Source organism: Sphingomonas sp., assembly GCF_050725575.1.
Lineage (GTDB): Bacteria > Pseudomonadota > Alphaproteobacteria > Sphingomonadales > Sphingomonadaceae > Sphingomonas.
Window position 1 is genome coordinate 1 of sequence record NZ_JBOHHW010000037.1, and the last position, 53,418, is coordinate 53,418.

At 64.1% G+C, this 53,418-nt stretch carries 61 protein-coding genes (1 of these 61 only partly in view); 32 read left to right on the top strand and 29 right to left on the bottom strand.

Going from position 1 to position 53,418, the window contains the following annotated elements:
- The 3 genes from ACRECS_RS20030 to ACRECS_RS20040 all read left to right on the top strand — a co-directional run.
- On the top strand, positions 1 to 301 hold a 301-nt coding region (locus ACRECS_RS20030; RefSeq protein WP_431584716.1), incomplete at its 5' end, for a phytase.
- Positions 302 to 364: 63 nt separating this feature from the next.
- Positions 365 to 874 carry a c-type cytochrome gene (locus ACRECS_RS20035; protein WP_431584717.1) on the top strand — a complete coding sequence of 170 codons (510 nt, stop codon included), beginning with the start codon at positions 365 to 367 and terminating at the stop codon, positions 872 to 874.
- Between the two features lie 28 nt (positions 875 to 902).
- Positions 903 to 1,400 (top strand): ExbD/TolR family protein, encoded by a 498-nt coding sequence (locus tag ACRECS_RS20040; RefSeq protein WP_431584718.1) that lies wholly within the window; start codon positions 903 to 905, stop codon positions 1,398 to 1,400.
- Between the two features lie 21 nt (positions 1,401 to 1,421).
- Here the strand turns inward: ACRECS_RS20040 and ACRECS_RS20045 are convergent, their stop codons facing one another.
- Both ACRECS_RS20045 and ACRECS_RS20050 read right to left on the bottom strand, forming a co-directional pair.
- Positions 1,422 to 1,796 (bottom strand): hypothetical protein, encoded by a 375-nt coding sequence (locus tag ACRECS_RS20045; protein WP_431584719.1) that lies wholly within the window; start codon positions 1,794 to 1,796, stop codon positions 1,422 to 1,424.
- A gap of 293 nt (positions 1,797 to 2,089) precedes the next feature.
- Positions 2,090 to 2,443, bottom strand: coding sequence for a hypothetical protein (locus ACRECS_RS20050; RefSeq protein WP_431584720.1), 354 nt, complete (start codon positions 2,441 to 2,443; stop codon positions 2,090 to 2,092).
- 617 nt (positions 2,444 to 3,060) lie between these two features.
- On the opposite strand from ACRECS_RS20050, the gene ACRECS_RS20055 reads away from it, so the two are divergent.
- The 3 genes from ACRECS_RS20055 (at position 3,061) to ACRECS_RS20065 (ending at position 4,788) form a co-directional block, all read left to right on the top strand.
- Positions 3,061 to 3,708 carry a glutathione S-transferase family protein gene (locus ACRECS_RS20055; RefSeq protein WP_431584721.1) on the top strand — a complete coding sequence of 216 codons (648 nt, stop codon included), beginning with the start codon at positions 3,061 to 3,063 and terminating at the stop codon, positions 3,706 to 3,708.
- A 110-nt stretch (positions 3,709 to 3,818) separates the two neighbouring features.
- Positions 3,819 to 4,211: a GFA family protein gene (locus tag ACRECS_RS20060; protein WP_431584722.1), complete on the top strand. Its 393-nt coding sequence runs from the start codon at positions 3,819 to 3,821 to the stop codon at positions 4,209 to 4,211.
- 94 nt (positions 4,212 to 4,305) lie between these two features.
- Entirely contained in the window at positions 4,306 to 4,788 is a 483-nt protein-coding gene (locus ACRECS_RS20065; protein WP_431584723.1) for a hypothetical protein, read from the top strand.
- Here ACRECS_RS20065 and ACRECS_RS20070 read toward each other — a convergent pair.
- Both ACRECS_RS20070 and ACRECS_RS20075 read right to left on the bottom strand, forming a co-directional pair.
- Positions 4,751 to 6,154: a transglutaminase-like domain-containing protein gene (locus ACRECS_RS20070; protein WP_431584724.1), complete on the bottom strand. Its 1,404-nt coding sequence runs from the start codon at positions 6,152 to 6,154 to the stop codon at positions 4,751 to 4,753. The genes ACRECS_RS20065 and ACRECS_RS20070 overlap by 38 nt on opposite strands.
- A 41-nt stretch (positions 6,155 to 6,195) precedes the next feature.
- Positions 6,196 to 7,719, bottom strand: a complete 1,524-nt coding sequence (locus tag ACRECS_RS20075) for a hypothetical protein (protein WP_431584725.1) — start codon at positions 7,717 to 7,719, stop codon at positions 6,196 to 6,198.
- A 324-nt stretch (positions 7,720 to 8,043) separates the two neighbouring features.
- Between ACRECS_RS20075 and ACRECS_RS20080 the strand changes: the two genes are divergently transcribed.
- Positions 8,044 to 8,283, top strand: coding sequence for a hypothetical protein (locus ACRECS_RS20080; RefSeq protein ID WP_431584726.1), 240 nt, complete (start codon positions 8,044 to 8,046; stop codon positions 8,281 to 8,283).
- A gap of 70 nt (positions 8,284 to 8,353) precedes the next feature.
- Here ACRECS_RS20080 and ACRECS_RS20085 read toward each other — a convergent pair whose 3' ends face one another.
- The 4 genes from ACRECS_RS20085 to ACRECS_RS20100 are packed head-to-tail and all read right to left on the bottom strand — an operon-like array spanning position 8,354 to position 10,431.
- Positions 8,354 to 9,418 (bottom strand): ribonucleotide-diphosphate reductase subunit beta, encoded by a 1,065-nt coding sequence (locus tag ACRECS_RS20085; RefSeq protein ID WP_431584727.1) that lies wholly within the window; start codon positions 9,416 to 9,418, stop codon positions 8,354 to 8,356.
- A gap of 13 nt (positions 9,419 to 9,431) precedes the next feature.
- On the bottom strand, positions 9,432 to 9,926 hold the full coding sequence (locus ACRECS_RS20090) for a hypothetical protein (protein WP_431584728.1): 495 nt from the start codon (positions 9,924 to 9,926) through the stop codon (positions 9,432 to 9,434).
- Positions 9,923 to 10,123: a hypothetical protein gene (locus ACRECS_RS20095; RefSeq protein ID WP_431584729.1), complete on the bottom strand. Its 201-nt coding sequence runs from the start codon at positions 10,121 to 10,123 to the stop codon at positions 9,923 to 9,925. The genes ACRECS_RS20090 and ACRECS_RS20095 overlap by 4 nt, the downstream gene beginning before the upstream one ends.
- A complete protein-coding gene (locus ACRECS_RS20100; RefSeq protein WP_431584730.1) occupies positions 10,120 to 10,431 on the bottom strand; it encodes a hypothetical protein in 312 nt (103 codons plus the stop codon). The genes ACRECS_RS20095 and ACRECS_RS20100 overlap by 4 nt, the downstream gene beginning before the upstream one ends.
- An 80-nt stretch (positions 10,432 to 10,511) precedes the next feature.
- Here ACRECS_RS20100 and ACRECS_RS20105 point away from each other — a divergent pair, with 80 nt between their 5' ends.
- Entirely contained in the window at positions 10,512 to 10,754 is a 243-nt protein-coding gene (locus ACRECS_RS20105) for a DUF2171 domain-containing protein (RefSeq protein WP_431584731.1), read from the top strand.
- A gap of 89 nt (positions 10,755 to 10,843) precedes the next feature.
- Here the strand turns inward: ACRECS_RS20105 and ACRECS_RS20110 are convergent, their stop codons facing one another.
- The 4 genes from ACRECS_RS20110 to ACRECS_RS20125 all read right to left on the bottom strand — a co-directional run bounded on the left by ACRECS_RS20110 (position 10,844) and on the right by ACRECS_RS20125 (position 15,333).
- On the bottom strand, positions 10,844 to 11,254 hold the full coding sequence (locus ACRECS_RS20110; RefSeq protein ID WP_431584732.1) for a membrane protease subunit: 411 nt from the start codon (positions 11,252 to 11,254) through the stop codon (positions 10,844 to 10,846).
- A gap of 33 nt (positions 11,255 to 11,287) precedes the next feature.
- Positions 11,288 to 13,252 (bottom strand): ribonucleoside-diphosphate reductase subunit alpha, encoded by a 1,965-nt coding sequence (locus ACRECS_RS20115; protein WP_431584733.1) that lies wholly within the window; start codon positions 13,250 to 13,252, stop codon positions 11,288 to 11,290.
- 460 nt (positions 13,253 to 13,712) lie between these two features.
- Positions 13,713 to 14,426: a haloacid dehalogenase type II gene (locus tag ACRECS_RS20120; RefSeq protein ID WP_431584734.1), complete on the bottom strand. Its 714-nt coding sequence runs from the start codon at positions 14,424 to 14,426 to the stop codon at positions 13,713 to 13,715.
- 13 nt (positions 14,427 to 14,439) lie between these two features.
- Entirely contained in the window at positions 14,440 to 15,333 is an 894-nt protein-coding gene (locus ACRECS_RS20125; protein WP_431584735.1) for a LysR family transcriptional regulator, read from the bottom strand.
- Positions 15,334 to 15,428: 95 nt separating this feature from the next.
- Between ACRECS_RS20125 and ACRECS_RS20130 the strand changes: the two genes are divergently transcribed.
- Positions 15,429 to 16,424, top strand: a complete 996-nt coding sequence (locus ACRECS_RS20130) for an aldo/keto reductase (protein ID WP_431584736.1) — start codon at positions 15,429 to 15,431, stop codon at positions 16,422 to 16,424.
- A 31-nt stretch (positions 16,425 to 16,455) separates the two neighbouring features.
- Here the strand turns inward: ACRECS_RS20130 and ACRECS_RS20135 are convergent, their stop codons facing one another.
- Both ACRECS_RS20135 and ACRECS_RS20140 read right to left on the bottom strand, forming a co-directional pair.
- Positions 16,456 to 17,814, bottom strand: a complete 1,359-nt coding sequence (locus ACRECS_RS20135; RefSeq protein ID WP_431584737.1) for an ATP-binding protein — start codon at positions 17,812 to 17,814, stop codon at positions 16,456 to 16,458.
- Positions 17,805 to 18,476 (bottom strand): response regulator, encoded by a 672-nt coding sequence (locus ACRECS_RS20140; protein WP_431584738.1) that lies wholly within the window; start codon positions 18,474 to 18,476, stop codon positions 17,805 to 17,807. Before ACRECS_RS20140 ends, ACRECS_RS20135 begins: the two co-directional genes overlap by 10 nt.
- A gap of 120 nt (positions 18,477 to 18,596) precedes the next feature.
- Between ACRECS_RS20140 and ACRECS_RS20145 the strand changes: the two genes are divergently transcribed.
- Positions 18,597 to 19,175, top strand: a complete 579-nt coding sequence (locus tag ACRECS_RS20145) for a hypothetical protein (protein WP_431584739.1) — start codon at positions 18,597 to 18,599, stop codon at positions 19,173 to 19,175.
- A 44-nt stretch (positions 19,176 to 19,219) separates the two neighbouring features.
- Here ACRECS_RS20145 and ACRECS_RS20150 read toward each other — a convergent pair whose 3' ends face one another.
- The 4 genes from ACRECS_RS20150 to ACRECS_RS20165 all read right to left on the bottom strand — a co-directional run bounded on the left by ACRECS_RS20150 (position 19,220) and on the right by ACRECS_RS20165 (position 21,547).
- A complete protein-coding gene (locus ACRECS_RS20150) occupies positions 19,220 to 19,582 on the bottom strand; it encodes a hypothetical protein (protein ID WP_431584740.1) in 363 nt (120 codons plus the stop codon).
- Between the two features lie 99 nt (positions 19,583 to 19,681).
- Positions 19,682 to 20,479 carry an SDR family NAD(P)-dependent oxidoreductase gene (locus ACRECS_RS20155; RefSeq protein WP_431584741.1) on the bottom strand — a complete coding sequence of 266 codons (798 nt, stop codon included), beginning with the start codon at positions 20,477 to 20,479 and terminating at the stop codon, positions 19,682 to 19,684.
- Complete coding sequence (locus tag ACRECS_RS20160; RefSeq protein ID WP_431584742.1) at positions 20,476 to 21,048, bottom strand: carboxymuconolactone decarboxylase family protein; 573 nt, start codon at positions 21,046 to 21,048, stop codon at positions 20,476 to 20,478. Before ACRECS_RS20160 ends, ACRECS_RS20155 begins: the two co-directional genes overlap by 4 nt.
- A 31-nt stretch (positions 21,049 to 21,079) precedes the next feature.
- Positions 21,080 to 21,547 carry a winged helix-turn-helix transcriptional regulator gene (locus ACRECS_RS20165; RefSeq protein WP_431584743.1) on the bottom strand — a complete coding sequence of 156 codons (468 nt, stop codon included), beginning with the start codon at positions 21,545 to 21,547 and terminating at the stop codon, positions 21,080 to 21,082.
- Between the two features lie 136 nt (positions 21,548 to 21,683).
- Between ACRECS_RS20165 and ACRECS_RS20170 the strand changes: the two genes are divergently transcribed.
- The 3 genes from ACRECS_RS20170 to ACRECS_RS20180 are packed head-to-tail and all read left to right on the top strand — an operon-like array spanning position 21,684 to position 22,996.
- Positions 21,684 to 21,833: a hypothetical protein gene (locus ACRECS_RS20170; protein ID WP_431584744.1), complete on the top strand. Its 150-nt coding sequence runs from the start codon at positions 21,684 to 21,686 to the stop codon at positions 21,831 to 21,833.
- Entirely contained in the window at positions 21,820 to 22,335 is a 516-nt protein-coding gene (locus ACRECS_RS20175; RefSeq protein WP_431584745.1) for a dihydrofolate reductase family protein, read from the top strand. Before ACRECS_RS20170 ends, ACRECS_RS20175 begins: the two co-directional genes overlap by 14 nt.
- Positions 22,336 to 22,348: 13 nt before the next feature.
- Positions 22,349 to 22,996, top strand: a complete 648-nt coding sequence (locus tag ACRECS_RS20180) for a glutathione S-transferase family protein (RefSeq protein WP_431584746.1) — start codon at positions 22,349 to 22,351, stop codon at positions 22,994 to 22,996.
- 92 nt (positions 22,997 to 23,088) lie between these two features.
- Here the strand turns inward: ACRECS_RS20180 and ACRECS_RS20185 are convergent, their stop codons facing one another.
- On the bottom strand, positions 23,089 to 25,779 hold the full coding sequence (locus tag ACRECS_RS20185; protein WP_431584747.1) for a putative bifunctional diguanylate cyclase/phosphodiesterase: 2,691 nt from the start codon (positions 25,777 to 25,779) through the stop codon (positions 23,089 to 23,091).
- Positions 25,780 to 25,952: 173 nt separating this feature from the next.
- Here ACRECS_RS20185 and ACRECS_RS20190 point away from each other — a divergent pair, with 173 nt between their 5' ends.
- From ACRECS_RS20190 to ACRECS_RS20215, 6 genes are all read left to right on the top strand, one after another.
- Positions 25,953 to 27,473 carry a fumarate hydratase gene (locus tag ACRECS_RS20190; protein ID WP_431584748.1) on the top strand — a complete coding sequence of 507 codons (1,521 nt, stop codon included), beginning with the start codon at positions 25,953 to 25,955 and terminating at the stop codon, positions 27,471 to 27,473.
- Positions 27,470 to 28,123, top strand: a complete 654-nt coding sequence (locus ACRECS_RS20195; protein WP_431584749.1) for a GNAT family N-acetyltransferase — start codon at positions 27,470 to 27,472, stop codon at positions 28,121 to 28,123. The genes ACRECS_RS20190 and ACRECS_RS20195 overlap by 4 nt, the downstream gene beginning before the upstream one ends.
- Positions 28,124 to 28,136: 13 nt before the next feature.
- Positions 28,137 to 29,057 carry an EamA family transporter gene (locus ACRECS_RS20200; protein ID WP_431584772.1) on the top strand — a complete coding sequence of 307 codons (921 nt, stop codon included), beginning with the start codon at positions 28,137 to 28,139 and terminating at the stop codon, positions 29,055 to 29,057.
- Between the two features lie 13 nt (positions 29,058 to 29,070).
- The gene (locus ACRECS_RS20205; RefSeq protein WP_431584750.1) at positions 29,071 to 29,556 is read left to right on the top strand and encodes a hypothetical protein; all 486 of its coding nucleotides are present in this window, start codon (positions 29,071 to 29,073) and stop codon (positions 29,554 to 29,556) included.
- A 47-nt stretch (positions 29,557 to 29,603) separates the two neighbouring features.
- On the top strand, positions 29,604 to 30,791 hold the full coding sequence (locus tag ACRECS_RS20210) for an MBL fold metallo-hydrolase (protein ID WP_431584751.1): 1,188 nt from the start codon (positions 29,604 to 29,606) through the stop codon (positions 30,789 to 30,791).
- Between the two features lie 92 nt (positions 30,792 to 30,883).
- Positions 30,884 to 31,339: a hypothetical protein gene (locus tag ACRECS_RS20215; protein ID WP_431584752.1), complete on the top strand. Its 456-nt coding sequence runs from the start codon at positions 30,884 to 30,886 to the stop codon at positions 31,337 to 31,339.
- Here ACRECS_RS20215 and rdgB read toward each other — a convergent pair.
- Positions 31,336 to 31,980, bottom strand: coding sequence for an RdgB/HAM1 family non-canonical purine NTP pyrophosphatase (gene rdgB / locus ACRECS_RS20220; protein WP_431584753.1), 645 nt, complete (start codon positions 31,978 to 31,980; stop codon positions 31,336 to 31,338). The genes ACRECS_RS20215 and rdgB overlap by 4 nt on opposite strands.
- Positions 31,977 to 32,693, bottom strand: a complete 717-nt coding sequence (gene rph, locus ACRECS_RS20225) for a ribonuclease PH (protein WP_431584754.1) — start codon at positions 32,691 to 32,693, stop codon at positions 31,977 to 31,979. The genes rdgB and rph overlap by 4 nt, the downstream gene beginning before the upstream one ends.
- Positions 32,694 to 32,789: 96 nt before the next feature.
- Here rph and ACRECS_RS20230 point away from each other — a divergent pair, with 96 nt between their 5' ends.
- The 6 genes from ACRECS_RS20230 to ACRECS_RS20255 are packed head-to-tail and all read left to right on the top strand — an operon-like array spanning position 32,790 to position 36,808.
- Entirely contained in the window at positions 32,790 to 33,260 is a 471-nt protein-coding gene (locus tag ACRECS_RS20230) for a DUF6438 domain-containing protein (RefSeq protein ID WP_431584755.1), read from the top strand.
- A 31-nt stretch (positions 33,261 to 33,291) separates the two neighbouring features.
- Entirely contained in the window at positions 33,292 to 34,341 is a 1,050-nt protein-coding gene (hrcA, locus tag ACRECS_RS20235; RefSeq protein ID WP_431584773.1) for a heat-inducible transcriptional repressor HrcA, read from the top strand.
- A gap of 52 nt (positions 34,342 to 34,393) precedes the next feature.
- A complete protein-coding gene (locus tag ACRECS_RS20240; protein ID WP_431584756.1) occupies positions 34,394 to 34,939 on the top strand; it encodes a nucleotide exchange factor GrpE in 546 nt (181 codons plus the stop codon).
- A 50-nt stretch (positions 34,940 to 34,989) separates the two neighbouring features.
- The gene (locus ACRECS_RS20245) at positions 34,990 to 35,163 is read left to right on the top strand and encodes a hypothetical protein (RefSeq protein WP_431584757.1); all 174 of its coding nucleotides are present in this window, start codon (positions 34,990 to 34,992) and stop codon (positions 35,161 to 35,163) included.
- Positions 35,164 to 35,195: 32 nt separating this feature from the next.
- Positions 35,196 to 36,419, top strand: a complete 1,224-nt coding sequence (locus ACRECS_RS20250; RefSeq protein ID WP_431584774.1) for a threonine synthase — start codon at positions 35,196 to 35,198, stop codon at positions 36,417 to 36,419.
- A gap of 47 nt (positions 36,420 to 36,466) precedes the next feature.
- Positions 36,467 to 36,808, top strand: a complete 342-nt coding sequence (locus ACRECS_RS20255) for a gamma-glutamylcyclotransferase family protein (RefSeq protein ID WP_431584758.1) — start codon at positions 36,467 to 36,469, stop codon at positions 36,806 to 36,808.
- A gap of 88 nt (positions 36,809 to 36,896) precedes the next feature.
- Here ACRECS_RS20255 and ACRECS_RS20260 read toward each other — a convergent pair whose 3' ends face one another.
- The 3 genes from ACRECS_RS20260 to ACRECS_RS20270 all read right to left on the bottom strand — a co-directional run bounded on the left by ACRECS_RS20260 (position 36,897) and on the right by ACRECS_RS20270 (position 38,790).
- A complete protein-coding gene (locus tag ACRECS_RS20260; protein WP_431584759.1) occupies positions 36,897 to 37,403 on the bottom strand; it encodes a vgr related protein in 507 nt (168 codons plus the stop codon).
- 63 nt (positions 37,404 to 37,466) lie between these two features.
- A complete protein-coding gene (locus ACRECS_RS20265) occupies positions 37,467 to 37,730 on the bottom strand; it encodes a hypothetical protein (RefSeq protein ID WP_431584760.1) in 264 nt (87 codons plus the stop codon).
- On the bottom strand, positions 37,723 to 38,790 hold the full coding sequence (locus tag ACRECS_RS20270; RefSeq protein WP_431584761.1) for a Leu/Phe/Val dehydrogenase: 1,068 nt from the start codon (positions 38,788 to 38,790) through the stop codon (positions 37,723 to 37,725). Before ACRECS_RS20270 ends, ACRECS_RS20265 begins: the two co-directional genes overlap by 8 nt.
- 120 nt (positions 38,791 to 38,910) lie before the next feature.
- On the opposite strand from ACRECS_RS20270, the gene ACRECS_RS20275 reads away from it, so the two are divergent.
- The gene (locus tag ACRECS_RS20275; protein ID WP_431584775.1) at positions 38,911 to 39,378 is read left to right on the top strand and encodes an Lrp/AsnC family transcriptional regulator; all 468 of its coding nucleotides are present in this window, start codon (positions 38,911 to 38,913) and stop codon (positions 39,376 to 39,378) included.
- A 9-nt stretch (positions 39,379 to 39,387) separates the two neighbouring features.
- Here ACRECS_RS20275 and ACRECS_RS20280 read toward each other — a convergent pair whose 3' ends face one another.
- Positions 39,388 to 39,828 carry a copper chaperone PCu(A)C gene (locus tag ACRECS_RS20280; RefSeq protein ID WP_431584762.1) on the bottom strand — a complete coding sequence of 147 codons (441 nt, stop codon included), beginning with the start codon at positions 39,826 to 39,828 and terminating at the stop codon, positions 39,388 to 39,390.
- 161 nt (positions 39,829 to 39,989) lie between these two features.
- On the opposite strand from ACRECS_RS20280, the gene dnaK reads away from it, so the two are divergent.
- Together dnaK and dnaJ are read left to right on the top strand one after the other, a co-directional pair.
- Positions 39,990 to 41,900 carry a molecular chaperone DnaK gene (dnaK, locus tag ACRECS_RS20285; protein ID WP_431584763.1) on the top strand — a complete coding sequence of 637 codons (1,911 nt, stop codon included), beginning with the start codon at positions 39,990 to 39,992 and terminating at the stop codon, positions 41,898 to 41,900.
- Positions 41,901 to 41,967: 67 nt separating this feature from the next.
- Positions 41,968 to 43,089, top strand: a complete 1,122-nt coding sequence (dnaJ, locus tag ACRECS_RS20290) for a molecular chaperone DnaJ (RefSeq protein WP_431584764.1) — start codon at positions 41,968 to 41,970, stop codon at positions 43,087 to 43,089.
- A 283-nt stretch (positions 43,090 to 43,372) separates the two neighbouring features.
- Here the strand turns inward: dnaJ and ACRECS_RS20295 are convergent, their stop codons facing one another.
- Positions 43,373 to 44,260 (bottom strand): peptidoglycan-binding domain-containing protein, encoded by an 888-nt coding sequence (locus ACRECS_RS20295; protein WP_431584765.1) that lies wholly within the window; start codon positions 44,258 to 44,260, stop codon positions 43,373 to 43,375.
- A 29-nt stretch (positions 44,261 to 44,289) separates the two neighbouring features.
- Positions 44,290 to 45,591 (bottom strand): adenylosuccinate lyase, encoded by a 1,302-nt coding sequence (gene purB, locus ACRECS_RS20300; protein WP_431584766.1) that lies wholly within the window; start codon positions 45,589 to 45,591, stop codon positions 44,290 to 44,292.
- A gap of 144 nt (positions 45,592 to 45,735) precedes the next feature.
- On the opposite strand from purB, the gene ACRECS_RS20305 reads away from it, so the two are divergent.
- The gene (locus ACRECS_RS20305; RefSeq protein ID WP_431584767.1) at positions 45,736 to 46,353 is read left to right on the top strand and encodes a hypothetical protein; all 618 of its coding nucleotides are present in this window, start codon (positions 45,736 to 45,738) and stop codon (positions 46,351 to 46,353) included.
- A gap of 78 nt (positions 46,354 to 46,431) precedes the next feature.
- Here ACRECS_RS20305 and radC read toward each other — a convergent pair whose 3' ends face one another.
- Positions 46,432 to 47,127, bottom strand: coding sequence for a RadC family protein (gene radC / locus ACRECS_RS20310; RefSeq protein WP_431584776.1), 696 nt, complete (start codon positions 47,125 to 47,127; stop codon positions 46,432 to 46,434).
- 103 nt (positions 47,128 to 47,230) lie between these two features.
- On the opposite strand from radC, the gene ACRECS_RS20315 reads away from it, so the two are divergent.
- From ACRECS_RS20315 to ACRECS_RS20325, 3 genes are read left to right on the top strand one after another with little or no spacing between them, the layout of a single operon-like run.
- Complete coding sequence (locus ACRECS_RS20315) at positions 47,231 to 50,437, top strand: YdbH domain-containing protein (protein WP_431584768.1); 3,207 nt, start codon at positions 47,231 to 47,233, stop codon at positions 50,435 to 50,437.
- Positions 50,434 to 50,637, top strand: coding sequence for a YnbE family lipoprotein (locus tag ACRECS_RS20320; protein WP_431584769.1), 204 nt, complete (start codon positions 50,434 to 50,436; stop codon positions 50,635 to 50,637). The genes ACRECS_RS20315 and ACRECS_RS20320 overlap by 4 nt, the downstream gene beginning before the upstream one ends.
- Positions 50,637 to 51,020 (top strand): YdbL family protein, encoded by a 384-nt coding sequence (locus ACRECS_RS20325; protein WP_431584770.1) that lies wholly within the window; start codon positions 50,637 to 50,639, stop codon positions 51,018 to 51,020. The genes ACRECS_RS20320 and ACRECS_RS20325 overlap by 1 nt, the downstream gene beginning before the upstream one ends.
- A 217-nt stretch (positions 51,021 to 51,237) precedes the next feature.
- Here the strand turns inward: ACRECS_RS20325 and ACRECS_RS20330 are convergent, their stop codons facing one another.
- On the bottom strand, positions 51,238 to 53,418 hold the 3' portion of the coding sequence (locus ACRECS_RS20330; protein ID WP_431584771.1) for a TonB-dependent receptor. 291 nt of this gene lie beyond the right edge of the window; the window shows 2,181 of its 2,472 coding nt (coding positions 292-2,472); the start codon falls outside the window, past its right edge; it ends in the stop codon at positions 51,238 to 51,240.

Here is a 53,418-nt window from a genome sequence, read left to right on the forward strand (position 1 = left end):
GATCGTCGCCGATGCCGAAGGCGTGGCGGTGGCCGATGGCTATGTCGTGGTGTCGAGCCAGGGTGACAACGCCTATGCGGTCTATCGCCTGTCGGACGAGGCCTATGTCGGGCGTTTCCGCATCGCGGCGGGCACCTTTGGATCGACCGAGGAAACCGACGGGATCGAGATCGCCGCGGGCGATTTCGGCCCGGCCTATCCCGACGGCATCATGGTCGCGCAGGACGGCATGAACGCGACGCGCGCGCAGAATTTCAAGCTGGTGCGCTGGGGCGAGATCAAGGCGGCGCTGGGGCTCTGATCCGCCATTGCGTGAGTGTGGAAGAGGGCATAGCCTTGCCGCATTCTTGCAGGAGATCGGGCGATGCGCGGTGGAACGATAGCGATCTTTGGCGCGACCCTGGTCCTGGCGGCGACGACCGGCGCCAATGCGGGCGGGCAGACCGCCCCCGCCGCATCGACCCCACCGGCAGCGGCGAGCGTACCGGTCGATCCGGGGGCGATCGTGGCCGGGCGCAAGGCGGCGTTCCTGCTCTCCGCGGCCAGTTTCGGCGGCATGAAGGCCGTGATCGACAGCGGCGGCGATGTCGCCGGCCAGGCCTTTGCGGCGCGGTCGCTGGCCAATTGGGCAAAGGCGCTGCCCGCGATGTTCCCGCCAGGCAGCAATGTCGCGCCGACCGAGGCACTGCCCAATGTGTGGACCGACCGCGCCGGGTTCGACGCGAAGGCGGCGGCCTATGCCGAGGCTGCCGGCAAGCTCGCGGCACTGGCCAAGGCGGGCGACAAGCCCGGCTTCGCGGCGCAATGGGGCGAGGTGCGCAAGACCTGTGGCGGATGCCATGAGGTGTACCGCAAGGAAGACAAGAAGGGTTGAGGCGGCCGGTTTTGGACATGCGACCGTCTTGCGCATGATCTCCCGGGTCGCGGCATCGCTGGGCGTGATGGCGATGGTCGCGTCGTGCAGCCCTGAGCCGGCAGCACAGCCGGTTGCGTCACCCGATGCCGCGTTCAGCGCGTCCGACCCGAAATGCCGGTTGTGGATGCCAAGATGGGAGATTGCGCCAGCGGCCATCGCCGCAGCGTCGGCAGAGGCGGCGGAGATCAAGCGCGTCGTAAACCGGGTTAGGCTGGATGCCGGCAATCGCCTCCTATGGAACAAGGCGCCGGTGGACAAGCTTGGCCTGTGGCAGTTTCTGGACAAGGCGAAAGGGGTTGCGCCACAGCCATTCGTGATCGTGCAAGCGGACCGTCGCGCAACATGCGGTGCGCTGCGCACCCTGATCGCCGATACGGAACAAGCCTCGAACTGTTCCTGGACTTTCTGCGGGTTCGAATGGGCGGATATACCGGTCGATCCGAAGCGGGGCGCGGATGTTTCTCTCCCGATGTACCCGCTGTAAGGCCAGGACAGCCGGGTGGGCCTAAGTCCGGGGCGGACGCCAATCCCCTTGTCCGGCATCGAGAAAAGATTGCGGTCTGTGCCGGAGCAGCGCCGCGGCCATGCAAATGCGCCACAAGCCGAACGGCACCAGCGAGGCGCCCAATATCCGGTACAGCAGCGGGTCGACATGCGGCACCGCCCATATTCCGAGCGCCACCAGCGCGAGCCCGGCCATGATATTCAGCGCGCTGCCGCCGATCCACTGAAGCTGCACCGACCGGGCCGCGATGGTCAGAATCCGGTCGGTGATCGTGAGATCGAAATGGCTGGCCAGTGCGCCGAGCCAGACCAGCAGCGACGGGACGGCCGCCAGCCCGATCAGGATGAACGCAATGACGGTGATCACACCATTCATGAGAGATCGGCCTTTCGCTGTCGCGGCGGAAATTGTCGCTGGTTTCATCACGTCAAAGAGCGGGCCGACGGCCGATGAGCCGCCGGTTGGAGGACAGTGGGCGCAATCGCGGCGGGTTTGAATCGGGCGGGGCATCGCCGATGCGCCGCGCGGTCAGGGCGTCGGCGCGATCAATCGGCCTGGTTATGCCGATCGAAATTCCCAGCGACGGGAATTCCTGCGGGAATTTTATTGGAGCCGAACGGGAATTTTACCGGGTGCTCGCGGGCCTGTCGGGAATTGGCGGCGACCCTTCAGGGCGTATCGGGTTTCGTCCAGTGCCTGAGCACGGCAACGCCCCTGAAAATCCGCCATAAGCCGAACGGCACCAGAGCGGCGCCCAGGATGCGATGCAGCGGCGGGTCGAAGTGCAGCACCGCCCAGATCCCGAGCGCGGCGAGCGCCAGCCCGGCCACGACATTCACCACGCCGCCGCTGATCCATTGCAGCGTCACGAGGCGGACCGCGACGGCCAGGATCGGACCGGCGATCCTGAGGTCGAAATAGCTGGCCAGCGCGCCGAGCCCGACCAGCAGCAACGGGACGACCGCCAGTCCGATCAGGATGAACGCCATGACGGTGATCACCGTGTCGAGCAGCGGGTTCATGAGCGGTGGCCTTTCGGTGTTGCGGCGGAAAGCCGGCCATAAACTGTGCTATGGCGCGAAAACGGGCGATGGTCATTGGGTCTCGTCATGTCAAAGCGCGGGCCGGTGGTCAGGGAAACGTCGGATGGAGTGACCCTGCGCGCAATTGCCACGGGGTTGAATCCTATGGGCGGCCCATGGCCGACGCCGCGCATCGTACGACCGGGGCGGGGGAGATATGGGACACCGGTTGTGTCGTATCTCCGGGGTCGGGGCGGGCAGGTCTTGTTGGTGAGGGGCCGGATATCGGCGACCGGCCGGCTTGAATAAGCCACAAGAAAAGCGCATCAATATCAATCTGTTAGTTGGATGTTGGACGTGTCCCATATCTCGGCCGGGGAGATATTGCGCGCCTTTCAGCGCCGTCCGGGCATAGGCCGGCATGAACGATCCGTGCGCCGGGATGGACGCCGGTCCCGGGCGGGGAAGGGCGGTTTCGCGACCCGGTGAATCGACAACGCCGTCGACTGGCGACCCGCACTCCGATTCCTGCTTGCGCAGGAATGGCGGTAATGGGTTAATCAATGCCAGCCGATGGGAGCGGTTTCCCGCAACCGATACAGGAAGGGCGCACCGGTATGAGCGAACTGACCATCTGGACCCTGGACTGGGTTCCCGAAGGCCCGCGTGGTTTCGTGCGCGATCTCAGGCTGAGATGGGCGTGCGAGGAGGCCGGTCTCAACTATGCGATCGGCACGATCCCGTTCGATGGCCGCGAGACCAATCATCTGGAGCATCAGCCATTCGGCCAGGTCCCGTATTTGCAGGACGAGGGCGTGGAGATGTTCGAAAGCGGCGCCGGCCTGTTGCATCTGGCCGGGAAGAGCGAGCGGCTGATGCCGCGCGACCCGGTCGGCAAAGCGCAGACATTGCAATGGACGATCGCCGCGCTCAACTCGGTCGAGATGGTCAGCGTGCCATGGTGGTTCCTGAAGATGTGCGGCGACAAGGATAATGGCCTGACCGGATGGCTGCGCCAGCGGCTCGACCATCTGGAGCGTGTGCTGGGCGAGCAGGAATGGCTCGCCGCCGGCCGCTTCACCATCGCGGACCTGCTGATGGCGGATGTGCTGCGCGTTTCGGATATCCGCGCGTTCGGCGACCGGCCGGCGACCGAAGCCTATGTGAAGCGCGTCACCGATCGTCCCGCGTTCAAAAAGGCGCAGGCCGACCAGATCGATCATTTCGAGGCGGCCGACCGGGAGCGGCAAGCAAGGGCGAGCTGACGCGCCGGTCACCGCCATTGCCGCACGCTGGATCGTTGCGGTGACCCGGATCGTTACGATGACAATGTCCGTTGTACCGAGTCTGGCCGCCCGATTGATGGAGATGCAGCATGGACCAGTTCACCGGCGGTTGCCTGTGCGGCGATGTGCGGATCGTGGCGACGGGCCTCCCGTACCGGGTTGGCCTGTGTCACTGTCTCGACTGCCGCAAGCATCATGGCGCGCTGTTCCAGGCGACCGCGATCTTCCCCGAGGATGCGGTGACGATCGACGGCGAGACGCGTGATTATGCCGGGCGGTTTTTCTGTCCCCGCTGCGGTTCGTCGGTGTTCGCGCGCAGTGGGGATGAGGTCGAGGTGGCGCTGGGCGCGCTGGATGCGCCGGACCAGTTGATGCCAAGCTATGAAAGCTGGACGGTCCGTCGCGAATCCTGGTTGCCGCCGTTTCCGTTTGCGCGGCGCTATGAGCGCGATCGCGAGGGTGCGGGGCGGTTCGAGGGATAGGCCGCACGACCGCTCAAGGCAGGGGACGACCTTGGCCGAAGGGCGAGTTGCAATGAAGCCGCGATGCGATATGCTCGCATCGGGAGGTCGACCCATGAGCCTGTTTCCACGCATTCAGAGCCCTTGCCCGTACAAGGGCAATCTGTCCGATATCATGGACGGCAGCCTGTGCCGGCTGTGCAAGCGCGAGGTGTTTGACCTGACCGCGCTGAGCGTCGGTGAGCGGCAGGCGCTGCTGAACGGCTGCGAGACGGAAATCTGCGTCAGCTATGCGGTGAGTGCGCGTTCGGTGCTTGCCGCCGCGGCGATGGGCGTTGGCCTGGCCGCCATGACCACGCCTGCGGTCGCGCAGCAGACGGAGCAGGCGGGACCGGTTGCCGCAGCGGCCGAAGACACGACCGAATATATGGACATCATTGTCGGTGGCTTGCGCGCGCCGAAGGATGCGCAATGGGTGAAGGACGAGCCGGTGAGCGACGCGCCGGCGCTTCCGGTCATTTATGACGACCCGGCGCCTGCGCCGGCGACGGATCGGGCGGTCATGACGCCGGCACCGGTGACGCCGGCCGCGTCCTGACTTCGGTCATTCCCTGCCAGTCGAGCAGGCCGGCGATCTGCGTCGCCGCGGCGATCGCCCAGGGATCGCCATCGCCGATCGCGAGCGCGATATGCGACGCATCGAAGCTCCCGAACGAGATATCGAAACTTTTCCACGACCCATCGACATAGGCGACCACCCAGCTGTGCGGCATGAACGCGTTTCTGGCCCCGTGATAGCGGGCGCGGGAATAGATCAGGCCGCTGGCGACACGCGCCGGGATGCCGGCGGCGCGGGCGAGGCCGGCGAGCAGGGTGGCGTCCTCGGTACAGTCGCCCGCCCGGCGGCGCCAGGATTGCAGCGCCGAATAATGGCCGTCGAAATCCACATCCTTCAGGCGGCGGCGCGCGAGCCGCTCAAGCTTCTTCATCTTGCCGATATCGTCCAGCGCGGATGTGGCGATGCCGCGAACGGCGCCGCGGAGTTCAGGCGCATCGCTTTCGATCCAGGCCGATGGCCGCCGCCAGCGTGCGAGGTCGGCCGGGTCGGTCGACAGGCCGGGGCCGCAGAAGGCGCAGATATCGAGCAGCAGCGCGGGCCCCTCGGCCGTTAGCCGTTGCTCACTAGTGTTGGGCAACACCGGGCGGAAGGTGGCGGGCAAGCCGAAGCGGTAGCGGATATGACCCTCCAGCGCGGCGGGCGAGATCGCATAGGGCGACGCGATCATTTGATGGCGCGTGGTCGGCACCGCCAGTTCCTGCGGTGAAATCGGTTGATCGGACCGTTGCAATATCACGCTGTTGCCGGGAAGTGGCTGTTCGGCGCGCACGATGCGGCCCTTGTCATCAAGCCGGATCGACCAGACCAGGCCGGGCAGTCCACCTCGCCAGGCCGACAGCATCAGATCGTTCTTGCTTGCCCCCTCGGTGCGTTGCCAGCGTGTGCCGGAGTCCGAACGAGGCGGTTTGTCGCCGGCCGCCAGCAACTGTTCCAGATAGAGGATCGACTGGCCGTCTTCGTCTGCGACCTCGGCGGCATTGTCGGGATCAGGCGTGCCTTTGTCGACGGCCGCGACGTCATGTTGAACCGTGACCTGATGGAGATGCCGCGTTTTGCCGTCCCCTGACTCGATCGACACCCGGACAATCCTGCCCTGGGCATCGAGCTCGCGCACGCTACGTATATGCGAGCGGGAGTCGTTATGCCCCTCGACGCGAAAGGCCATGTCCCGTTCCCGGATGATCCGGGTGGTTTTTGCATCACTCTCTTTTGTTTCATGCTGCCAGCCGATCAGCTGGCCGCGCTGATCGACGATACGGAACCACAGATCTTCCTGCGCGCCCGCAGCGACGGGCCAGAGCAGCATGATCGCCGCGCCCAGTGCGAAATTCAGTCGTGAGCGCATGGGGTGGATGGTTTTAAAGTGACGCCACCGTCCCTTCGCCGTCATTGCTGTGACGCCGACTGTTTCGGTCGCGGCTGACCGATGAAGATATAGATCAGCTCAAATGGATCCGTATCGCCCATCATGGTCTTTTCCGACGGGCGCCTGTCGCCGCAGGCGGTCAACAGCAGGGCCTCGGCGTTGCTGCCGGGCGCGACGCCGGCCCAGTCGGTCTTGACCTTGTCCATCGGCCTGCCGCTGATGTCGTAGAATTGCATGGCCAGGTTGCGTGAGCGGCGCGCCTCGCAATCGAATTCGGCCTGGGACGAAAAGATGATATTCTCCTTGCCTGCGATCGTGACGGCATAGGTCATGCCACGGACCAGTCGCTTGCCGACCCCGGAGAGCGACGCGCGGTCGAGCATCATGACAGAGCGGCGGCCCTCCTGGTCCGACAGGCTGGCAATGACCAGATCACGCACCTTGCCCGATGAAGCGGGGAGCCCTCCGGGCAAACATTGACCGAAGAAGGAGCGCATCGTCTCGACACCGGGGCGCAGGTCAATCGTCTGGCCATGCGGCGATGACGCCTTGTCCTGCACCCGGATCGCCATTGTTTTGGTATAGACCAGCCGGCTTGCCATCTCCGGCGCGAGCGGGCGGGTGAAGCTGACGCTATCACCGATCACTTCGGCATCGGTGCCGGGCAATGCCAATTTGCCGTCGAGTTCGACATAGGCCAGCGTCGGTCCGGCGGTCCAGGCGCGTGCGGTGTCGGGCGTGGTGATCAGGCTCGCGCTGATCGTCAGGCGACCGCTGAGGCAAAAGAAGATCGCTCTGCCCAACATGTCGTGATGCTGTTGCTGCACCATGAGATAGGGCTGCATCTTGTACGTCTCGATCGACGCCACGGTCGGCAGGGTACCATTATTGGCCAGGCCGAGGCGCAGGGCGATCTCGGGCGGAAGCCAGCCAATCTCGTTGGAGTCGATCGAGCTGGCGAGCGAGAAAAGCCGGGCGTCGACACCCATTTCGGCGAGATAGTCGATATTCTCCGCGCTTATCACTTGCACGGCCCATTCGGTGTCGCGGGTCGGCTTGCGGCCGCTGGAAAACTGATGAATGCCGAGCAGTCCGCTGCGTTCGTTGAGGAAACGGGCGACGCCGCCGGCATAGGCGTCGGTGCAGGCGCTGGCGCAGATCGCCTCCTGGCCCGGATGGCCGATATTGGTGTTGAACCGAAGCTCGCGGATGGCGCGGCCCAGCTCCATCCCCTGGCTCAGCAGCCCGCCGGGTGAATTGAAATAGATCGTCGCGGATGTGATGCCCTGTTTCTTCACAAAGGCGCGAAGGCGGGCGGCGGCGTTGTCATCAATCTCGCCGCTGGCGAGGATCGGGGTGGTGACGCCGAGCGTGTCGGCTTCGGCGCTGTTGAAATAGGCGTCGGTGATGACGCTGAAGGTCATCCGGTCGTCGCGCGCCGGCGCTGCGGTGGCGGGTGTGAGCGAGAGGGAAGCGGCGAGGATCAGGGCAATGTATCTGAGGAGTCGTTCGGCGAGTGTTGCCGACGATCGACTGTTGCTCATGACGCCGCCCCCAAGTTGCCGCCGCCCCGCTCCGGCGTTCCGGGAGTGGAACATAACGGGGTCGTAACTTTGCGTCCAGCGTTGCTGGTTGGGGCTTTGACAATCGGGTTGAGAAGTAGCGGGGCTGGCGTCGCGTGCTGGTGCGAAGGTGATCGATACAGGGTGTTTGCCGAATGACGCGGTCAAGCGAGCCATCGAATTCAGGGATACAGTAAGGCGTCACCGGACAATTGTGGACTGGCACCGTTATTCTGGTCGAGAAGCCCGGCCTAACCAGCCGGGCTTTTTGGTGATAGCGATGCGCCGCATTTCTACGGGGGTTCGATGTTTAAGCTCTATCATGTGATCGTCGCGGTGTGGATGCGGTTTTCCGTCATGTCGGACGGAGCAAAATATATGGCGGTGTTCCACCTCACCATAGATTTGCTGCTTCTGGCGGCTCTCGTTGCATTCGTCGTTGTGGGACTCACGCGCGATCCAAACGCTTTCGTGGTCTGGGTGCCGTTATTGAGCGTCGCGCTCTATTTCCGGTTTAAGCAGACAAAAGAGCGGTGGAAGCTGTAGCGCTGCTCGGGGTCACACACGTATGCACGTATATAGCCCCTCCCTCGAAAGGGAGGGGCCTTTGCCGATATTACTCCGCCGCGACACCAGCCTGCGAGAACATATCCCCGCCGGCGTCCCCGCCATTGGCATCCTCGTTCGCCGCCGGCCCGGCCTTGGCCTTTTGCCGCTTGTCGAAGCCGTCCCACACTTCGTTCCAGTTGCCGCGCGTCGCGGCCTTGGAATATTCCGTCGCGCGCTGTTCGAAGAAATTGGCGTGCTCCACGCCATTCAGCATCGGGGCGAGCCAGGGCAGGGGATGCTCATCGACCATGTAGATCGGCTTGAGGCCGAGCTGGCCGAGCCGCCAGTCGGCGATGTAGCGGATATACTTCTTGATCTCCTTCGGGGTCATGCCGTTGACCGGGCCCATTTCGAAGGCGAGATCGATGAAATTATCCTCGAGATGCACCGTGGTCTGGCACATGTCGCGAATGTCCTGCTTCACCGCCTTGGTGTAGCAATCGCGTTCCTTCACGAAGGTGTGGAACAGCTTGATGATGCCTTCGCAGTGCAGGCTTTCGTCGCGGATCGACCAGGTGACGATCTGGCCCATGCCCTTCATCTTGTTGAAGCGCGGGAAGTTCATCAGCATGGCGAAGCTGGCGAAGAGCTGAAGCCCCTCGGTGAAGCCGCCGAACATGGCGAGCGTCTTGGCGATATCCTCATCGGTATCGACGCCGAAGCCCTGCAGATAGTCGTGCTTGTCCTTCATCTCGGAATATTCGAGGAAGGCGCCGTACTCGCTTTCGGGCATGCCGATCGTGTCGAGCAGATGGCTGTACGCGGCGATGTGCACCGTCTCCATGTTGGAGAAGGCGGCGAGCATCATCTTGATTTCGGTCGGCTTGAAGATGCGGCCATATTTCTCATGGTAGCAATCCTGCACCTCGACATCGGCCTGAGTGAAGAAGCGGAAGATCTGCGTCAGCAGATTGCGCTCATGCTCGCTGAGCTTCTGTGCCCAGTCGCGGCAATCCTCGCCGAGCGGCACTTCCTCCGGCATCCAGTGGATCTGCTGCTGACGCTTCCAGAAGTCGAACGCCCAGGGATATTCGAATGGCTTGTACTGCTTGCGGGCTTCGGTGAGGGACATGGGGTTACGCCTTTCAGTGTAGTCTGGAAATGTCGAGGCAAAGGAAGAATCCGAAAATCACGATCATCGCGACGCCGATGAGCCGATTCCTGCGACTGGGTCGTCCGTCGAAACTGGACAGGCCCGATGCCCATTGCAGCCCGATCAGCATGAACACGCTTTGGGGCAGAATATCGGTCCAGTTTGGCCGGGCGCCCGTGGGGACGACCCATGCGAGGATGATCGCTCCGAAGATTACAACGCTGATCCCCTGTACCAGACGAACGGCATTCGTCATAGGTCGCGGGGCAGCCTCAGGCTTTTGAAGCGCCGTCTCGATCGACCGCAATTCCTCGAAATACCGGTCATCACCGCGTTCCAGGCGCCGCCGCAAACGACGTTCCAGCCATCGACGGTGCAAGGTACTGACCGGCGGCAGGATCAACAGGTCGATTGCTTTGACCAAAGCGATGATGCCGAGCGCGCAGGCAAGCGACGCGACGAGAAAGGCGGGCGTGCTGAGGATCACGACGCCGCACTCCAGCGCCACATCGCGGTCGCCGACATCGCCAGCACCACGCCCAATGCCACCGCCATGATCCCGGTCATGCGGAACACATAGACTTTCGCCGGGCCGGCAGGCCGCAGCAGTGCGAGCAGCAGGCCCGCGCCGGTGGCAGTGAACACGACCGCGACCGCGTACATGATGGCGATCTGCAATGTCATCGCGACCGGCGCCGTTCGACATAGATCCGCCGCGAGCCGCGATGCGAGCCGACGCCGAACACGACGATGCCGAGGAAATAGCCGAAATCATACCAGCCGCCATTATTGGGCACGGCATAGACCGCGACGTCGGGCATGAAGAGTGACAGGACCCAGGCGACCGGGAAGATGAAGCCGTGCCACAGGCCAAGCAGGAAGCCGGGTGCTGTGGGCGCAACCGTAGCGGGCGCCTGATGCGCACAGGCGGCGAGCGTCGCCATCAGCGCGAGCGCGACGGCCAGACGCAGGCGCGGGGTGGTGATCAGCATGGCCGGCTCTCCCGTGCATCCATTCCCGCCGGTGCGCGTTCAATCGCGGCAACCCCAATCCCAACCAAGGAGCGACGAGCATGGCCGATCTGAGCGCAGTCAAGGAACATATGGACGTCATCGGCGCCGACGGCGTCCATGTCGGCACGGTCGACCGGGTCGAAGGCGACCGGATCAAGCTGACCAAGGCCGATAGCGGCCAGGGGAGCCATGAAGGGCATCATCACTTCATCGCCTCCGGCCTGGTCGCCGAGGTCGAGGACGACACGGTGCGGCTGAGCGCCAATGCCGATGTCGCGGTGAGCTTCGAAGAAGAAGCCTGAGCCGAAGCCTGGGGCGGTGGTGTTGACCATCGCCGCCCCGTCTTCCGGCCTGTAAACCAATCCAGTGGTGCGCAGGAGTATTGCGACGCTCATCGGTCCGCGTCGGGCGCGTTCGTCGCGAGGCGGCGGGATTCAGTGATGGGCAGGCCGCCCTCGGTCGGCACATAGATCAGCGACGCCCGGCTCGATTCCAGCGCCTGGATCTGCAGGTAGCGCAGATAGCCTTCGGGTCCGCCCAGGCTGTTCTGCAGGATCGCATTGGCCTGCGCCGCGCCGCGCGCGCGGATCACCTCCGCCTCGGCGAGGGCGATCGCGCTTTCCTTCTTGGCACGGGCTTCCAGGATCGCGACCTGACGCGACGATTGCGCCTCGGCCAGCGCGGCTTCGCCGGCGAGACGCTGCGAATAGACGCGGTACTGCGGATAGGCGAACAGGGTGATCGCCAGCAGCAATGCGCCGGCGATGATCGCCACCAATGTACAGCCCGTTTTCTGATCCATGTCGCTATTCCCGGTTAGCGCATCAGCCGACCATCACTGGCACGCCAGGCACTCGTCATAATCGCGCGATTCGACCTCGAACTTGGGCGCGTCGATCGTGTTGTCGGCCTCCACCCCGCCGGCGAAACCGGCGCGCTGGATCGACTTTGAGCGGAGATAATAGAGCGACTTGATGCCGAGCTCCCAGGCGCGGAAATGGAGCATGAGCAAGTCCCATTTCTCGACATCGGCCGGGATGAACAGGTTCAGCGACTGCGACTGGTCGATATAGGGCGTGCGATCGGCGGCGAGCTCGATCAGCCAGCGCTGGTCGATCTCGAAGCTGGTCTTGTAGCAATCCTTTTCCTCGCTGGTGAGGAAGTCGAGATGCTGGACGCTGCCGCCCTGTTCCAGGATCGAGTTCCACACCGCGTCGCTGTTCTTCGATTTCTCGATCAGCAGCTTTTCGAGATAGGGGTTCTTGATCGAGAAGCTGCCCGACAGCGTCTTGTGGGTGTAGATATTGGCCGGGATCGGCTCGATGCAGGCGCTGGTGCCGCCGCAGATGATGCTGATCGACGCGGTCGGCGCGATCGCCATCTTGCAGCTGAAGCGCTCCATCGCGCCCTGGTCGGCGGCGTCGGGGCAGGGTCCGCGCTCGACCGCGAGCTGCATCGAGGCTTCGTCGACCTGTGCCTTGATGTGCTTGAACATCTTCAGGTTCCACGACTTGGCCATCGCGCCTTCGAACGCGAGGCCGCGCGCCTGGAGGAAGCTGTGATAGCCCATCACGCCAAGGCCGACCGAGCGCTCGCGCATCGCCGAGTAAGCGGCGCGCTCCATGCCGGGTTCGGCGCGGTCGATATAATCCTGCAGCACATTGTCGAGGAAGCGCATCACATCCTCGATGAACCCCTTCTGGTCCTTCCACTGGTCCCAGGTTTCGAGGTTGAGTGAGGACAGGCAGCACACCGCGGTGCGGTCATTGCCGAGATGGTCCTTGCCGGTCGGCAGGGTGATTTCGGAGCACAGGTTCGAGGTCGAGACCTTGAGCCCGAGGTCGCGGTGATGCTTCGGCATCGCCTTGTTCACATGGTCGGAGAAGACGATGTACGGCTCACCGGTGGCGAGGCGGGTCTCGACCAGCTTCTGGAACAGCGACCGGGCATCGACCTTGCCGCGCTCCGACTGATCCTTCGGGCTGCGCAGCGTCCATTCCTTGCCGTCGCGCACGCATTCCATGAATTCGTCGGTGATCAGCACGCCGTGGTGCAGGTTCAATGCCTTGCGGTTGAAATCGCCCGACGGCTTGCGGATCTCGAGGAACTCCTCGATCTCCGGGTGGCTGACATCGAGATAGCAGGCGGCCGAGCCGCGGCGCAGCGAGCCCTGGCTGATCGCCAGCGTCAGCGAATCCATCACGCGCACGAACGGGATGATGCCGCTGGTCTTGCCGTTCAGGCCGACCGGCTCACCGATGCCGCGCACATTGCCCCAATAAGTGCCGATGCCGCCGCCGCGCGAGGCGAGCCAGACATTCTCGTTCCAGGTGTCGACAATGCCGTTGAGGCTGTCGGGGACCGAGTTGAGATAGCAGCTGATCGGCAGGCCGCGGCCGGTGCCGCCGTTCGACAGCACGGGCGTCGCGGGCATGAACCACAGCTTGGAGATCGCGTCGTACAGGCGCTGCGCGTGCGCTGCATCGTCGGCATAGGCCGAGGCGACGCGCACGAACAGGTCCTGGTAACGCTCGCCCGGCAGCAGGTAGCGGTCGGTCAGCGTGTCCTTGCCGAAATCGGTGAGCAGCGCGTCGCGCGAATGATCGACCTCGACCGGATAAAGCTGCGGCTTCACTTCCTTCGAATCGCCGCGTGCGTCGAGCTTGCGCTTCGCCGTACCCTTGCCCTTGTTGTCATGGGCCTTCTCCGCGGCAGGTGCCTCGGTGGTGGTGCCGGTGATCGCGTCCATCGCGTCGGTTGCCATGTTTACGCTCGCTTCCTGACCGTCTCTGAAGTCCATCGAAATGCCGCCCTTGTATCAACAATGTTTCTCGACCGGCGTTCCCGGTCCGTTCGAATCGGGGCGAACCCCCAAGCTACCATTTTCGGGCGCCCCAGTGAGAACAAAATCTCACTCCTCGCGCCACCGTGATGGCGCGTGCGGGTAAGCTCGCAATATGGTGTTGCGACTGATGTTCTACCAGCTCTTGGGTTCGCCCCCGAACTCAACCCCTACAGATTGTGCTCATTCGGGCGCGTAAGCAAGACAGTAAATGACAGATTAGAGACTCGGTTCGTCGCTATTTTGAGTCGGTTCACGGCGCGCATCCGGTACCGCAGCGCAGCGACGCGTGGTCAAAGCTGGCTTTGCCGAAAGGCAAGAGGACGAACACGGAACGGAGAAAAATTTTGTAAAAAAAGCCGCGCGGATTCCGACGCTGATTCAGACCGGTTCAAAGCCGGTCAGATGGTATCGAACGCTATCGTTCCACCTGGTCGGCGAGCTCAATAAAGCTGTCGGCGCGATAATCCCAGTCCTGCGCCAGATGCGCATCGGGGGCGATTCGGCCGCCATATTCCAATGGCCGGTGGACATAGGCGGTCATCAGCCCGCACGCCCGCGCCGCGGCGAGATCGCTGTGATGCGCGGCGACCAGGCACAGCGCGCCGGGCGCGATGCCGAGGATATCGGCAGTGCCGAGATAGGCTTGCGGCAGCGGCTTGTAGTGACCGGTCGATTCGGCGCCGAGGATCGTGTCCCAGGGCAGATCCGCGCGGCGCGCCATCTCCAGCGTCAGCGCGGTATTGCCGTTGGACAGAGTGACGATCGGGAAGCCGGCCTTCAATCGGGTCAGCCCCTCGACCGCATCGGGCCAGGGATCGAGCCGGCGCCAGGCGTGGGCGAAATTGTCGAGCGCAGCCTCGTCGATGCCGGACGGATCGATATCGTGGCGAACGAGCAGCGCCTCGAGCGTTTCGCGGTTGAGGATGTCGAGCCGCGTATAGGGGCGGCGCCCGCTGCGGCATTCCTCCATCGCCGGCTGGTAAAGGCCGCGCCACTGGTCGGCGAACTGCGCGCCGTCGATGTCGTGCCCGAGCGCGGCGAAGAACGCGTCGGCCTCGCGCGCGATGCTGGTGCGCCAGTCGACCACCGTGCCGAATACGTCGAAGGCGAGAGCGAGGGGTTTTGGCATGGGTGTCTCCGAACTATCCATCCGCTTTCACGAAATCGATGAACGCCCGTAACGGCGCGGGCATGTGGCGGCGGCTGTGATAGTAAAGCGAGGGACCGGGGAAATCCTCCTGCCAGTCGCTCAGCACCTGGACCAGCGCGCCGCGATCGATTTCGGGCTGGAGAAACTCCGCAAAGCTGGCGATCAGGCCAAGCCCGGCAAGCGCGGCGGCCATGGTGATCGCGTGCGATGAGGAGATCAAAGGTCCCTCCGGCGTAATGCGGAAGCGCTTGCTACCGCGCTCGAAATCCCACAGCGCGAGATGGCCGCTGGCGAAGCGATGGCCGATCCGGGCATGGTCGGCGAGATCGCGCGGGTGTTTCGGCACGCCGTGCGCAGCGAGATAGGCGGGCGACCCGGCGACCGCGAAGCGTTGATGTTTCGGGCCGATCGGGATCGCGATCATGTCCTTCGCGATGCTCTCCTCATAGCGGATGCCGGCATCGAAACCATGCGCGAGCACGTCGAGGAATGTGTCTTCGGCGGTAATTTCCATGCGGATACCGGGATGCGCGGCGAGGAAGCGCGCGACGATCGGCGGCAGGATATAATGCGCCACGACGGTCGGGACGTTGAGCCGCAGCGTACCGCTCGGCTGGCCGGCGCGCACCGCCAGGCCGTCAAGCGCATCGGTAATTTCGGCCAGCGCGGGGCGCAGCCGTTCGAGTAGCCGCTGGCCCGCCTCGGTCGGCGTCACGCTGCGCGTCGTGCGGTTAAGCAGGCGCACGCCGAGATCGCCCTCCAGCCGGCGCACCGCATCGCTGAGCGAGGAGGCGGAAACGTTGCGGCGCTGCGCCGCGGTGCGGAAGCCGCCGGCCTCAGCGACGCTCGCGAAGAGCCGGATATCGTCGAGATTGGGTGTGGTCATTGTCCGAATTCCCGCACGGGCCGTTCCGATAGTGCCGGCTTATCGCACGATCCATGGTGCGGCATAAGAGGGCAAGCTATTTGAGGAGACAGATCATGGAACAACGCAACCTCGGCAGCACCGGCCCCGCGACATCGGCGATCGGGCTTGGTTGCATGGGCATGTCGGGCATGTACGGCCCGGCCGACCGGGCGGAGAGCATCGCGACGATCCACGCCGCGCTCGATGCGGGCGTGACCCTGCTCGATACCGGCGATTTCTACGGCATGGGGCATAACGAGATGCTGATCGGCGAGGCCGTGAAGGGGCTGCCGCGCGACAGCTATCAGCTCAGCGTCAAGTTCGGCGCGATGCGCGACCCTGCGGGTGGTTGGTCGAAATATGATGCGCGGCCCGAAGCGGTGAGGAATTTCCTGGCCTACTCGCTGCAGCGGCTCGGTGCGGAGTATATCGATATATACCGCCCCTCGCGGCTCGATCCCGATGTCCCGATCGAGGAGACGATCGGCGCGATCGCCGAAATGGTGAAGGCGGGCTATGTCCGGCATATCGGCCTGTCGGAAATGGGCGCCGAGACGATCCGGCGCGCAGCGGCGGTGCATCCGATCTGCGACCTGCAGATCGAATATTCGCTGATCTCGCGCGGGCCGGAAGAAGCGATCTTTCCGACCACGCGCGAGCTTGGGATCGGGGTGACCGCGTACGGCGTGCTATCGCGCGGGCTGATCAGCGGGCATTGGCAGAAGGATGCCAGCCGGGCGGGCGATTTCCGCGTGATGAGCCCGCGGTTCCAGGCCGGGAATGTCGATGCCAATCTTGCCTTGGTCGATGCGCTGCAGGCAGTCGCGGCGGCGAAGGGTGCGACCGTGGCGCAGATCGCCATCGCCTGGGTCGCGGCGCAAGGGCGCGACATTGTACCGCTGGTCGGGGCGCGGCGGCGGGACCGGTTGGACGAAGCGCTCGGGGCGCTGGATGTGGTGCTGAGCGGTGAGGATCTGGCCGCGATCGAGCGCGCGGTGCCGAAGGGTGCCGCAGCGGGCGACCGCTATCCGACACTGCTGATGGCGCATCTCGATAGCGAACGGGGGTGAGACTCATCCTCCCCCGGTTCGGGGGAAGGAATTAGAGGGTTGCGGGCAGCATCACGGTGATGCGCAATCCGCCGCCCTCAGCCGCATCCAGCGTTAGCGTCCCGCCATAAAGCTCGGCCAGTTCGCGCGCTATGGACAGGCCGAAGCCGTGGCCATCGCCGGATTCGTCGAGGCGGCGGCCCGGCTGCATCGCGGCGGCACGTTCGGTGTCGGGAATGCCGGGGCCGTCATCGGTGATGGTCAGCCGGGCCCATTGAGCGTCGCGCCCGGCGCGCACCGAAATGCGTCCCGCGGCCCAGCGCCAGGCATTGTCGAGTAGATTGCCGGCCAGTTCATCCAGGTCCTGCGGATCAAGCGCGACCGACAGGGCGGAATCGATGGTGATATCGGCGGCGATCGGGCGGGCGGCATGGATGCGGCCCAGCGCCTCGGCCAGCCCCTCGATTGCCGGGCGCAGCGGCGTTGCGACCCGTGCCGCGCCGCCGGGCGTGCCGGTGCGGGCGCGACCGAGATGATGGCGCACCGCCTGGTCGATGCGATCGAGCTGCGCGCCGAGCGATCCGTCGGGGTCGCCCTCGCGCAGCGCGAGGGCGAGCGTGGCGAGTGGCGTCTTCAGCCCATGGGCGAGGTTGGCGACATGGCCGCGCGCATTGGCCAGCGCCGCTTCGTTCGCATCGAGCAGGGCATTGATCTCACCGGCCAGCGGCGTGAGCTCGGTCGGCTGGTCGGTGGGAACGCGCGCCTCACTGCCACGCCGCACTGCCGCCAGTGCCTCGCGCAGCCGTCCGAGCGGGCGCAGGCCGATGCGCAACTGGATCAGGGTGGATAGCGCCAGCGCGATACCCAGCAGGGCGAGCGCGCCAAGCAGGGGAACCATCGCCGCCCGGATCGGACGTTCGACGATGGTGCGGGGCGCGGATGCGGTGATCTGGACAATGCCGGCCGATGTCGGAATGGTCAGCGCGCGGGCATGGCGTGGGCGGCCATCGGCGGCGCGCCAGTCGAGCGGGCGAGGGCGCGGCGTATCCAGCCGATCATCCTGGTCGTAACGCATGTGATGCGGGGGCTCTTCCCACCGCGAAGGGGCGAGATCCGGCGCGGCAGGGGAGCTGATCGTGCCGCCCGGCGTATCGATCCGCCACCCCCAGCCGGAATTGCCCCGATCATAAGGCGCGGCCAGTGCAATGCGCCGGCGATCGACCGCGCCGTCCGGACCGACCGCGGTGGCGAGAATTGCGATCTGGGCATCGAGTTGCTGATCCAGTCCACGCATCACGACGCGTTCGAGCACGGCGCCGATCGCGACGGCGGCGAAGGCGAGCGCAGCAAGCGTCGCGAGCAACGCGGTGACGAGCAAGCGGCCATAGAGCGATTTCGGCATCAGCTGCATTGTGGTGCCTCGGTCAGGCGATAGCCGCGTCCGCGCACTGTTTCGATCAGGTCGCGGCCGATCTTCTTGCGCAGCCGGCCGACAATGACTTCGAGCGAGTTGGAGTCGGGATCGGCATCGCCCTCATAAACCCGCTCCATCAGGTCGAGCCGGTCGATCACCACTTCTTTGCGCAGCGTCAGCGCAGAAAGCACGCGCCATTCGAGCGCGGTCAGGCGCAGCGGCAGGCCGTCGAGTTCGAACTGGCCGGTCTGCGCATCGAACGACAGCGGGCCGCAGGTGACGATGCTTGCGGCATGACCCGAGGCGCGGCGGACCAGCGCACGCAGCCGCATAACCAGCTCCTCAACCCGGAACGGCTTGGTCAGATAATCGTCGGCCCCGGCGCGGAACCCCTCGACCTTGTCCGACCAGCCGTCGCGCGCGGTGAGGATCAGTACGGGATGCGCTCGTCCCGCTGCGCGCCATTCCTTCAGCACGGTGATGCCGGGCTTAACCGGCAGGCCGAGGTCGAGCACGGCGGCATCGTAAAGGCCGGTGTCGCCGAGATGCGCACCGTCCTCGCCATTCGCGGCGATGTCGACGGCGAAATGTTCGGCGCGCAGCGCACGGGCGATGCCGTCGGCAAGTGCGATATCGTCCTCGACCAGCAGGATGCGCATTCTCGTCCTTTCGACCTGCGGGCTAGGGTCCTGCGTTAAACCGAAACTGAACGGGAAGGTTCAGCGGGCTGTGGTCGCGACTCGCTAGGAAAAGCCATCGACACAGATGGAGTGACCGTAATGACCGAAGAAACCAAGACCAGCCGCAAGCTGCCGCTCAAGGCGTCGCTCGCCGCCGTGGCGCTACTTGGTGTCGGAGTCGCCGCCGGGGCGACTGCGATCAAGGCAAGTGGGCCATCGATCGAAATGGCGCCGATCCAGCCAGTGGCGATCGGTGGCCTGACCGACAATGGCAGCGTGGTGACGCTGCGCGGGAAAGTGAGCGAGGTCTATGGGCCGATGTTCGTGCTGCAGGACGGCAGCGGTCGTGCGCTGATCGATTCGAGACGCCGGCCGGGGCCGTTCGGCATCGGAATGACCAGCCTGGTCACGACCGGCGCGACCGTGACGATCCAAGGCCATTTTCATGACGGTATCGTTCGCGCTTCCTTTCTGATCGGCGCGGACGGCAAGGTGACCGCGCTGGGCGGCCCGCCGCATGGCCCCAGGGGGCCGCGATTTAGTGGCCCGGATGGCGAGCGGGAGGGGCGCGACGGTCCGCCACCGCCGCCGCCGGCTGATGGGGCCGCACCGCCGCCGCCTGCCGTTCAACCGCCGGTCGTGCCGGCTCAGCCAGTGACCGGCAACAGCGCCGGCTGATAAAGAAAGGGCGGCGACCTGTCCGGTCGCCGCCCCATTTTCGCTCAGCGGCAGATGCGCACGCGACGGCCGTAGCGCCAATCGGTCCAGCAACGGCGGTAGCCATTGTTCCAGCCATAGTAACGGCCACGATCCCAGCGATCACCGCGCCAGTAACGATCGCCACGCCAGCGCCGGTCGCCGCGCCAACCGCGATCACCACGCCAACCGCGATCACCGCGCCAGCCACGATCACCGCGCCAGCGGCGGTCGCCGCGATCGCCACGCCAATGACGGTCACCGCGATCATAGCGGTCGTGATAGCCACCACCGCGACCATGATCGTAGCGCTGGGCGTTTGCGGTGCCGCTCACGCTCATCGCCGCGACCATCAGGCCGATGGCAACGAGAAATTTGGGCATTTTCATGGGTACATCCTTTCCAGCCCGCCACGTCGGGCATATCGGGAAGAATACGCGCATGATTGAATCCTGTTCCTGAACCGGGCGGTTATCGCAGGTTCAGGCTTAGCCCAGCCGCACCGACTGTCCGCCATCGACTGGCAGCAGCGCGCCGGTCACGAAGCGCGCATCGTCCGATGCCAGCCACAATGCAGCGTGCGCCACGTCCCAGGCTGTGCCCATCCGTCCCATCGGCACGCGCGCGTCGCGCTTGGCGCGCAATTCGGCCTGCGCCTCGCCGGTCAGGCCAGCCCAGCCCTGGATCGCCATCGGCGTGTCGATCAGGCCGGGGAGGATCGCATTGCAGCGGATCTGGTGCCGGGCATTGAACGCCGCGACGCTGGTAGTGAGCTTGTTCACGCCGGCCTTCGACACTTCATAGGCGATGATCCCGGACGGGGCGATCGCGGCGAGCGAGGAGACGTTGACGATCGCGCCGCCGCCTTGCGCGCGCATTACCGGCAAGGCGTGCTTGATCGTCTGCATCATAGCGGTGAGGTTGAGGTGGAGGATCGCGTCGAATCGCACGGGGTCGCTCGCCTCGACCGACGCGTCGCCAGCACCACCGCCGACATTGTTATGGAGAATGTCCAGCCGGCCAAGCGCGGCGACGCCCGCCGCGATCAGCGCCGCACACTCGGCCTCGTCGCGAATATCGGCAGCATGGGCATGCGCGGTGCCGCCTTCGCCGGCGATAAGCGCGGCGGTTTCCTTGGCCCGGTCGAGATTGCGGTCGACACAGAAGACCGCGGCACCTTCGCGGGCGAACAGGATCGCTGTCGCGCGGCCATTGCCGATCGTCTCGCCCGGTGTCTGCCCGGCACCGATGACGATCGCGGTCTTGCCCGCCAGCCGGCCGGTCATGCGCGGCGGTCCAGGTCGGGATCGAGCACCAGGCCCTTGTCGAGCTGCACGCCGAAGCTGTTCAGCAGCATCGACACCTGAGTGTATTGGCCGACGGTATAGACCAGATCCATGCGTTGCTCGGTGCGGAAATGCCGGGCAAGCGCCGCCCAATGCGCGTCGGTGATGAAATGGTCGCGGGTCAGGTCGTCGCACGCATCGAGGATCGCGGCATCGGCTTCGCTCCAGCCAGGCGCGGCGCTGCCGGTCTTGATCCGGGCGATCTCATCGTCGGTCAGCCCGGCGCGCTTGCCGATCACGACATGCTGTGCCCATTCATAGCCCGAGCCGCAGTTGAAACCCGTCCGCAGCACGGCAAGTTCGCGCTCGCGTCCGGGCAGCGTGTTATACTTGCCGAGGATGTAATTGCCCCATTTGAGGAATCGGTCGAGTGCACCGGGGTGCCGCGCCATGGTACGGAAGATATTGAGCACGAAGTTGCGCTCGACGAAGGGCGCGAGGACTTCTCTCTGCGCATCGGTCGCTTCGGCATCCGATAGCGGTTCGATCCGTGCTTTGCCCAGGCGCATGCAACTCTCCCGTTTTTGAACTACGGGTACGCTAGTTCGTCCGGCTGGCCGAGTCTCGGTCCAATTGGGCGACCATCGCCTCATACGCCGTCTGAAGACGAACGGCGACGCTCGGGCGTCCTATGGACGGGGTGCCGAGATGTGCGGCGCGGAGCTCGTCCATGAAGTCTGCCCACATCTCCGGTCCGCCCTCTTCGAGCAGTTGTGCGCGGATCGCGAGATCGGGCGTGACGGGCAGATGGCGCCGGCCCCACGAGCCGAGCTGGACGATCAGCGGCACGAGCTGAATCGCCGGCTCGGTCAGGCTGTAGATATGTTTCTGCTTATGGCTCGGGTCGTCGGTAATCGCGAGAAAGCCAGCCGCGACCAGTTTCTTGAGTCGGTCGGCAAGGATGTTCGACGCGATGCGCTCCTCCGACGCGACCAGTAATTCGCGGAAATGGCGGCGATTACCGAACATCACATCGCGGATGATGATCAGACTCCAGCGGTCGCCCAATGCCTGGATCGTGAGGTTGATCGGGCAGCCCGATCGGGGGTTGTCGATATGGATTGGCATGACTGATTGCAAAATAGGATCAGTTGTGTAGAAAGCAACTGCTTTTGATTCGCAATCAGTTTTGAGAGGACGAATGATGACGAAGATTCGCGTTGGCGGTTTCTCGACATCGGTGGACGGTTTCGGTGCCGGCCCTGATCAGGATCTGGACAATCCACTCGGAGTGCGGGGCGATGAGCTGCACGAATGGCTTGTCGGCACCAGGACCTTCCATGCCATGCGGTGAGGAAGACGGCTCGACCGGCATTGACGAGCGTTATTCTGCCCGGGCGATGCATGGATTGGGTGCCTGGATCCTCGGCCGCAACATGTTCGGACCCGTTCGCGGCGCGTGGCCGAACGAGGGGGCGAACGCCGACTGGAAGGGCTGGTGGGGCGACACTCCGCCTTTTCATTGCCCGGTGTTCGTCCTGACGCATCATACCCGGGCGCCGATCGAGATGAAGGGCGGCACGATATTCCATTTCGTGACGGGCGGGCCGGATGAAGCGCTGAGGCTGGCGAAGGAAGCGGCGGATGGCCGCGATATCCGCATCGGCGGCGGCCCGGCGACCATCCGCCAGTATCTGCAGGCCGGCGCGATCGACGAACTGCATTTCGCGGTGGCGCCGGTGATGCTGGGCAGCGGCGAAGCGATGTTCGCCGGGATCGACCTGCTGGCGCTCGGCTATAAGGTGACCGAGCATGCCCAGGGCGAGAATGCGATGCACATCGTGCTGACGAAGTAAGTGATAGAGAGAGATGACCATCAAGATCTACGCGCACCCCCTGTCGTCCTACTGCCAGAAGGTGCTGATCGCATTGTATGAGAACGGCACCTCGTTTGACTATCGCGAGCTTGGGCCGGACACGCCCGACTATGCCCGGGAGTTTGCGACGCTCTGGCCGCTTCAGCACATGCCGTTGCTGGTCGATGGAGAGCGTTCGGTCGCCGAGACCAGCGTGATCATCGAATATCTCGACCATTATCATCCTGGTACGGCGCCGATGATTCCGGCGGACACCGACGCCGCGCTCGAAGCGCGCTTCATGGACCGGTTCTTCGACAATTATGTCATGACCCCATTGCAGACCGTGGTGTTCGAGCGCCGCCGGCCCGAGGGCAATGCCGACCCCTATGGCGTCGGGAAGGCGCGGGAGATGCTGGCCCGGGCCTATGGCTGGCTCGATACGGTGATGGCGACGCGGGAATGGGCGGCGGGCGATACATTCGGCCTGGCCGATTGCGCGGCGGCGCCGGCGTTGCTCTACGCTAAACACGCCTTGCCGTTCGACGAGTTCGACCATGTCGCGGCCTATCATGAGCGGCTGGAAGCGCGCCCCTCAGTGGCGCGGACGCGGGATGAGGGTAAGCCGTATTGGGAGTGGTTTCCGCTGGCGAACGGGTAGGTGGAGAGTCCTCGCCGTTCGACCTAAGCTGCTTCCCCGGCCAAGGCCGATGCCCAGTCGGATGGCCGAGGTACGACGCGCAACGGCTATTATCATTTGTTTCCCGACTGGGCACCGGCCTTGGCCGGGGAAGCGGGCCTGGATGGTGGGCTCGCTGCCTCTAACCCCGAACGACGGATCGCGGGCTGGCTGACGGGGTTGAGCCGTTCCATGTTGAAATTCTGCGCGAATTCGATGCCGGCCTTGCCGTCGGCAGCCCAGCGCAGCTTGGCCGGGAACATCTGGCCCTCGAGCAGCTCGATCAGCAGGTCAATGCCATCGACCTCGCCGTCGATTTCGATCCCGTCGATCATCGCACCGGTCGAGGACATGTTGCGGATGCGGACCTCGCCTTCGACGCCATCGGCAGCAATGCGCGCAGTGCGCAGCATCTTGGTGCGCGGCGAGCGGCTGACACGGTAGCCGGTGGCGGTGGCCATGCCGCCCTTTGCGGCAAGCTGTTCGAGCACCGCCGGGGCGCCGGCTGCCTTGCCATAGACATAGCCTTGGATGTGGCTGCAGCCCAGTTCGCGGATCAGCGCGATCTCATCCTGAACCTCGACGCCCTCGGCGGTGGTTTCCATGCCGAGCGTGTCGGCGAGCGTGACGATTGCCTTGATGATCGCGGCGTTGCGGTTGCCGGCGACTGCGGCACCACGCACGAAGCTCTGGTCGATCTTGATCTTGTCGAACGGCGCTTGCTTCAGATAGCCGAGCGAGGAATAGCCGGTGCCGAAATCGTCAAGTGCGAGACGCACGCCGATCGTCTTCAGATTCTTGAACATCTGTTCCGATGAGGCGTCCTCATTGTTGAGGAACACACCTTCGGTGATTTCGAGCTCGAGGCGGTCCGGGCGAATGCCCGACCGCGCCAGCGCATTGGTGATTACGGCAGGCAGGGCTGGATTGGCGAACTGGATCGGCGAGACATTGACCGCGACGCGGATGTCGCGCGGCCAGGTTGCGGCATCGGCGCAGGCGGTGCGCAAAACCCATTCGCCGATCGTCTCGATCAGGCCGCAATCCTCGGCGACGGGGATGAACTCGGCTGGGCTGACTGCGCCACGCGTCGGGTGGTTCCAGCGCAGCAGCGCTTCGTAACCGACGATCCGCTCACTCTTCGTGCTGACCACCGGCTGATAGGCGACATGGAATTCATGCTGCGCGAGCGCGTTGCGCAGGTCGTCCTCGAGCTGTTTGCGGTTCTGCGCACCGTGCAGCAGCTCCTCGCGGTAGAAGCGGTGGATGCCCCGCCCGTCGGCCTTGGCGGCATAGAGCGCGAGATCGGCGTTGCGCACCAGCGTCTCCGAATCCTCGCCATCGACCGGGGCAATCGAAATGCCGATCGAGCAGCCGATCGTGATCGACGATCCATCGATGAAATAGGGCTGTGACAGTGAGGCGATGATCGCGCGGGCCAATTCGGCGAGCCGGTCGCGATTGGCCTCGCGCGCCAGCACGACCTGGAATTCGTCGCCGCCGAGGCGCCCGACCAGCCCGGCATCGCCGACGCTGCGCAGCAGCCGCTGGCTGACCTGTTTGAGCAGTGCGTCGCCGGTCTGGTGGCCGAGCGTGTCATTGACCGCCTTGAAGCGGTCGAGATCGAGCAGCAGCAGCGCGGGCGACCCATAGCCGCCGCCTTGCGGTGCCAGCGTCTGATCGAGCGCGAGGCGCATGCGCTGACGATTGGCGAGCCCGGTCAGGCCGTCGAACAGCGCAAGGCGTGTGATCTCGGCTTCCGACTTGCGCTTTTCGGTCAGGTCGCTGCCATTGCCGATAAAACCCTGAAAGCGGTTCAGCCCGTCGAGGATCGGCCGGCCCGAGATCGACCACCAGCGCTCCGTCCCGCCGGCTGCGGCGCGCACCGGATAGCCGGAAAAGGATGTGCGGGAAGAGAGATGGAAGCCCAAAGTGCGCTCGGTATCGGGTGAGGCGCTGTCGACCTTGAATACCGCGGTGAGCTGTGATCCGATCGCCTCATTATCAGGGGTGCTGACCTCACTGGCAACCTGGGGCGAGAGATAGACCAAGCGGCCCTGGCGATCGGTCTGCCAGAACCAGCCGCTGCCATGATCTTCGAATTCGCGGATCAGGCGCAGCGCGAGATTGCCGTCATTGGTATCGGCCTCGCGTTCCTCGGCCTGGGCCCGATCGAGCCGCGCGAGGCCGCTGGTGGCGATGATCAGGCAGGCGAGAAACACCGCGGCGATGCCGGTGACCACGCCCAGGCCATTGTGCAGCGCAATGGTCGCGACCAGCGCTCCCGCATAGCCGAGCGTCGCGGCGCGCAACGCCTGAAGCGCCATGGCGGTAACGATGACCGCGCCGAACACGGCGACGAAGCCGGCGAGTTGCAGCGTGCCGTTCGAGACGTGCGTTGTCATCCACAGCATCGAGAATAGCCCGGCACCCAATCCCGTGGCGTAGACCAGCGAGAGCCGGACCTTGATATGCGGCGACCAGTTGCGTGGCGCGGGCAGCTTGAGCAGCGCCAGCGCGACAAGGCCGAGCAGGACAACCAATCCGCCCCGCACCGCGATTGGTGCGAGCAGATCATGGAGCCCGACGGTCGTGGCGGTGGCGAGCAGCATGGCCGCCGCCAGGGTCTGGGTAAGCAGGGCGGCCGGCCAGGCTGTCGCTGCCTGTTCGAATTGCAATTGATGCGCGTCGGGCGCCCTGTCCTCGTCGACGCCGAGCGACAGATCGCTCCACAACGAGGTCATCGATCCGAGAATCTCGGACATGGGATTGAACGGCCGGCGCATCGATTTTTTGGATAACGACAAGGCATTCGGATTTACTTGCTGTTGATGGTTAACAAGATGTGTCGCGAGGTGATGGCCAGGGTGCAAAGGCCCTTGGCCACCCGGCACGCTCGGCATATGGACTGCGCCAAAGCGAGTGCCGGGAACCGACCATGACAGTGATTATCCGCGAAGACGATTTGATCGAGAGCGTCGCCGACGCGTTGCAGTTCATCAGCTATTACCATCCGATGGATTATATCCGCGCACTGGGCGTCGCCTATGAGGCGGAGGAAAGTCCGGCGGCCAAGGACGCGATCGCGCAGATACTGACCAACAGCCGTATGTGCGCCGAGGGGCATCGCCCGATCTGCCAGGACACCGGCATCGTCACGGTGTTCATCAAATGGGGTCAGGACTGCCGGCTGGAAAAGGGCGACCGCAGCTTGCAGGAGGTCGTCGATGAAGGCGTGCGCCGCGCCTATCTCCACCCGGAGAACAAGCTGCGTGCCTCGATCCTCGCCGATCCAGCCTTCACGCGCCGTAATACCAGGGACAACACGCCTAGTGTGCTGAATGTCGAGATGGTGCCGGGCAACACGGTGTCGATCGATGTCGCGGCGAAGGGTGGTGGCAGCGAGAACAAGTCCAAGTTCAAGATGATGAACCCGAGCGATTCGATTGTCGACTGGGTGCTCGAAATGCTGCCGCAAATGGGTGCCGGCTGGTGCCCGCCGGGCATGCTCGGCATCGGCATTGGCGGCACTGCCGAAAAATCGATGCTGCTTGCCAAGCAAAGCCTGATGGGCGCGATCGACATGGCGCAGTTGAAGCAGCGCGGGCCGCAGAACGATATCGAGAAGCTGCGCATCGAGATTTACGACAAGGTCAATGCGCTGGGCATCGGCGCGCAGGGACTTGGCGGGCTGTCGACCATTCTAGACGTCAAGATTGTCGATTGGCCGACTCATGCCGCGTCCAAGCCGGTGGCGATGATCCCCAATTGCGCCGCGACGCGCCATGCGCATTTCACGCTCGACGGCTCCGGCCCGGCCTATCTCGAAGCGCCCAAGCTGGAGGAATGGCCCGACGTCAACTGGACGCCGGACAAGGCGGCGATCCGGGTCGATCTCGACACGCTGACGCCGGAGGTGGTGCAGGGCTGGAAGCAGGGCGACCGGCTGCTGCTCAACGGCAAGATGCTCACCGGGCGCGATGCCGCGCACAAGCGCATCAAGGACATGCTCGATGCGGGCGAGGAACTGCCGGTCGAGTTCCGGGGGCGCGTGATCTATTATGTCGGCCCGGTCGATCCGGTCGGCGAGGAAGTGGTCGGTCCGGCCGGCCCGACCACCGCGACGCGGATGGACAAGTTCACGCGGATGATGCTCGCCCAGGGGCTGCTCGCGATGGTCGGCAAGGCCGAGCGCGGCCCGGCCGCGACCGAAGCGATCGCCGAAGCGAAGAGCGCCTATCTGATGGCGGTCGGCGGCGCGGCCTATCTTGTCGCCCGCGCGATCAAGGGGTCGAAAGTGGTCGGCTTCGCGGATCTCGGTATGGAGGCGATCTACGAATTCGACGTAAGCGATTTCCCGGTCACGGTGGCGGTCGATTCAAGCGGCGCCAATGTCCACACGCTGGCGCCTCTAGTGTGGAAGGAAAAGATCGCACAGCGAGCGCTGGAGACCGCGTGACGCAGGGATCTGCCCGGACCGATCTGCGGATCGGGCAGCTTAACGTGGCGGAAGGGCCAGCGTTCGAAGAATTCTACGAGATTTTCTGCGAGGCTCTCCCTGCGAGCGAACGCAAGCCACGGGAGCTGATCGTGGCGCTGGCGACGCGATCAGATTATTACCTCCTGATCGGCGAAATTGGCGGTCGGGTGATGTCGTTCGCGATCCTCTATCTGTCCGATCGCTATCCGATCGCGTTGCTGGAATATCTCGGAACATCAGCCGCCGCACGCGGGAAGGGCCTGGGCGCGGAGATGTTTCGTGCGGCGATCGACCGGATCGGCAGCGATAGCCTGGTGATAGAGGTCGATAGCGATCGTCAGGACAGCGGCGATCTGGAGATGCGCCGTCGGCGCAAGCAATTCTACGCCCGGTTGGGCGCGCGGCAGATCCCCGGTGTCGAGTACCGGATGCCCAAGATCGGCGCTGACTCGCCGCCCGAGCTCGACCTGATGGTCCGGCCGGGGGGCGGTCGAACGCATGTTACGAAGGATGAGATGGCTGCCTGGATCGAGGACATCTTTCGCGGCGCCTATCATCGGGCCGTCCCGCGTGAGGAATTGGCGAGAATGATCCAGGCGATGCCCTCGCACGTCGATTTGATCCCTTGAAGCACCGTCGGTGATGATTGCCCTGCCGATCTGGTTGCCCGCGACGGTGTTCGCCGGCGCGCTACAGGCATGGCGCACGGCGGTGCAGCGCAAGGTCGGGCGGGACCTGTCGGTCAATGCGGCGGGGCTGGTGCGCTATCTTTATGGCCTGCCGTTCGCGATCCTGTTCGTCCTGGCCTATCAATGGGTGATCGCGCCGGCGCCGTTCCCGGTGCTTGGTGCCAGGTTCCTGTTGCTCTGCGTAGCGGGCGGGATCGCGCAGATTGTTGCGACCAATTTGTTGCTGATGGCGTTCGACGAGCGCAATTTCGTGGTTGGTACGGCCTATTCGAAGACCGAGGCGGTGCAGAGCGCGCTGCTCTCCGTCGTGCTGCTGGGCGAGGGATTGGGCCGGCTTACCTGGCTTGGTATCGGTTTCGGTGTGGCCGGGATCATGATGCTGTCGACCGGTGGCAAGCTGATGAGTGCTGGGGACCTGATCCGCGCGCTCGGCCAGCGGGCGGCGCGTTATGGCGTTGCCTCGGGCTTCTTCTTTGCACTGACCACGATTGCGATCCGCCGCGCAACCTTCGAGGTTGCGACCGACGACAAACTGCGCGCGGCGCTGATCGTGCTCGCGACGACCGTGGCGCTGCAGACGGTGCTACAGGGCGGCTATATCTTTTGGCGCGAGCGCGAGCAGATCGCGAAGGTGTTCGCCAACTGGCGCGTCGCGGGGCAAGTCGGGCTGATGTCGTCGCTCGGATCGGCATGCTGGTTCACCGGTTTTGCCACGGCGCCGGTCGCGCTGGTGCGAATCGTCGGCCAAGTCGAGGTAGTGTTCACCATGGGGTTCGCGCATTTCTATCTCGGCGAACGGATCGCGCGGAGCGAAGCGATCGGGCTGTTGCTGGTCGCGGTCGGCGTGGTGCTGGCGCTCGCCGGATCGCTTTGAGGGAAGGACATTGATGGCCCGCAAGATCGTCCTCGGATCGCCGCTCACGCCGGTCGCGCTGGCGAAGAAGCTGAAAACGGCGCTGGGTGGACGCGACAGGGAGGTGAAGGCCGGCGTGACCGGGCAGGGGACCGATCGCGACATGATGCTGTTCTATCTCCGACCCAATGTCCGGAACGCGTTTCCAAGAGCTCTGACCGCGACGATCGAGCCCGACGGCGATGGCTCCCGGATTGCGGGAAAGATTGGCGCGCCGCCCAGTGCGGCGGTTTTTCTCGGCTGCTGGTTCGGTGTCCTGACGTTGTTCCTGGCCCTTGCCGTGCGCTGGATGATCGAGTCGGGCACGGCGTTCGGCGATGGCTGGCGGCTGATCGCGGTCCCGCTTGCGATGATGGCGTTCGGCGGCTGGCTGTACCGGCGCAGCGTGGCGACCGCGAAGGAAGACGAGGCGGCGATCCTCGCCTTTCTTGACGACACCATTTCAGCCTGTCCGGTTTGATGCGCCACCGGCCTTGCCCGCAACATCGCATCGTGTGAGTGGGCGAAATGAGTAGCCTGCCGAGTCTCAAGCGCCTCATGAAGGGCGCCCTTACCGCCCTGCTCTTCGCGACCGTGATGGCGTGCCTGGCGATTACCATCGTGCCGCGCTTTCTCGACCGGGTCTACTATCGTGGGCCGGTCAGTATGCATTTCGACGGCCAGCGCTTCCTCAATCCGGATGGCGATCAGGATGTGCTGCGCGCGCCGGGCGGCGGCAGCCGCGCCCAGTTCTTCTGGCGCTATCTGACCGGCAATGACGGGCGCGCGCCCTGGCCGGCCCATGTCGCGGTGACGAAGAAGCCAGTCGCTGCGCGAGTCGCGGGCAGCGCGATGGTCGCGACCTGGGTCGGTCATGCGACCGTGCTGGTGCAGACCGAGGGGCTCAATATCCTGACTGACCCGATCTGGAGCCGGACCGCAGGCCCGTTCGGCACCGGGCCCAAGCGGGTGACCGAGCCGGGCATCGCGTTCGACAATTTGCCGAAGATCGATCTCGTGCTGATCAGCCATGATCACTACGACCATCTCGATCAGGCGACGCTCAGGAAATTATGGAAGCGCGACAAGCCGTTGATCGTCACCAGTCTCGGCAACGACAGCGTTATCGGCCAGGTCGGCGTATCGTCCCGGGCGCTCGACTGGGGCGGCCGGGCCATGATCCGGCCCGGTGTGGACGTGATCATCACGCGCAGCCATCATTGGGACAGCCGCTGGTTCACCGACCGCAACCGTGCCTTGTGGTCGAGCTTCGTCGTGACGCTGCCCGGTGGCAATCTCTTCTTTGCCGGCGATACCGGCCCGGGCGACTTGAAATGGGCGGAGGAGGCAGCGGCCTATGGCCCGATCCGGCTGGCGCTGTTGCCGATCGGCGCGTTTCGTTTTCAGCCCGGACAGATGCGATCGGATACCCATATCGGCCCGATCGATGCGGCCGAGATCTATCGCCGACTCGGAGCGAGCCGGGGGATCGCGATCCATTGGGGTACGTTCCGGCTCTCTTACGAAGCCTATGACACGCCACCCAGATTGCTTGAGAAAATGGTGCGCTGTTCAGGGATGAGCGGTTTCACGGCGGCCAGGATCGGCCAGCCGATGACGATCGCACCCTATGCGGCGCCGAAGCGGGAAACAGCGGCGTCACAGGAAGATGTCATACGATGCCTGAAGAGCGCCGGAGGTTTTGCGCTGCGTTAGGGAAATGTCCGATATTGATACCTAATTTGGGCGCGGCCGGGCTTGGGCGCCGCGCCGCACGGTGATAAGGTCGTTTCGCGGGGAGAACGGACTTGATCGAGCAGGTTGCGCTGCGTCGTTACGATACCACACTTGATCGCGCGGGACTGGCGCTTGGGACCGGAGGGCTGATGGGAGGCCTGTTCGCGGTCCCGCTCGTTCTGCTCGGCGGGTCATGGTCGTCATTATCGCTGGTCGTGGGATTCGTTGTCGGGGCGACGATCTCGGCAATGGCGATCGTCGCGATCGGCGGGCCGCTCTGGATGGTTTGCCATGCGCTCGGCAGGCGCGGCCCGATGGCCGCCGCCATCGTCGGCGCGGTTGCCGGATTCGCGCTGTTCCTCGGCGGACAGACCTATGGCTTTGGGTTGTTCGACATGCCCGTGTCCGATGCGCGCACACTGATGTTCCGCATCCTCAGCGCGATCGCCACCAGCTTCATCCTTGCCGGCTTCTCGGCGGCGATCGGCCTGGCGATGTGGCGCGTCGCGTATCGGCGCGTAGCTTAGAGGACCGCGGTCACCAGTTGTCGGAACGCATCGGCGCGGTGGCTGATCGCGTGCTTGGCGTTCTCGTCCATTTCACCAAAAGTCTCGCTGCCGCCATCGGGCAGGAACATCGCGTCATAGCCGAAGCCATTTGCGCCGCGCGGTGGCCAGACGAGCGTCCCTTCGACGCGGCCTTCGAACCATTCGACATGACCGTCGGGCCAGGCGAGCGCGAGGGCACAGACGAAATGCGCGTCCCGGCTGATTTCCGCAGGACCGGTTTCCGGTTCGAGCGCGTCGAGCCGGTCGTTGACCAATGCCATCGCCACGCCGAAATCGCGCGATTCCCCCGCCCAACGGGCAGAGAAAATGCCGGGCTCGCCATTCAGCGCATCGACACACAATCCGCTGTCATCGGCAAGCGCGGGAAAGCCGGACAGGTCGGCCGCCTGCAGTGCCTTCAACTCGGCATTGGCGACGAAGGTCGTGCCGGTCTCCTCGGGTTCGGGCAGGTCGAGTTCAGCAGCGGAGATCGGTTCGATGCCGTACGGTCCGAGCAGGTCGCGAATCTCGCGCACCTTGCCTTCATTATGGCTGGCGATGATCAGCTTGCCGGGGGCGAGCTTGCGGATCGCCTGGGACCCGCTGCCTTCTCCACTCATTTCGCGACCGCCTTTGCCTGTGCCGCGAAGATGTCCGCGCAGCCGATGCGTGCCAAACGCAGCAGACGCAACAAGGCTTCCTCGTCATAGGTCGCGCCCTCGGCGGTGGCCTGCGCCTCGGCGATATTGCCGTTTTCGAGTAGCACGAAATTGGCATCGGCGTCGGCCGTCGAATCCTCGTCATAATCGAGATCGAGTACCGGCGTGCCCTGATAGATGCCGCATGAGACCGCCGCAACCTTCTGGGTCAACGGATCGGCGGTCAGCTTGCCTTCGGCCATCAAGCCGTCGATTGCGAGGCGCAGCGCAACCCACGCGCCGGAGATCGACGCGGTGCGCGTGCCGCCATCGGCCTGGATCACGTCACAGTCGAGCGTGATCTGGCGCTCGCCGAGCAGCTTCAGGTCGGTTACCGCGCGCAAGCTACGCCCGATCAGGCGCTGGATTTCCTGGGTGCGGCCCGATTGCTTGCCCTTGGCCGCCTCGCGGCTCCCGCGGGTATGTGTGGCACGCGGCAGCATGCCATATTCCGCCGTTACCCAGCCTTCGCCCTTGCCGCGCATCCATGGCGGCAGCCGCTCCTCGACTGAGGCTGTCACCAGCACCTTGGTGTCGCCGAAACCGATCAGCACCGATCCCTCGGCATGGCGGGTGAAGCGCGGTTCGATCGTGATCGTGCGCATCTGATCGGGGGTGCGGCCGGATGGGCGCATAATCATTCTCCAGAAAAACGGGTCGGCACGCACCTAGACGGGTCGCTTCGAACGCGCCAGTGTCGTGCGCAGTTTAGAACGAGGCGAGTGGTGCCGATGCGTATGACCATTGTAGTAGGGGCGCTCCTGATTGCCGGATGCGCCACACCGCAGCGGCAGTCGGCGACGTTGCAGACGATCACTTATGAAACGGCGCCCTGTTATGGTGTTTGTCCGGTCTATCGCGTCACTGTCGGATCGGACGGCGCCGGCATTTTCACCGGCATCCGGCACACCGCGATCGGGGGGGATCGGAAATTTTCGGTCACGCCGCGCCAGTTCACGGCCTTTGCGGGGACGCTTTCGCCTTATCGCCCCCAGGGTAAACGGGACATCACGCCTGGTCGGCCCGAGTGCAACGACACGGTGACCGACATGCCAAGCGTAAATGTGCGCTGGGAAGACGTCCGGACGGATGAACTGTCCTATTATTATGGTTGCCGCCCGGCATCGGGTCCGGCGATGGCCGATGCGCTGACGACGGCGCCGTCGCTGCTGCCGATCGCCGACTTCATCGGCAAACGTTGAGCCACGTGTGGCGCCGCCCCATATGACAGGCATGTCCGCCCCACCGATCAGCGATCTCAACGACCGCGCCCGCGATGTGTTTCGCGTGGTAGTGGAGAGCTATCTCGACACCGGCAGCCCGATCGGGTCGCGCACCATTGCGCAACTGTCGGGCCTGAACCTGTCGCCCGCGTCGATCCGCAACGTGATGCAGGATCTGGAAGAGCTTGGCCTGCTTGCCGCGCCGCATACCAGTGCCGGGCGGATGCCGACCGAGATCGGGCTGCGCCTGTTCGTCGATGGCATGATGCACGCGCTTGAGCCCTCGGCCGAGGAGCGCGCGGCGATCGAATCGCGCGTGTCGCAGGTCGGCCCGGTCGAGGAGGCACTCGCCGCGACCACTGCCGCGCTGTCGGGGTTGTCGGCCTGTGCCGGGCTGGTGATGGTGCCGAAGCGCGAACTGGTACTGCGCCAGATGAGCTTCGTGCCACTGTCGTCAGACAAGGCTCTCGCGGTGCTGGTCAGCGAGGATGGCGCGGTGGAGAATCGCGTGGTCGACCTGCCGACGGGCGTGTCGCCATCCGCCCTGGTCGAGGCGGGCAATTACATGACCGCGATGCTGTCGGGGATGACCCTGACCCAGGCGCGGGCGCGGATCGAGCGTGAGATTGGCGAGGAGCGCGCTTTGCTCGACAGCGTCGCGCGCACCCTGATCGAGCGCGGCCTCGCAGTGTGGAGCGAGGATGGCGATCGCCGCCCGGTGTTGATCGTGCGCGGTCAGGGGCGGCTGATCGACGCGGCCGCTGCCGCCGACCTGGAACGCATCGGTACGCTGCTCGACGACCTTGAAGGCAAGCAGGAGATCGCCCATCTGCTCGACAGCGCAAGCGCAGGGGATGCCACGCGGATCTTTATCGGGGCGGAGAACAAGCTGTTCTCGCTGTCGGGATCCTCAGTCATCGCCAAACCGTTTCGTGGGCTCGACGGGCGTGTCGTCGGCGTTGTCGGAGTCATTGGCCCGACAAGGTTGAACTATGCGCGGGTTGTGCCAATGGTTGATTTTACCGCCGCGACCCTGGCACGATTAATGGGGCGCGGCTGATGAGTTGAAGGCCAGAATCGGCCAAAAATTCCAACAGGACTGAAGCGAAGACATGATCGAAGACGAAAAGACCGAAGCAACCGAAACGATCGACACGGTGGATATCGCCCCGGCTGCATCGGACCCGATTGCCGAGGACCGCCTAGCCAGGCTGGAGGCCGAACTGGCCGAGGCCAAGTCCGGCCTGCTGTATGCCCATGCCGAGGCGCAGAATGTCCGCCGCCGCGCCGAGAAGGAAGCGGCCGACGCCCGCGCCTATGCCGCGACGGCGTTCGCGCGCGACCTGCTGTCGGTGGCCGACAATCTGTCGCGCGGGCTCGACGCGATCCCGGCCGAACTGCGCGACGACGAGAAGATGAAGGGCCTGGTCGCAGGTCTTGAGGCAACCGGTCGCGAACTGGAATCGGTGTTCCAGCGCCACGGCATCACCAGGATGACCGTGCTGGGCGAGACGCTCGACCCCAATCGCCATCAGGCGATGTTCGAAGTACCGAGCGACGAGAAGCCGGGCACAGTCGTGCAGGAAATGCAGGCGGGCTATATGATCAAGGACCGGCTGCTGCGCCCGGCGCTGGTTGGGGTCGCGAAGGCCGGGTGAGCCAGGGGGAAGCCTCAGCCAGAGAACCTCGTGCGGTCAACGCGCTGTTCATGCTGGGGCTGATCGCCTGGCCGATCATCTTCGTCTGGTTTCTGTTCCTGCCGGGCTATTCCCGCAGTCTCCGCGTGGCAGCGCTCTCCTATGCATTTGCTCTGCCGGTGCTGGCGGTTGTCGTATACGGCCTGATGTTTTTCGCGGCTTGGCTGAATGCGATGGTGCGCTAGAACCGATTTAACGTCAGGAGGGCCGCGTGCCGATCAACCCGAACCTCACCACCGATCGCCCGACCTTCGTCACGCATCTCGAATGCTCGCTGACCGGCGAGCGCTATGAGGCGGACCAGCTTCACGGCCTGTCGCAGGCGGGGCGTCCCTTGCTGGTGCGCTATGACCTCGCGTCGATTCGCGCCGTCGCGCCGCGCGCGATGATCACGGCGCGGCCCACCGATCTGTGGCGGTGGCGCGAGCTGCTGCCGGTGCGGCGAACCCAGGATATCGTCAGCCTGGGTGAGATCGAGACGCCGCTGGTGCCGATTCCGAAGTCTGGCGGCCCGAACGTGCTGGTCAAGGATGAAGGACGGCTGCCGACGGGATCGTTTAAGGCGCGCGGGCTGGTCATGGCGGTGGCGATGGCCAAGGCGCTTGGCGTCAGGAAGATCGCAATGCCGACCAACGGCAATGCCGGCGCGGCGCTGGCTGCCTATGCGACGCGTTGCGGGATCGAGACGATCGTCTTTTGCCCCGATGATACGCCCGAGATCAACGTCCGCGAGATCGCCGCCCAGGGCGCGCGCGTTTACCGCGTCAACGGGCTGATCGACGATTGCGGCGCGATCGTCGGCAAGGGGGCAGCGGAAGGCCTGTGGTTCGATTTCTCGACTCTGAAGGAGCCGTATCGGATCGAGGGCAAGAAGACCATGGGGCTGGAACTGGCCGCGCAGTTCGGCTGGAAACTGCCGCAGGCGATCTTCTACCCGACCGGCGGCGGAACCGGGCTGATCGGTATGTGGAAAGCGTTTGCCGAGATGGAAGCACTGGGCTGGATCGGCGCCGAGCGGCCCAAGATGTTCGCGATCCAGTCGTCGGGGTGCGCTCCCATCGTGCGCGCTTACGAGGCCGGCGAGGAACATGCCGAGCGCTGGGAGGATGCCCATACCGTCGCGGCGGGCATTCGCGTGCCGAGGGCGGTGGGCGACTTCCTGATCCTGCGCGCGGTACGCGAAAGCGGCGGCCGGGCGATGGCGGTCGGTGATCCGGCGATCTTGCAGGCAGTTGAGGATGCGGCGTTGAAGGACGGCCTGCTGATGTGTCCCGAGGGCGGTGCGACGCTCGCCGCCTATCGCGAGGCGCTGCGGCTTGGCCTGGTCGATGAGGATGAGACCGCCGTGTTGTTCAATTGCGCGACGGGATTGAAATACCCGATGGCCGATGCGTCGAAGACGCTGGACCGGCATGGCGAGATCGACTTGGCGAGCCTCTAGGATGGTCGTTTTCTGATGGAGAATGACGTCGCCGCCGGGCATTCGATATGAACGTCGATCATCACCTCGCAACCTATGGGACGCTTGCACCGGGCAGGCCCAATCACCACCAGCTTTCTCATCTCGAAGGAGATTGGCGGGCCGGGACAGTCAAAGGTTATCTGGTGCAGAAGGGCTGGGGCGCAGCCCTTGGATATCTGGCCCTGGTACTGGCGAACGACGGTGCTGACATCGGGGTTCACCTTTTCGTGTCACCTGATTTGCCGACACATTGGGAGCAGCTCGATGCGTTTGAGGGAAGCGAGTATCGGCGCACTCAGGTGCGAGTCGAGACGGCTGAAGGCATTCTGGACGCGTGGATCTATATCGACGCGGACTCGCGCGTTTAGCTTCTGCAGTTCATCCACTGCTGCGCTTCTGCTGGCTCTGGAAAACATCGAATCCTGACCACCGTTACCGGGCGAGAAGCGGCCTCTATTATGTCGCTGCACCTGCGCCGTTCCTCCTGCCAAAAGGCAGGATCGTCTCATATTGCGCCAGATCCGGTGCACCCGTCACAGTGCGGCCGCAGCGCAGCAGAAACGCATGACGCACGATCTCGGCCTGTTGTTCGATGCCGTAGCGGTGGAATGGCAGGCCCGGCCGGATGGCATAATCATAGCGGCAGAAGGGGTGGCGCTTCAGGGGAAGGAACAAGCCGCGCTGGGTCTGCCAGACATGGCAGAGTTCATGCAGGAACAGGCCGCGCAGTTCGGCATCCTCGGTGCTGAAATCCTCACGCCACAGATCGCTGTGCGGGTGGAAATGAACATGGCCGCTCGGTGCCATCACCGTGTTGCGCGGCTGAAGGAAGAACCATTTGCGGCGCCGTATCTCGATCCCGCTCAGGTCGATGCTGTCATGATACATCGACCGGGCAAGCGCGACTTCGCCCGCTGTCAGCGGCCGGCCGGTTCCCTGCGCTGTGATCGTGTCGTCATGCATGCTTCTTAAATGGGGCGAATGACGACCCGGCGATAGAGGTGCCGCGCGGTACGGTATTCCGGCTCATCGGCACGCACTCTCCCGCGATGCGAGAATCTCCACGGCGCTCACTTGGTGCGTCGCGCGCATCTTCTCCGCGATCAACGCGGCGCTCGCATGGTCGAGACCCGGCTGGCTGATCGAGATGTCCAGCCACGCGCCATCAACCCGCGCCGTCAGGTCCGACGGAGTCAGCCCGCGCTGGGCAAAGCTGTTGACCAGCCGCAACAGCGTCTGAACATCGGCCAAAGCGCGAATCCGGAACTCGGCGACCGTCAGGTCATGCATTGATCGGTACCGAGACCGGCCGCGCATCGGCGATGATCTGCCGGGCAAGGCTGTCGGCCACGATGTTGGTCGGTCGGCCCTCCGCCGCCGCGCGTGCCAGAATGAGCTGGAGGCGATCGGGGATCTTGCGCACGCGTTCGTGTACCTGCCCCGGCGTCTCGTCCAGATATTCGGCGGCGACATTGATGATGCCGCCGGCATTGACGACATAATCGGGAGCATAGGTGATGCCGCGGTCAAGCAGCATCTGCCCGTCGCTTTCGGTCGTCAGCTGGTTGTTGGCCCCGCCGCAGATGATTCGGGCGCGGAGTTGCGGGATGCTGGTCGCATCGAGGACACCGCCAAGCGCGCAGGGTGCGAAGATATCTGCCTCAACCCCGATGATGTCCTCCACGCCCACGGCGCGTGCACCTAGGGCCTGGGCGACCTGCTCCACGCGGTGCCGATCGACATCCGCAACGATCAGCTTTGCGCCTGCATCCGCAAGCAACCGGCACAAATGCATGCCGACATTGCCGGTGCCCTGGACCGCGACAGTCAATCCCCTGAGATCGGATCCTAGCGCAAAACGCACGGTCGCCTTCATCGATTCGAAAATCCCCAGTGCGGTCCAGGGCGACGGGTCACCGCCCGCCTTGCCGGGGCGGGGTTCCAGCCCGGCCACATAGCGCGTGCGCTCGCGGACAGCCTGCATGTCGGCGATCCCCGTGCCGACATCCTCGGCCGTGATATAAGCGCCCTCCAATGCCGCCACGGCGTCCGCGAAGACGCGAAACACCGTCGCGCGGTCGAACGAGCCGGCAGTGCGGCGCAGCACCGCCTTGCCCCCGCCAAAGGGGAGGTCGGCCAGGGCATTCTTGTAGCTCATGCCGCGCGCCAGCCGGACGGCGTCGCGATGCATCGCCGCCAGTGTCTCATAATGCCAGAACCGGCATCCTCCGGCGGCAGGGCCGCGGGCCGTGGAGTGAATCGCGATAACCCCCTGAACGCCACTGGCCTTGTCGTCGATGACGTGCAGGCATTCCTCGAAATCGGCCGGACGCAGGGCTTGGGCGATCATTTGCCTCTCCTTCCGGTCGATAATTACCATGGGGGAGGCTGATAAAAATTACGTAATTCGGTTCAATTGGTGCTATTCTGGTATAGAAATAATATAGAAAATCATATCGGAGAATAAATGATGCTTGAAAGCCTGGATGAGTTCGATCTGAAGATTCTTGAGATCCTGCAAGCCGATTCCTCGCGATCGACCAGCGAGATCGCCGACATGGTTGGTCTCTCGCAGCCGCCATGCTGGCGCCGAATCAACAAGCTGAAGGAGGCAGGCTATATCAAGGCACAGGTGAGTCTGCTTGATCGCCGCAAGGTCGGCCTCAATGCGCAGATTTTCGCGCAGGTCAAACTCAGCGCCCATGGTCGATCCAATCTCGCCGAATTTTCCGAAGCCATTCAGAGCTTTCCGGAAGTGCTCGATTGTTTCGTCATGATGGGCAGCGTCGATTTCATGCTGCGCATCGTCGCCCGGGATATCGAGGCTTATGAGCGCTTCTTCTTCGACAAGCTGTCGCAGGTGCCCGGGGTCCAGGAAATCAATTCCATGGTCGCCCTGTCGGAAATCAAATCGACGACGGAATTGCCGCTGCGGTGATGTCGTCGCTCAGAATTCGGGTGCGGGATCCCCGGCGCCAATCGCCCTTGCCTTGTAACTGACCCGCTGACCGCTGGTGAACGTAAAGGTCAGCGGCACCACGGAACCGGGCTTGATCCCTGGATTGACGTCGAACAGCATGACATGCTTGCCGCCGGGCGTGAATGCCAGCGTGCCCTGCGCCGGTAACGGCAGGTCCTGGATCGGCTTCATCGTCATACCAGCGCCAGCCTTCATTGATTCGTGCATCTCCGACTTGATCGCGACGGTCGAATCAACACTCATCAGCGTCGCATCCGCGGCGCCGCCATGGAGGGTGAAATAGGCAGCGGCCGGGCGCCCCTTCACTGCGGCGAGGCGCACATAGCCGTCGCGCGCCTCGATTTCCGCAGGGGCGGAGCAAGCGCTGAGCACCAGCGCGGCGGCAGAAAGCAGGATCGCAAGACGCATCACAGTCTCTCAGTTCGGGAAAGCTGGGTCCCAACTACGCAAGCGAAAATCTTGCGGCAAGCGAAAGCCCCCCTATATCGCCTTCTGTAACGTATCGTGTCTCGAACATCGGGATGCGGTCGGAAGGCATTTTTTTAGAACGACGGGGGTCAGAGGACCAAATGGCTAAAGTAATCGGTATCGATCTGGGCACGACCAACAGCTGCGTTTCCGTGATGGAAGGCGGCAAGCCCAAGGTGATCGAAAATGCGGAAGGCGCGCGCACCACGCCGTCGATCGTCGCGTTCGCCAAGGATGGCGAGCGACTGGTCGGCCAGCCGGCCAAGCGCCAGGCGGTGACGAATCCGGAAAACACCATCTTCGCGGTAAAGCGCCTGATCGGCCGCCGCTTCGACGACCCGGTGACCAAGAAGGACACTGAGCTGGTGCCCTACACCATCGTCAAGGGCGCGAATGGCGATGCGTGGGTGCAGGCCGGCGGCAAGGATTATTCGCCGTCGCAGATCAGCGCCTTCACCTTGCAGAAGATGAAGGAAACCGCCGAGGCCTATCTCGGCGAGACGGTGACCCAGGCGGTCATCACCGTTCCTGCCTATTTCAACGACGCGCAGCGCCAGGCGACCAAGGACGCCGGCCAGATCGCCGGCCTCGAAGTGCTGCGTATCATTAACGAGCCGACGGCGGCCGCACTTGCCTATGGTCTCGACAAGGACAGCAACAAGACGATCGCGGTCTATGACCTTGGCGGCGGCACGTTCGACATCTCGATCCTCGAAATCGGCGACGGCGTGTTCGAGGTGAAGGCGACCAATGGCGACACCTTCCTGGGCGGCGAGGATTTCGACGACAAGCTGCTGCGCTTCCTGGCCGATGATTTCAAAAAGGCCGAGGGCATTGACCTGACCAAGGACAAGCTGGCGCTGCAGCGGCTCAAGGAAGGCGCCGAGAAGGCCAAGATCGAGCTGTCTTCGGCAGCGACGACCGAAGTCAATCTGCCCTTCATCACCGCGGATCAGAACGGGCCGAAGCATCTCGTCAAGACGATTACGCGCGCCGATCTCGAGCGGCTAGTCGAGGATTTGATCCAGCGTACCCTGGAGCCGTGCCGCAAGGCGCTGGCCGATGCCGGCGTGAAGTCGAACCAGATCGACGAGGTCGTGCTGGTCGGTGGCATGACGCGCATGCCCAAGGTGCGCCAGGTGGTGAAGGACTTCTTCGGCAAGGAACCGCATTCGGGCGTCAACCCGGATGAAGTCGTGGCGATGGGTGCCGCGATTCAGGCCGGCGTGCTGCAGGGCGACGTCAAGGACGTGCTGTTGCTCGACGTGACGCCGCTGTCGCTGGGCATCGAGACGCTGGGTGGCGTGTTCACCCGCATGATCGACCGCAACACGACGATCCCGACCAAGAAGAGCCAGACCTATTCGACCGCCGACGACAATCAGCAGGCGGTGACGATCCGCGTGTTCCAGGGCGAGCGCGAAATGGCGGCGGACAACAAGATGCTCGGCCAGTTCGACCTGGTCGGCATTCCGCCGGCACCGCGCGGCGTGCCGCAGATCGAGGTCACCTTCGACATCGACGCCAACGGCATCGTCAATGTGTCGGCGCGCGACAAGGGCACCGGCAAGGAGCAGCAGATCCGCATCCAGGCTTCGGGTGGCCTCAGCGACCGCGACATCGACCAGATGGTGCGCGACGCGGAGCAGTTCGCCGAGGACGACAAGAAGCGCCGTGAGGCGGCCGAGGCGAAGAACAATGCCGACAGCCTGATCCACACGACCGAGCGCCAGATTGCCGAACATGGCGACAAGGTTGACGCGGCGCTGAAGAGCGAGATCGAAGCGGCGATTGCCGAAGCCAAGACTGCGGTTGAAGGCGGCGATCCCGAGGCGATGAAGGAAAAGACCAACGCGCTGGCGCAGGTCGCGATGAAGCTCGGCCAGACGATCTACGAGAAGCAGGCTGCGTCGGAAGCATCGCCGGCGGCTGAAGCGGACGCCGAAGCGGCACCCGCCGAAGATGTGGTCGACGCCGAGTTCTCGGAAGTCGACGATAGCCAAAAAGCGTAACTCAGTAGATGCGTACCCCCCGTCATGTCGGATCGATCCGGGATGACGGGGAGGGCGGGGGCCCAATATGACCACCGAAGTCGATTTCTACGAACTGCTCGAGATCGAGCGCGGCGCCGACGATGCGACGATCAAATCGTCGTATCGCAAGCTCGCCATGAAATATCACCCCGACAAGAATTCCGGGTGCAAGGATTCCGAAGGCCGCTTCAAGGCGATCAGCGAGGCGTATGAATGCCTCAAGGATCCGCAGAAGCGCGCGGCCTATGACCGGTTCGGCCACGCGGCATTCCGTAATGGCCAGGGCGGTGGCGGTGCAGGCCAGGACTTTAACGCGTTCAGCGATATCTTCGAAAATATCTTCGGCGAATTCATGGGCGGCGGCCAGCGTGGCGGCCAGCGCGGCCCGCGGCGCGGCGCCGACCTGCGCTACGACATGGAGATCACGCTCGAAGAGGCGTTCCAGGGCAAGTCGACTGACGTGACGGTCGATGTCTCGGCCGCTTGCGACACCTGTTCGGGGTCGGGCGCGAAGCCCGGGACCAGCGCGAGGAATTGCTCGACCTGCGGCGGCGCCGGCAAGGTGCGTGCGCAGCAGGGCTTCTTCGTGGTCGAGCGTGCCTGCCCGAGCTGCCATGGCCAGGGCCAGGTGATCAGCGATCCGTGCAATGCCTGTCATGGCGAAGGCCGGGTCGAGAAGACCAAGACGCTGACCGTCAACATTCCACCCGGCGTCGATGAGGGCACACGCGTGCGCCTGACTGGCGAAGGCGAAGCCGGGGCGCGTGGTGCGCCGGCTGGGGATCTCTACATCTTCCTGCATGTCGCGCGACACTCGATCTTCGAACGCGAGGGAACGACGCTGTTCGCGCGCGCCCCGATCAGCTTCACCACCGCGTCGCTGGGTGGTGAGATTCATATCCCCGGACCCGATGGCGACCTGCACAGCATCAAGATTCCGGCCGGCACCCAGTCGGGACGCGAACTGCGCCAACGCGGCGCCGGCATGCCGGTGCTGCAGGGGCGGGGCCGCGGCGATCTGGTGATTCGGATCGAGGTCGAAACGCCGACCAGCCTGACGTCACGCCAGCGCGAATTGCTCGAACAGTTCCGCGCGACCGAAACGGGGAAAGAACATCCGCAGGCCACCGGTTTCTTCAACAAGATGAAGAAGGCAGTCGCGGGATAATGCGATGAAGATTCCGGCCGTGTCCGCCCCTCCTGCAAGAAGGGGCGGTCCGGCTGATGGATCAGAAGGTCGTAATGACCAACCCGACCACCAGCGCCTGGGCCGCAACTGCCAGCATGCTGCTGACCACGGCTTCCAAACTACGCATGGGTCGTCTCCGAATACCGGTTAAGTCCGGTACGGCCGAAATACAATTATTATGCTGCAGTGCAACATTGTTGCGCACAGTCGCGAGTGCAGAAAATGCAATCGTTACGCTGGGGATACGGTTTTCGCGTCCGGCTTAATGGCCATTATCGGACCAGTGTGGCGGATCAGCTGGGAGATAAGCGAATTTGATCACGCCGTATGTCGCGCCGATTGCGTGAAGCGCAGTGTTGTTCTCCCCGCTGCGCGGCGCACCGAGCGACTGCCTGCCGCCGGTGGCGTCCTTCACCACAATTGTCCCGGTCCAGCTGATCGTCATGTCGATCGCCCGGCCCAGGGTGTGCAGCGACGTGCCGGTCGAGGGCTTGCGGACGATGCCGAATTTGCTGACCATCTCGCGCGCGGCTTTTTTCGATTTGGCGAGATCGCCATGGTCCCAGTTGATCGTACAACCGGGGATCGCCGGCACCGCGTCTGGCGCGCGCTCGCCACTGGCGACTTCCCAGGCATAGAGCATCAGCTTGGCGCGCACCGGACTGCGCAGCGTCGATCCCACGCTGATCCCTGCACCGCCCGCCTTTAGTGCATTGGTGAAGGCGATCACCTTCTCGCGAAACGGCGACGCGAGATCGGCGAGTTTGCTGCTGTTGGGATATTTTGCCTGGTTGGCGTCCCACCATGCCGCACCGCTGAGCGGGGCGCCCTTGGCGTTGGGTTTGGCCGGCTTCGGACATTGTCCCGCCGCCAGCGCGATCCAGGTCCGGCCGCCCGGATCGATCCGGCCATCGGGCAATGTCGCGCCAAGGACCTTCGACTGATAGGCCTGGATGGCGATGATCGTACCGGGACCGCAATCGCCGTCCTCGACCAGCTTGGCCAGACCGAGCGCGGGAATGCAGGCGTTGAGCAGATGTTGGACTTTGGTGACGTCGGCTTCGTCGTTGAAGCCGCCGAGTCCCACCGAAGCATCGATCGTCGCCATGCCGTCATTCGCCCCGAATGATTGATGCACCAACGCGTACATCAATCGCTATCCGGTGCGAAGGATCCTCCTCAGTCGCCGAACACTCGCGCGAAGATCGTGTCGACATGCTTCAGATGATAGCCAAGGTCGAACTTGTCGTCGATTTCGGCGACCGACAGGGCGGCGGTGACCTCGGGATCGGCCTTGAGCAGCTCTTGCAGCGACAGCGTGCCGTCCGATTCCCACACCCGCATCGCATTGCGCTGAACCAAGCGATAGGCGTCCTCGCGGCTGACCCCGGCCTGAGTCAGCGCCAGCAGCACGCGTTGCGAATGGACCAGCCCGCCCATCTTGTTGAGGTTCTTCTCCATCCGCGCGGGATAGACCACCAGCTTGTCCATGACGCCGGTCAGGCGTGCGAGTGCGAAGTCGAGTGTGATCGTCGCATCGGGGCCGATATAGCGCTCAACCGAGGAATGGCTGATGTCGCGCTCATGCCACAGCGCGACATTCTCCAGCGCCGGCGTGACAAAGCCACGCACCATGCGCGCCAGGCCAGTGAGATTCTCGGTCAGCACCGGGTTGCGCTTGTGCGGCATGGCCGACGAGCCCTTCTGGCCGGGTGAGAAATATTCTTCCGCCTCCAGCACTTCGGTGCGCTGCAAATGACGGATCTCGGTTGCGAGCCGTTCGATCGACGAGGCGATCACGCCGAGCGTGGCGAAGAACATCGCATGGCGATCGCGCGGGATGACCTGAGTTGACACGGGTTCGATGCTCAGTCCCATCTTCTCCGCGACATGGGCTTCGACGAACGGGTCGATGTTGGCAAAGGTGCCGACCGCGCCGGAAATCGCGCAGGTCGCGATATCGGCGCGCGCCGCGACGAGGCGCGCACGGTTGCGATCGAACTCGGCATAGGCCTGGGCCAGCTTCAGTCCGAAGGTCACCGGCTCGGCATGGATACCGTGGCTGCGGCCGATCGTCGGAGTCAGCTTGTGTTCGACCGCGCGGCGCTTCAGCACCGCCAGCAGCGCGTCGAGATCGGCAATGAGAATGTCCGATGCACGGGCGAGCTGTACCGCGAGGCAGGTGTCGAGTACGTCCGAGCTGGTCATGCCCTGGTGCATGAAGCGCGCTTCGGGGCCGACATGCTCGGCGACATTGGTCAGGAACGCGATCACGTCATGCTTGGTCTCGCGCTCGATCTCGTCGATGCGGTCGACCTCGAACGCGCCCTTGGCCCAGATCGCGGCGGCGGCTTCTTTCGGCACCACGCCGAGCTCGGCGAGTGCGTCGGTGGCATGCGCCTCGATCTCGAACCAGATGCGGAATCGGGCCTCCGGCGTCCAGAGAGCGACCATGTCGGGGCGGGAATAGCGTGGCACCATTGCAACGGTTCCTGAGAATCGGAGTTTCTGTTCATCGTGAATCGCGAACGGACTCGCGATGAGCTGCGCGTTAGCAGGGACGAGCCGACGCTTCAAATCACGAAAATATGAACTATCTGGGTAGTGGGTGGTTGATACCCATGAATGCTCTGGAGGGTAGTTATAACACCATCGAGCATTTTGATACTATTTACTCGGAGAGAAATCATGTTGAAATATATTCTTCTTGCCGGTGCAATGACTATTACTGTTCCTGCTCTGGCTCAAGATAAGCCGGTTTCGAGTGATCCTGCAACGCCTGCGACGACGACTTCGCAGCCGACGACGCAGACTGCTACCAACCCGGCCCCGGCCGAAAGCCAGACTGCGCCCGACACGATGGCAGCAACCGATCGGGCCGCAACCGGTGCGCCGGCGGCGCAAGATTCTGCCGTAGCGCAGACCACGCCGGCGGATCCCGCTGCAGCGCCAGCTGATCAGGCGGTCGCGCAGCAACCAGCACCCGCCACCAGCAGGGCGGAACAGGTTGCGCAGGTCGTGAACACCGAATTCCCGTCTTATGACAAGGATTCGAATGGCAATCTGAGCGAAACCGAATTCGCCTCTTGGATGGTCGCGCTGAAGACTGCCAGCGATCCGGCGACCAAGTCGGATAGTGCCGAGGTCAAGAAATGGATCGGCCAGGCTTTCGCCACCGCCGATGCCGACAAGAGCAAGTCGGTATCGAAGACCGAGTTGACGGGCTTCCTGTCGCAGGGCTAACCGCCCGCGCCAGGGCATAGTCCCTCCGGGGCGGCCGCCGTGTCTCAGGATGCGGCGGCCGTTCTGAGTCTTGGGATATCACATCAATCCCAGCGCTCTCAGGCTCGAATGTCCGCTGGTGCCCATGATGATATGGTCATGCACCGCGATGCCCATCCGCTTGCTCGCCTCGACGATGTTGCGGGTCAGGTCGATATCGGCGCGGCTCGGGGTCGGGTCGCCGCTCGGATGGTTGTGGACCAGGATGATCGCCGCTGAGCCGAGCTCGATCGCGCGGCGGATCACCTCCCGGACATAGACTGCCGCTTCATCGATTGACCCCTGGCTCATCAGCTCGTCGCGGATCAGCATATTACGGGTGTTGAGGTGCAGCACCCGCACGCGCTCAATCGAATGATGCGCCATATCGGCATGGAGATAATCGAGCAGCGCCTGCCAGTTGCCCAGCAGCGGGCGTTGTTTGACCTCGGCCTGGAGCATGCGCAGCGCGGCCGCATTGGCGATCTTGATCGCGGCGATGGCGGTTTCGCCCATGCCGGAAATGCGCGCGAGCGAGGTTGGTTCGGCCGCAAGTACCCCGCCAATGCCACCGAATTCCGCCAGCAATGTCTTGGCCAGCGGCTTGGTGTCGCGGCGCGGTATGGCGAGCGCGAGCAGATATTCGATCAGCTCATGATCGAGCAGCCCGTCGCCGCCATGTTCGTTGAGCCGCTTGCGCAGCCGCGCGCGGTGGCCGGCCGCATCGGGTGTCTTATCGGGATCGGGAACGCTCATCTGTGCCATGAATTACCCATTGCCGACGGCTGTGCAATTGCGCGAACCGGCCAAGCGTCTATTCTAGGCCCAGACGTGACGCCATCCAGGAGTATCGAACGGCGTGACGGCTGACCCAATTGACCTGCCAGACGCCATACCGGAACGCCGGCGCCGCCGCCGTGCACTTCCCAGGCTCGGGCGTGGCGCGCGGATCATCGCGGTCATCGCATTGGTCCTGCTCGGCGCGCTGATCGCGCTCTGGACGCAGCGCAAGACGATCGCCTCCAATTATGTCGACAGCTTTCTGGCCGAAAATCATGTGCCGGCGCGCTACGCGATCGCCGATCTCGGCTTCGACCGGCAGCGGTTGACCAATGTCGTCCTCGGCGATCCGGCTCACCCCGATCTGGTGGCCGACTGGGTCGAACTCCGTACCAATTTCGGCTTTTCCGGTGCCTCGGTCGACAGCGTGCGGGCGGGGCATGTGCGGCTGCGCGGCAAACTGGTCGACGGCAAACTGTCGCTGGGCGCGCTTGACCGGCTGCTGCCGGCGCCGAGCGGCAGGCCCTTCGCGCTTCCCGCGATCGGCCTCGATATCGCCGATGGCCGCATGCGGCTGGAAACGCCGCACGGCGTGATCGGGTTGAAGCTCAGCGGGCGCGGGCGGCTCGATGACGGCTTTGCCGGCTCTCTGGCGGCGGTGTCCGACCGGCTCGACGCCGGCGGATGTATCGCCGACAAGCCGGCAGCGGCGCTGAAGATTAGAATCGCCGATGCAAAGCCGTCATTGACCGGACCAGTCCGCGCCGCGGCGATCACGTGCGGCGACGCGCGTATTGCCGGGCTGGGCAGCGATCTCATTGTCGCGCTGAGCGAGGCGCTCGACCGCTGGACCGGCACGGCGCGGCTGGCGGTCGCGACGGTACGGCACCCTCAGGCACAACTGGCGGCGGTCAGCGGCACGATCGGCTTTGCCGGCACCGTCACCGACACGAAGGGGCGAGTTGATCTCGCCGCGAACCGGTTCGGCAACGCAGCGGCAAGCGGATCGTCACTGGCCATCGCCGGGGATTATCGGATCGCCAGGCAGAGCGGTTTCACCGGTACGATCAGCGCCGGGACCATGGCGCTGGCCAAATCCTATCTGGCGCCAGTCGGTCGGTTGGCGACCGCCGGGCAGGGAACGCCGGTCGGGCCCATCATGGCGCAATTGTCCAAAGCGGCGATCACGGCCGGCAATGGCTTCAGCATGCGCAGTGATGTCGTGGCGGTAATCGAAGGAAATTCGGGCCGGGTCGATGTTTCGAAAATCGCCCTGTCGTCGCCGTCCGGCCTGAAAGCCGCGCTCGACAATGCGGGCCTCTCCTATGGCTGGCCCATTGGCGGCATGCGCATCGCCGGACAGCTCGATATCGGCGGTGGCGGTTTCCCGACCCTGTCGGCCACGCTGGCGCAATCGGCGCCGGGCAAGCCGGTTACCGGCATTGCCACGCTGCGCCAGCCTTATGCGGCGAACGGCGCCAGCCTCGCGCTGACCCCGGTTCGGTTCAGCGCGACGCCGGGCGGCAATACGCGCTTCTCGACCCGGGCGACGCTGTCAGGGCCGCTCGGTGACGGGCGGGTGGATGGATTGAGCGTCGCGCTCGACGGCGCATGGAATGGCGGCGCGCGGCTGTTGCTCAATCCCGTCTGCGCACCCTTGTCATTCCAGCGGCTGGCGGTCTCCGGCCTGGTGCTGCGCCCGGCGAGCCTCACACTCTGCCCGGTTGGCGGCGCCCTGGTGCGGGTCGATCACGGCCGGCTCGGTGGCGGCGCGATGATCGCCGCGCCGCGTCTCGCCGGCAATCTCGGCAGTACGCCGGTGACGCTGGCGGCGGCCGGCTCGCGCATCACGCTCGGCGATACCGGGTTCGGCCTGACCGATCTGGCGGTGCGGCTCGGCACTGAGGAGCGGTTGACCCGGCTTGACTTCGCGACGCTCGATGGGCGGCTCGACGGCAATATCGTCAAGGGCAGCTTTGCGGGTGGTGCGGGCCAGATCGGCAAGGTGCCGCTGTTGATGTCGGCGGCAGCGGGCAACTGGACGCTTGAGGGTGGACGGCTTGGCCTGCACGGCGCGATGAGCGTCGCCGATGCTGATCCGGATCCGCGCTTCAAGCCGCTTGCCGCGCGCGACGTCGCTCTGACGCTGGTCGACAGCAAGATCGCCGCAACGGGAACGCTGGTGCACCCCGAAAAGGGCGTGCAGGTTGCGACCGTCGCAATCGCGCATGACTTGTCGGACGGCGCCGGCAAGGCCGATCTCACCGTCACCGACCTGAATTTCAACGACAAGTTTCAGCCCGACGAGCTGACCCGGCTGACTTTTGGCGTGATCGCCAATGTCGCGGGCACGGTGACCGGCACTGGCCAGATCCGCTGGAACGCCGATGCGGTGACCAGCGACGGCGTGTTCCGCACCGCCAATGTCGATCTCGCCGCTGCCTTCGGTCCGGTCACCGGCATTGCCGGCGAAATCCACTTCACGGATCTGCTCAACCTCGAAAGCGCGCCGGGCCAGGTCGTCACGATCAAGACGATCAACCCGGGCATCCCGGTCAATGAGGGGCGCATCGTGTTCCGCACGCTGGCCGGCACGCGCGTGCAGGTGGAGAGCGGCGACTGGCCGCTGGCCGGCGGGCAATTGGTGCTTGAGCCGACTCTGCTCGACTTCACCGAGGCGCAGCAGCGCCGCATGACCTTCCGCGTCACCGGTATGGATGCGGGCGAGTTCCTGCAGCAATTCGATTTCGACAATCTCAACGCGACCGGCACGTTCGACGGCAGCCTGCCGATGATCTTCGATCAGGCCGGCGGGCGGATCGAGAATGGGCATCTGACCATGCGCGCCGGGGGCGGGACCGTCGCCTATCTCGGCGAAGTGACGCAAGAAGATGTCGGTTTCTGGGGCAATCTCGCCTTCCAGGCGCTGAAATCTCTGCGCTACCGCAATCTTGAGGTGATCATGAACGGGCCGCTCGCCGGCGAGATGATCACTGAGGTGCGCTTTGCCGGCGTCGGTCAGGGCGAGGGGGCGAAACGCAATTTCCTGTTCGACCGGCTGCAGAAACTGCCGTTCGTGTTCAACGTCCGCATCACCGCGCCGTTTCGGCAGTTGATCGATTCGGCCCAATCCTTCTACGATCCGAAACGGCTGATCGAGCGGAACCTGCCGGCGTTGATCGAGGAACAGAAGAAGCGTGCCACCCCGCCTCAAGTAACGCCACCGATACAGCCCCCTAAACAGCCGGGGGCCATTCAGCCTCAAGAAAGCAGGACCGTGCCATGACAGATGCAGTGATCTGGAAACGAAGTAGAACGATGACCCTTGGGGTGATGGCACTGTCTGGTCTGGCGGGGTGCGTGAATGTCAGCGCGCCCGACAAGCCGATCGTGATCAACCTCAACATCAACGTGAAACAGGAGGTCGTCTACCGTCTCGATGGTGAGGCGAAAACGACCATCCAGGCCAATCCGGGAATTTTCTGATGAAGACGATGGACAAGATGATGATTGCGGCGGGCTTGGTGCTCGCCACCGTTTCGGGCGTGGCGCTGGCACAACAGCGTGACCCCGCCTATCAGGCCGCGCGCGATGCCGGACAGATCGGCGAACAGCCTGACGGCTATCTCGGCGTGGTGGGTGCGGGAACCCCGCAGCTGCGCGCGATGGTCTCCAACATCAACATCCAGCGCAAGGCGACCTATACCCAAAAGGCCGCCGCCGCGAATGTGACGGTGATCGACCAGGGCCTGACCTTTGGCTGCAACCTGATCAGCAATACCAAGCCGGGCGAGAAATATATGGCGCCCGACGGCAGCTGGAAGACACGCACGGCCGCGCCGCCGGAACGCGACCCGCGCTGCCCGTAACGCGCCGTCAGCCGAGCAATAAGGAAGGGGCCGCGATTCGCATCGCGGCTCCTTTTGCGTCGATTGGTGTAAATTCCGAGTCCGGCCTCCTCCCTTCCGGTCGCCCTGAGCCTGTCGAAGGGCAGGGTGCCACAGGCGGCGTGTCGCATGTGGCACAAGGGCTTCGACAGGCTCAGCCCGAACGGTTTCGGGTGAACTCAATCAACTCTATTCCGCTCTAGAACTTCGCGCTGATCGTCCCGAACCATTGGCGCGGCGCGAGCGGGAAAGCGTTGTAGGTCCCCGATGCGGCACCGATGCTCAGCGTCGATGCGGCCTTCTTGTCGGTGATGTTGGTCACGTTGAGGCTGACGTTCAGCTCCTTCACGAACGCACCGTCGCCAAGCGGTATCGCCGCGCCCAGCCGGCCCGAGAGCGTGAAATAGCTCGGGACCGACAGGTCGTTGGTATAGGTCGCATAGCGCTTGCCGAGATAGTCGCCGACCAGCTGCAGGTCGAAAATGCTGTAATTCGCGCTGGCGATGAATTTGTAGACCCAGTCCGGCGACCCGGGCACCTTCTTGCCCGCGGTTGGCACCGTCGCGGTGCCGCTGACATAATCGTCCTGATATTTGGACATATTGTAGGACAGCGCATTGTAGAGCGAGAAGTGCGATCCGACGCGCAGCGTGCCGGCGATATCCACGCCGTCGGTCTTCACGCCGCCGACATTGTTGATCAGCGGCGAACCGCTGACGATCGAGGTGATCACCGGGGTCGGGCTGACCGAAAGCAGCCGGTTGCTGAAATCGACATGATAATAGCTGATCTGGCCGTCGAAGCTGAGCCCGTTGCCGAACGATTGCTGCGTGCGGATGCCGGCTTCGTAGGTCCAGCTGGTCTCGGGCTTCGCCGTGTCGCGGAAGATGTCAAACGCCTTCTGGCTGCCCAGGGCGAAGGGCGACAGGCCACTGGCTGCGCTGGTCTGGAACTGGCGGATATTCTTCTGCGCGTTGGCGAACAGCTGGATATGGTCGCTGGCCTCCCACAGCACGCCGAGCTGCGGCAGGAACCAGGTGCTGGTGCTGATCTCGCCATTGGGCAGTTCGGTCGATCCGGTGAAGGATTTCGGGATCGGCTGCACCTTCATCGTCTGCCGCGCGCGCTGGAACGTGCTCTTGAACCCGGCCTGGATGGTCAGCGTCGGGATCGGCTTCCAGCTGTCCTGGATATGCGTCTGGAGTTCATCGACGCGCACTTCGCTCCAATATTGCGTGATCAGCGGGGTCAGCGTGTCGGCCGGGCGCTGATAGGGCGTGGACGGATTATTGACGTCCAGTGCGTACCAGCGGCGCTTGGCGGATGAGCTCTGACGCTCGTACCAGCCGCCGATCTCGATCTGGTGATTGCCCAGCTCGATCTGCAAGGTCGACAACAGGCCGCCGCGGTCGATGCGATATTCCGTGGTGCGGGTCGCCAGGCCGGATCCGCCGAACAAATTGCTCAGACGCGTGAGATTTTCCGGTGTCGTCGGCAGGCCAGTCCCGGGAAAATAATAGGAAAAAAGCTGCGGCAGGCCGGCAACCTTGATCGGGCCGGCAACCACGCCGACGCCGTCGTCGTGATGATAATAGAGCTGGTTGGAAAAGGTCACCTTGTCGCTGATATTCCAATCATACTTCGCATAGCCGAGCCAGTCGGTGCGCTGCGCATCGCTGTAATAATTGCGATAATTGGGGTTTTTGTCGTCGAACGTAACGGGCGAGAAATAGGGCTGCGCGTCTTTGAAGTTGGGATAGAGGAACGGGCGTGCATAGGGTGCGGTGCCACGATTGTCGGTGAGGATCTGGCCGCCTGCATCTCTCGTGACGGCGTAAACCGTCGCATCCTCATTGGGCTCGATCTTGTCCGAATAGGCGGCATAGAGCGTCAGCTTGCCGGTCGAATCGTCATGAACGAACTTGCCGTCGACCTGGTATCCGCCCTGCTTGCCGTTGAAATCCCATGCCTTCGCCTTGTGGCGCAGGCCCGAGATGTAAAAGCTGTTGCCATTGCCGAATGTGCCGCTGTCGAGCCGGACATAGGTGCGCTGCGTGTCATGGCTGCCCAAAGTCTGTGCGATCGTCGCGCCCATTTCCGACTTGGGGTCGCTGGAGAAGGTGTCGATCGTGCCGCCAAGATTGCTGGTCGATGCAGTGCCGAGATCGCCCGCGCCCGAGGCCAGCGTGACGCGACCGACATCCTCGGAGATGATCGCGCGCTGCGGCGACAGGCCGTTATAATTGCCATAGGTCTGGTCGCCGAGCGGCACGCCGTCGAGCGTATAGCCAAGCTGCTGCGCATTGAAGCCGTGGATGAACAGCGAGATATTCTGCTCGTTATTGCCCCACGGATCGGCGGTCAGGAAGGTCACGCCGGG

What these genes read in the sequence shown, in the direction of transcription:
- ACRECS_RS20095 (WP_431584729.1), bottom strand. Translation starts at nt 10,123, where the DNA reads ATGACATTGCAGATCGCCATCATGTACGCGGTCGCGGTCGTGTTCACT.
- hrcA (WP_431584773.1), top strand. Translation starts at nt 33,292, where the DNA reads ATGTCCGCCCCACCGATCAGCGATCTCAACGACCGCGCCCGCGATGTG.
- ACRECS_RS20135 (WP_431584737.1), bottom strand. Translation starts at nt 17,814, where the DNA reads ATGCAGCTGATGCCGAAATCGCTCTATGGCCGCTTGCTCGTCACCGCG.
- dnaK (WP_431584763.1), top strand. Translation starts at nt 39,990, where the DNA reads ATGGCTAAAGTAATCGGTATCGATCTGGGCACGACCAACAGCTGCGTT.
- ACRECS_RS20255 (WP_431584758.1), top strand. Translation starts at nt 36,467, where the DNA reads ATGAACGTCGATCATCACCTCGCAACCTATGGGACGCTTGCACCGGGC.
- ACRECS_RS20110 (WP_431584732.1), bottom strand. Translation starts at nt 11,254, where the DNA reads ATGGATCAGAAAACGGGCTGTACATTGGTGGCGATCATCGCCGGCGCA.
- purB (WP_431584766.1), bottom strand. Translation starts at nt 45,591, where the DNA reads ATGGTGCCACGCTATTCCCGCCCCGACATGGTCGCTCTCTGGACGCCG.
- rph (WP_431584754.1), bottom strand. Translation starts at nt 32,693, where the DNA reads ATGCGCCCATCCGGCCGCACCCCCGATCAGATGCGCACGATCACGATC.
- ACRECS_RS20180 (WP_431584746.1), top strand. Translation starts at nt 22,349, where the DNA reads ATGACCATCAAGATCTACGCGCACCCCCTGTCGTCCTACTGCCAGAAG.
- ACRECS_RS20305 (WP_431584767.1), top strand. Translation starts at nt 45,736, where the DNA reads ATGCTCTGGAGGGTAGTTATAACACCATCGAGCATTTTGATACTATTT.
- ACRECS_RS20115 (WP_431584733.1), bottom strand. Translation starts at nt 13,252, where the DNA reads ATGGACTTCAGAGACGGTCAGGAAGCGAGCGTAAACATGGCAACCGAC.
- dnaJ (WP_431584764.1), top strand. Translation starts at nt 41,968, where the DNA reads ATGACCACCGAAGTCGATTTCTACGAACTGCTCGAGATCGAGCGCGGC.
- ACRECS_RS20085 (WP_431584727.1), bottom strand. Translation starts at nt 9,418, where the DNA reads ATGTCCCTCACCGAAGCCCGCAAGCAGTACAAGCCATTCGAATATCCC.
- ACRECS_RS20120 (WP_431584734.1), bottom strand. Translation starts at nt 14,426, where the DNA reads ATGCCAAAACCCCTCGCTCTCGCCTTCGACGTATTCGGCACGGTGGTC.
- ACRECS_RS20065 (WP_431584723.1), top strand. Translation starts at nt 4,306, where the DNA reads ATGAGCCTGTTTCCACGCATTCAGAGCCCTTGCCCGTACAAGGGCAAT.
- ACRECS_RS20105 (WP_431584731.1), top strand. Translation starts at nt 10,512, where the DNA reads ATGGCCGATCTGAGCGCAGTCAAGGAACATATGGACGTCATCGGCGCC.
- ACRECS_RS20295 (WP_431584765.1), bottom strand. Translation starts at nt 44,260, where the DNA reads ATGTACGCGTTGGTGCATCAATCATTCGGGGCGAATGACGGCATGGCG.
- ACRECS_RS20050 (WP_431584720.1), bottom strand. Translation starts at nt 2,443, where the DNA reads ATGAACCCGCTGCTCGACACGGTGATCACCGTCATGGCGTTCATCCTG.
- ACRECS_RS20060 (WP_431584722.1), top strand. Translation starts at nt 3,819, where the DNA reads ATGGACCAGTTCACCGGCGGTTGCCTGTGCGGCGATGTGCGGATCGTG.
- ACRECS_RS20150 (WP_431584740.1), bottom strand. Translation starts at nt 19,582, where the DNA reads ATGAAAATGCCCAAATTTCTCGTTGCCATCGGCCTGATGGTCGCGGCG.
- ACRECS_RS20170 (WP_431584744.1), top strand. Translation starts at nt 21,684, where the DNA reads ATGACGAAGATTCGCGTTGGCGGTTTCTCGACATCGGTGGACGGTTTC.
- ACRECS_RS20320 (WP_431584769.1), top strand. Translation starts at nt 50,434, where the DNA reads ATGACAGATGCAGTGATCTGGAAACGAAGTAGAACGATGACCCTTGGG.
- ACRECS_RS20275 (WP_431584775.1), top strand. Translation starts at nt 38,911, where the DNA reads ATGCTTGAAAGCCTGGATGAGTTCGATCTGAAGATTCTTGAGATCCTG.
- ACRECS_RS20055 (WP_431584721.1), top strand. Translation starts at nt 3,061, where the DNA reads ATGAGCGAACTGACCATCTGGACCCTGGACTGGGTTCCCGAAGGCCCG.
- ACRECS_RS20200 (WP_431584772.1), top strand. Translation starts at nt 28,137, where the DNA reads ATGATTGCCCTGCCGATCTGGTTGCCCGCGACGGTGTTCGCCGGCGCG.
- ACRECS_RS20075 (WP_431584725.1), bottom strand. Translation starts at nt 7,719, where the DNA reads ATGAGCAACAGTCGATCGTCGGCAACACTCGCCGAACGACTCCTCAGA.
- ACRECS_RS20270 (WP_431584761.1), bottom strand. Translation starts at nt 38,790, where the DNA reads ATGATCGCCCAAGCCCTGCGTCCGGCCGATTTCGAGGAATGCCTGCAC.
- ACRECS_RS20230 (WP_431584755.1), top strand. Translation starts at nt 32,790, where the DNA reads ATGCGTATGACCATTGTAGTAGGGGCGCTCCTGATTGCCGGATGCGCC.
- ACRECS_RS20045 (WP_431584719.1), bottom strand. Translation starts at nt 1,796, where the DNA reads ATGAATGGTGTGATCACCGTCATTGCGTTCATCCTGATCGGGCTGGCG.
- radC (WP_431584776.1), bottom strand. Translation starts at nt 47,127, where the DNA reads ATGAGCGTTCCCGATCCCGATAAGACACCCGATGCGGCCGGCCACCGC.
- ACRECS_RS20145 (WP_431584739.1), top strand. Translation starts at nt 18,597, where the DNA reads ATGACCGAAGAAACCAAGACCAGCCGCAAGCTGCCGCTCAAGGCGTCG.
- ACRECS_RS20245 (WP_431584757.1), top strand. Translation starts at nt 34,990, where the DNA reads ATGCTGGGGCTGATCGCCTGGCCGATCATCTTCGTCTGGTTTCTGTTC.
- ACRECS_RS20125 (WP_431584735.1), bottom strand. Translation starts at nt 15,333, where the DNA reads ATGACCACACCCAATCTCGACGATATCCGGCTCTTCGCGAGCGTCGCT.
- ACRECS_RS20280 (WP_431584762.1), bottom strand. Translation starts at nt 39,828, where the DNA reads ATGCGTCTTGCGATCCTGCTTTCTGCCGCCGCGCTGGTGCTCAGCGCT.
- ACRECS_RS20210 (WP_431584751.1), top strand. Translation starts at nt 29,604, where the DNA reads ATGAGTAGCCTGCCGAGTCTCAAGCGCCTCATGAAGGGCGCCCTTACC.
- ACRECS_RS20070 (WP_431584724.1), bottom strand. Translation starts at nt 6,154, where the DNA reads ATGCGCTCACGACTGAATTTCGCACTGGGCGCGGCGATCATGCTGCTC.
- ACRECS_RS20325 (WP_431584770.1), top strand. Translation starts at nt 50,637, where the DNA reads ATGAAGACGATGGACAAGATGATGATTGCGGCGGGCTTGGTGCTCGCC.
- ACRECS_RS20160 (WP_431584742.1), bottom strand. Translation starts at nt 21,048, where the DNA reads ATGCGCCTGGGCAAAGCACGGATCGAACCGCTATCGGATGCCGAAGCG.
- ACRECS_RS20190 (WP_431584748.1), top strand. Translation starts at nt 25,953, where the DNA reads ATGACAGTGATTATCCGCGAAGACGATTTGATCGAGAGCGTCGCCGAC.
- rdgB (WP_431584753.1), bottom strand. Translation starts at nt 31,980, where the DNA reads ATGAGTGGAGAAGGCAGCGGGTCCCAGGCGATCCGCAAGCTCGCCCCC.
- ACRECS_RS20265 (WP_431584760.1), bottom strand. Translation starts at nt 37,730, where the DNA reads ATGCATGACCTGACGGTCGCCGAGTTCCGGATTCGCGCTTTGGCCGAT.
- ACRECS_RS20185 (WP_431584747.1), bottom strand. Translation starts at nt 25,779, where the DNA reads ATGTCCGAGATTCTCGGATCGATGACCTCGTTGTGGAGCGATCTGTCG.
- ACRECS_RS20155 (WP_431584741.1), bottom strand. Translation starts at nt 20,479, where the DNA reads ATGACCGGCCGGCTGGCGGGCAAGACCGCGATCGTCATCGGTGCCGGG.
- ACRECS_RS20175 (WP_431584745.1), top strand. Translation starts at nt 21,820, where the DNA reads ATGCCATGCGGTGAGGAAGACGGCTCGACCGGCATTGACGAGCGTTAT.
- ACRECS_RS20100 (WP_431584730.1), bottom strand. Translation starts at nt 10,431, where the DNA reads ATGCTGATCACCACCCCGCGCCTGCGTCTGGCCGTCGCGCTCGCGCTG.
- ACRECS_RS20080 (WP_431584726.1), top strand. Translation starts at nt 8,044, where the DNA reads ATGTTTAAGCTCTATCATGTGATCGTCGCGGTGTGGATGCGGTTTTCC.
- ACRECS_RS20130 (WP_431584736.1), top strand. Translation starts at nt 15,429, where the DNA reads ATGGAACAACGCAACCTCGGCAGCACCGGCCCCGCGACATCGGCGATC.
- ACRECS_RS20035 (WP_431584717.1), top strand. Translation starts at nt 365, where the DNA reads ATGCGCGGTGGAACGATAGCGATCTTTGGCGCGACCCTGGTCCTGGCG.
- ACRECS_RS20140 (WP_431584738.1), bottom strand. Translation starts at nt 18,476, where the DNA reads ATGCGCATCCTGCTGGTCGAGGACGATATCGCACTTGCCGACGGCATC.
- ACRECS_RS20205 (WP_431584750.1), top strand. Translation starts at nt 29,071, where the DNA reads ATGGCCCGCAAGATCGTCCTCGGATCGCCGCTCACGCCGGTCGCGCTG.
- ACRECS_RS20240 (WP_431584756.1), top strand. Translation starts at nt 34,394, where the DNA reads ATGATCGAAGACGAAAAGACCGAAGCAACCGAAACGATCGACACGGTG.
- ACRECS_RS20260 (WP_431584759.1), bottom strand. Translation starts at nt 37,403, where the DNA reads ATGCATGACGACACGATCACAGCGCAGGGAACCGGCCGGCCGCTGACA.